We start from the raw sequence: 57671 nt of genomic DNA on the forward strand, positions 1-57671 counted from the left end.
TGTCTGGCCATCTTGCACCTCAGTGTCAGGTACGATACCTAACTATAGAAGGTGTCTACTGATCATGGGTAACTCGGAAATATAACGCTATATTTAGTTGCTTTTCAGCTTTACCTATCCCAAATAATTGTCCTATATATCTTTCAATAAACGACTTACTACCTTCAAACCCAACTTCATGTCCTCCCCAAAATGCAAATACTATCGGTTGCCGCAAATCAGCATTATTTTTATTTAATGCTATAGCTGACTTCATTAAACTGATAACGCTTAAACCATTGTCTGTGGCTCCCTGACCAACAGACCAGCTATCTAAATGCGCACCGACAAGAATCGCAGGCTTCTGTTTATACTTACCTTTTTTAGGATCAATACGGACAAACAACGAGTAGTTAGGCTCAATCTCCATATTGGCTTTTTTGGATTTACTAGATAAGGTGGCTGTTAGCATTTCCCCCTCCTCTATATCACTTTTCATCAGGGCAAAATGAGAATGAGGGACCACTAAGACAGGTAAACGTTTAAAGCTACTATCTTCAGGAAGCGCTACAAAATTACTTTCATCAACTCGAATAACGTCGCCATCAATGTTGGAAGATTGGATAAGGGCAACAATCCCTAACGATATGGCCTGTTTCTGAAAGCGTTCAAATTCGTATCTGACTTCACGTCTGTGACGTAAAACAGAACTCAATGAGCGTCTAGAGTGATAACCAATCAGCCTATTATTAGGATCTTCGTTCAAAGCAGCTAGAGCGAGAGTTTCGTTTGTTAGTTTCTCCTCCCCCTCAACTTGAGGGTACTTTTGCTCCCTATGTGTGTTTGCTAATAAAACAATTGAACCATGTAGCTTTGCAGAGAGTTCTGCGCTGGGTTGGTCAAGTTGACTAGCACTGTCTAAGATGTAAAACTTTTCATGGTTTAGTAAATTAAAATCAGGTGTATATGGATACGGCTCTACAGGAACGATGCTTCCATTAAACGTTAAATATGTTTCGCCCTTTTCCCAATTACCCAATTTCGTTGCAAAGGGCTCAACCCAGTATCGCTTAACCCCCTCAGCCTCAAAGCACTTTTTTATAAAATCCAATGAATTATGAAAATTTTCAGACCCATGAAAGCGATGTCCAATTGAAAAGAATAATTCCTCTTTGCAGGCTGAGCTAGTTTGAACGGCAAAGGATTGGGCCGTTGAAATAACTGTTAATAGCATGGCGACTACACCAATACGTACGCTCATAATAGTCTTCTCCCTTGGAATACTTTCAGACTAAAACATCAGCAATTAAGTTAGCTATCTTCTCCGATACCATGCATATGCACATTTAAAGATATCTAAAGATAATTGAATCCTTCATCATCCAATTTCGATTAACCTGGTCATTCTGATTTCAAGATTCTTCACGCTTCTTTAAATGACATTTTTTTGAAGTTTGCGCACATTAGTTTTGCATAAACAACAAAAAGGTAGTGTTATGAAAATTTCTTGTTTCGCATTGTGCGCTCTAGCCTTCTCAGGACTGACTCTTGCAAATAATTACGAAGAAATTAGTCCACAAATTGCGGAGCTAAAACCGCAACAACTTAGTAGTGTCCTTGTTATGCACAACGGTAACTTGGTGCACGAGAGCTACTACAACGGTGTCACTGCTGAAGATTTACATGATATTCGCTCGGCAAGTAAAACGTTTACCGGCTTAATGTTTGGTAGGGCCATTGCTGATGGTTACTTTAAATCTGAACAAGACAAAGTATTACCTATTTTCAATCGTTCAACAGTACTTAACCCAAGTGAAGAAAAGTCAAATATGACTTTTTTTGATTTATTATCAATGACTAATCCGCTTGAATGTGATGACAACAACGATCTCTCCGCTGGTCACGAAGAGCGCATGTACCTAACCAAAGATTGGGTCAATTTTTTCCTAAACCTTCCAGCAAGGGCCAATCCACCATGGGAAAAACCAATGGAGCAACAACCTTATGGCAGAGATTTTGCCTACTGTACTGCAGGGATTTCTGTTGCTGCGGCAGCAATTGAAGTTGCGTCTAAGCAAAAGCTATCAGAGTACACAAAAACGGCGCTTTTCAAGCCATTAGGGATAAATGAAAGCGAGTGGTTATACAACGCCATGGGAACAACCCAAGGTGGAGGTGGCGTGAGAATAAAGCCCAAAGACCTTATAAAAATTGGCCAACTCATTTTGAATAAAGGTAGCTGGGCAGGCAAGCAAGTACTACCTAAAGAGTGGATTGAAAAAAGCCTACAATCATATTCTGAATCTATGCCGGAATTAAATGCAACATATGGTATTACCTGGTGGCGTTTACCATTTAACGTAAATGGTAAAGTCGTTGATAGTTTCGCTGCTGCAGGCAACGGCGGTAACTATATGTTTGTTGTGCCTGAGTTAAATGCTGTAGCTGTAATTACCGCAACGGCCTATAACACACGTTATATGCATCAACAAACACATGCCATATTCTCAACTGCTATTCTTCCAGCATTAATACCTTAGGATTCGGTAGCTCGATCGTTTTGATTTTGGTGCGCTCAGTCTGTACTGAGTGCATCATTTGTTCTATCAATGACGAAAAATCAGGATGGGTCTTTATTGTCTGAAACATAGGCATTGTTAATATATATTCGAAATCTGCATATCCCTCTAATGCTGCTTTGGCAATAGACTTTCGCGCCGCGGTCAAGTCGCCATCAGCAATTTCAACAATACTTTTAGCGATGTACCAGTTCGGCCAAACTGGGGTTGCACTCTCAGTGTCAGGTTTTGGCATGACTAGTTCAATGTGGCCTGACTTACTAAGCCAGTAAAGTAAAGACTGTGAATACAAGCTGTTTGGCTCTAGGGAGTTCGCCTTGTCAAGCGCCTCAAGTGCACCATCCCAGTTGCTATCATTTATCGCTAGTAAAGCAAGATAAATATAACTATCTGCAGTACCAGATTGAAATTTGTGCAATTTAGTAAGTGCATTATATGCAGATTCAGGCTCTCCCCTTCTACTGGCATCTCTTGCATATTGAACAGCAACAAAGGCATCGTTTGGAGCAAATTTATAGGCAGTCTCTATCCATACTTTTGATTCCTCACTTAACCCAGTGAGGTATAGAATTTCTGCTATTTGCAGAAAAGTATATCCATTCCTTTTGTTCAAAACTGTTAAATTCAATTGCATCGCCTCATAGAAACGTCCCTTGCGTACATACAAGTAAGCCAAAGACGCTGCGACCTGCTTAATTGCAATATTGTTAGCGTTTATTGCTTGTTCGTAATAATAAATAGCTTGTTGGATATCACCACGGGCATCGAAATAATAACCTTTCAGCCTTAATAACTCCCATGCGGGCACTGCAAACTTTGATAAGTCATCAATTTGCTGCGCTGCGAAATCCAAAAAGAGCTCATTGCCATTGAACTTAACGACACGCTCAATATGGGCCGCAGCAAGACCAACCCTAGCCTCAACGCTGTCAGGGTAGTTGCTTAAATAATCAGAAAATAGATCTATGGCGATTGAATTACCCGTCTCGGTATTTTGCTCAGCATACTCAAACGCCTTTTGTAGTGTTGAAGAAAGCTGATGCGTTGGCTCGGAGCTTTTAGTCGGCTCTGTGAAATGAGTAAATGAAAAGTAGACTGATAAAGCCCCCACAGAAAATAAGCCTGCCGCAATTATGTATTGCAGCTTCATAAATGTAGGATATCGTGATATTAACGGCGCAACAGGTTGTTCAGATACGCTATCTAGAGCGCTGCTTTCATCAATAAAAACTGGAGATATCCAACGATATCCTTCGCTACGTACAGATTCTATAATGTCAGTTTGAAGAAAGCTCAAAGCTTTTCGAAGTATTGATACCCGCTGCGCAACAGTTTCATCAGATACATGTAATTTTCTCCACACTTTTTCTGCAAGCTCTTCCGAAGAAACCGCTCTCTGCTGTGCCATTACAAGGGTTTCCAGCAAGCGATACGTTAACCCCTTTATTGGTAGCAAACTTCCATTATAAAAAACTCTCTGGCTCTGGGGGGCGATAATCAGCCCAGCTGTGTGCATAACTAACGCATCGTTTGCTAAATCACTTTTAGTAGAATCCATAGTCTAATTTTGCTGTAAAAATTTATTGGTACTAAATTAACGTGCAAAGATAACAGCACTGGAGACACTTTTAACGCAACTTCAGATAACTTCAAGAAAATTAAAACATCTTTATCATTTAAACCATTCTCATATCCCATCAGTCAAACTTTGCTAGCTCTACAGAATTGGTTTTCTAATTTTTGTAAATGTAGCTAACTGGACTTCCCCTAATCTCATAGACACTCATTAACCTCGTTGAGATTAGCTTTTTCTTTATAATCTGCCGGTGATAACTGCCCTAAATGGCTGTGTCTACGCCGACGGTTATAAAATACCTCGATATACTCAAAAATGTCACTACGTGCTTCATCACGGGTGTTGTAAATACGGCGCTTAATCTGCTCTTTTTTCAGTGAGCTGAAGAAGGATTCTGCAACCGCATTGTCCCAACAGTTGCCGCGCCGACTCATACTGGCTGAGAGTTTATGGGTATCCAGGAAGCGTTTCCATTCATCGCTGATAAACTGCGAGCCTTGGTCAGAATGGATGATGACCGACTGTTTCGGCTTTCTGCGCCAAACTGCCATTAACAGCGCATCCAACACAATCTCTTTGGCCAAAGTGGCTTTCATTGACCAGCCAATTACACGGCGTGAGTACAGGTCTAGTACAACGGCCAGATATAAAAAGCCCTCGTAGGTTCTGATATACGTGATGTCAGTCACCCAGGCTTTATTCGGCTCGTCATACGTAAATTCACGCTGTAACTGATTCTTTGCCGGTACAGCGGGTTTCCCTGCCCGATAACGTGGCGCTTTATAGCCCCGGATAGCTTTCAGGCCAGCCAGATTCATCAAGCGGGCAACACGATTTTCAGAGCAGGTTTCGCCTGCTTCACGTAAATCAACGTGAATACGTGGGCTACCATAAATGCTACCGCTTTCAAGCCATGATTCTTTAATCAGTGCCGTTAAACGCTGGTTCTCACATGCTCTGTTTGATTCAGGCCGCTTCAGCCATTGATAGTAACCACTGTGATGCACGCGCAGTGTCGCGCACATCAACCGTACCGGATGGCAGTTCTGGTTGTCGCGGATAAAGGCATACCTTAACTGAACTGCTTGGCAAAGTATGCGGCGGCCTTTTTTAGGATGTCGCGTTCTTCTTCAGCCCGTTTTAAAGCCGCTTTTAACCTGACATTTTCAGCGGCTAAATCCTGTTGCTGCGTCACGACTGGATCTGGGTTGGTGGCTTGCTTGTGCTGTTTCAGTCAGTTGTACAGGCTGTTATCTGACACGCCTAGACGCTCTGAGACATCCTTAACGGAATAACCACGTTCGGTGATTTGTTTGATTGCTTAAGCTTTGAATTCTGGTGCAAAACATTGCTTGGACATGGTGCCCTCCTAAAGTTGTATTCTAACCTAAGGAGTGTCTAGTGTTTTAGGGGAAGTCCAAACAACAGCATTTCGCATGAATTCAGCCAATCTATTAGGCTGAATACGCCTATTTCCATCTACGGAAAGACAATGACAATGTATTTTGACTAACTGCCCATCGATCGTTAAATCACGTTCAACAAGGGTAAGGTGAACCTCAAGAGCCTCTGGGTTACCAGTTAATGCTGACTCCAGACTTTCAGATGTTATATTCGACAAAGGCCTCCATTTCTTTCGACAACTGAGAATTAGCAAGATGCGAAAGAAAATGTACCAGCGTTTTCCTGTTAAGTGAACAGACTAAAGAGTATCGGATGCAAGTGTTGAGAATATTTTTGGGGATATTAGAAAGAGCATGACAGATAAAATAACACTGTTCTAAACGTCAGAAGACCTGATGCAAAATAATTGGTACTGAATTCACAATCTGAAATTTTGGTGCCTAGGGTCGGACTCGAACCGACACGGAGTTTCCCCCGGCGGATTTTGAACGCTCACTGCGCTTTCCATGCCATTGTTTTTAATAAATTTTGCTATACACTTTGCAAAAACTTCGCATGAGAGCGTTATGGCAAAGCAAACTGAGCGTCACCAAATTAGTGACGATGTACACATCTTCAAGCAGTCAAATAGCAAGTGGTGGTATGCGCGTTTTCAGGTTGAAGGTAAGTGGTACTCTCGCGCAACCAAGCAATTAGACAAGCTTAAAGCAATCGACATCGCCTACAGGATGATGGTGGAATATCAGATTCGTCATAAAACAGGCACATTGATTAGCTCAAAACAATTCAAAGATGTCGCTGAAAAGACTATTCAGACTATGGAGGCCGAACTTTACCGTGGTACAGGTAAGGTTATCTATAAAGACTACATACTGGTTCTACGTAAATACCACATCCCTTTTTTCGACCGTACTCCGATAACCAACATCGACAACGATATTTTGCGGGAATTTGATAAGTGGCGTGTCGAAAAAATTGGTCGTGAACCAGCCAAGTCAACCATCCTAAATCACAATGCCGCTATGCAGATGGTGTTTAAAGAGGCTGTCGAAAATAAGTGGATGTTGCACAATCAGATCCCTGGCCTATCCGTTAAGGGTAACCATGCAGTTAGAAGAGCATCTTTAAACCCTGAAGAATTCGAGCGAGTAATGGACCACCTTTATCAGCTTGAGACAAATAGCCGCAAAGAGATAACCAGACAAATACGTGAACTCACTCAGGATTATGCTGAATTCGTGATTTACACAGGCATGCGTCCCGGTACTGAAATTGATAACCTGACGTGGGGTGACCTGCACATAGAGCGCATTGGAGATAAAGCAACATTCTTCATTACCGTTCGCAAAGGTAAGACCACAATTCATACAGGTACAAGGGAAGTGGTGTGCAAACGCGCTATTCAAAATACCATTCTGAGGTTATCTGAGCGCTTCCCGAACCGTAAGCCACAAGACTATATTTTCCGTTTGCCCGATGGTTCAGAGACCAACGAAATAGGCCGAACCTTTAACTCGGCACTTAAAGACCTTGGCTTGGACCAGTCTCCACATGGTAAACGCACTTTGTATTCTCTACGCCATTCATTCATTACCTGGGAGTTGATAGCACAGAGTGTGACTATTGACGTGTTAGCCCGGCAGTGTGGCACCAGTATCGAGATGATTGAGAAGCACTACAGCCATGTAATACCACGGATGTTTAGCCAGCAGCTTTCTGGAGTTGAGTTGCCAGCAAAAGAGGAGATCGAACGTAAATGGATGCATGCCGATAAACTAAGCAAGTTATGGGAAAAGCGATTTACACAATGGGAAAAGAACTACAAGAGTCGAGGCGCTATCTGATAAGATATTTAGGTGCCGTATGGATTAAAAAAACATCATGGAATCAGCATTGATTTCGCGCCACGTTAGGTATTTTATTTTTTAAAAGCTTAAACTCACACTAAAACAAAAAATCAAATCAGAAGACACTCTAATGAAAGCCTGCAAAACAAAGAATGATAAAATAAATAATACTGATTACTTGTCAAAAAATCGTACTCTTGGCATAACAGAGGCTTACTGGGATGACTCAACGACATCAGAAGACTTCAAATTATTTTGGCGAATAATCATAGGGTGCACTGCCTTTATTCTTAACTCAGCTTCTGCAGCAATATCATCGGAACAATCTAGCTATATCATAGCATTTATTTTTTTGCTGTATTCGCTAACCGCCTTAAACTCACAGAGAGCTTATAGCAAGTTTAAAAAACATACAACAATACTATTTGTCAAAATAATAAGTATTGACCTGCCAATTATCCTTACTAAGCTCGCAGTCATTTCTGTGATATTTTCTTTATTATTCCAATTGAGCAAACTAATGCTTCACCTTGGTTATTTTGAACCAATATATGACAATAGCAACGATTTCCAATCCAATTTAATTGCACTTTCCTTTACAATAGCTTCTGGTATTTATGTATTTAAAAACAACAACTTCAAACCCTGCACACGCACACTGAGACTTACAATAAACAAGTACATGAAGCCGAGAATTAATAATTATAAAAATGCCTCGAGATTAAATTTTATATCATTTGAGTTAGCCATTGTTATTTTATGCTCCGGCTGCACCTTGATTTTCTCATCAACACTAAATTTAGTACTATTTCAACAATGACGAAAAACTCAAAAAGTACAAAACCATATGATGCATTAATAGCGACATTCAATAAACCAAAAAAGAAAGACCAGACAAAACAAAGCAGACTTGATGTAATAACCCGAGTTTTTCTGGCTAACTTTTCAGACCCAAACAGCGCAAGAAGTAATCTTTTAGTCCACGACTTTCCAAAGCTTTTATTTCTAAATCCCTTTTAAGTATCTCATCACATAGCGATGAATAGTCACGAATAACCTTTTCCAAATCACTAGCCAAAAGGGAATTTTTGTGTCTTGATTCGGTCAGATCTTTTCCTAGCTTATCGCTTTGTATCTTAAAATGAGATAATTTCTCCAAAGCCTTTCTAGAAAACTCATTGAAATACTCTGGTGTAACTGGATCACTCAAGATGCGACCAAAAATTTGCTTAGCGAAATTTGTTTTCCAGTATTTAAAGTATTGTTCAAGTTGTTCTGGGGTGGGAGACTTAGTCCCAAATTTTTCTTCAATCGAATATTTGGCAATATCGACTTCAATGATAGGTATACAGTGATTTCTAAAATCATGGACTTTCTCGTCTTCACAACCATGTGTGTGTTTCACTTCAATTGCCAGCTTTTTACCCCATTTCATTGCTAAGTGATTTGGTGAACGGAATTCGCAAATAAGATCGGGGTAATAGTAGTCAAACTTATCTCTATTAGTAAGTTGGACTTTCGTATCTTCAGTTCGGATATCTACCACATCGATAGAAAACTCTTCGTTACCACATTTAAAGTTCAACACAGCCAGCTCCGCAAGTGCTTGGATTGCGATAGAATGAGACAAAGAGTCACTATCTCCTTCAGGCTTTTCATGATCATCAGGAGCAGACTTGTATCTAAAAAAACCATGAATTACAGCGGTCATAGGCAAACGCTTTTCAACGGCTCTATGAGTGCTCATAAAGGTTAACTTATTAAACTGATGGATATCCTCTCTTCTAAGTTTTAGCACCTCCCAGATGTAGTAAATTTTTAAGAGATGCCTATCTCCGACAACGTAATTACCTTCTTCGTCTATCGCATACGACCAAATTTTTTTGTTTGCCATTTTAAAGTCAACTCAAGACAACGAAATTCCATAATGAAAAAATTAGCGCTCAGCAGTTCACCTAATTTAATAAACCCTCAATAACCTGGATAGAGACACATTAAGCTTGTTGGGATTCGCGTTTGCACTTTAGTAGTGATTAAAGTGCAAATTTTTCACTGGATTAACGACGAAGTACACACATTGTCACTAACATAATTAATTTCGATACTGCTGTCACTACTTTAGCTAAACTTAACACTTATGCAAAACAGATTAGCTGAAAGAGGGGGACTAAAATTGCTAACCTACCTTGTAATAAGCCTAGCTAAACTCCCTGCTTAAAGTTCTTTTACTTAGAGCCTCAGAGTTCTCATGAGACGAAATCCGACACATTAATATTATTTAGGAAGTGATTTCCGGGTATGACTAATTTCAAAACCATCCGGAACAGGCTTATATGGCTCAGATGGTGAGCGATGGCAGCTTTGGAACTGGCGAATGGCTTTAACATCAATCTCACCAATTACACAGTAATCAGTGATCCCTCCTTTCACTCTCAAGATGTCTCGTTTCCAGCTTTCTTTGTAGGGTGCTCGAATTCGGCTATCACCATATTGTCTGTCGTTGCACTGGACAATATATGCATGAATATCCAATGCCGCAGACTCAACGAGCGCATTAAAAGTTTCAGTGTCCTGATTCCACTCTGGTACAAACAAAGCATCAATCTTACCACGCAGTGCAGCGCGATATTGAATATTGGTAAGCTCACTACATACCAATAGTGCGAAACAAAAATCACCATGTTGTATAATTGGCGGCTCGGACCATTGCTGCGCAGGTTTAAGACTAAGGCCCCCCAATCGCTGTAACTCGTGCTCTTCATGTAAAGCTGGCCGCTGTTTATCTTGCCTATAAATCATCAAGGAAGGAAAACCAAGGCCATCATGCGTCATGGATACCCAGATTTGGTTGCGAACTAATGATTTTGGTGCATGCAGATACTCTATTCCGCAGATTAGCGAGATACCTCGACCTTGTAGCTTACGTGCGATACGAATAAACCAGTGAGCAGGTAACGACAGCTCAGGCAAAATTAAGTAACGACTTTGCTTGGGCTCACCTATAACAGTATCCAGTAAGCGATTTAGCCTGGCATAACGCATTTCATCAGGATCGGAATTTCGCATTACAGCTGCAGTCCAACTAGGGATGTTCGTTTTCCAGCTCGATACGGCTATCATATATTTTTCAGATGAACTACCGTCTGGGATTTGCAGAACACCCTTTTTGTCAAAACATGGAGTTTTTTCATTTAAGATAAAACCACGGGTCGCCAAAACTACGCCACGAAGCGCATCTTGCCCCCCCGGTTTGTAAGCGTTTCTGTCTAAAATAAATAACTCAGGCAAGTTAAAAGGCCGGGTAGCAAAGATCAACCCATTCGGAATAGCTTTAAACTTAATCCAACTGCTAAGTTCAGCAGCGCCTTTTTTAATATTCTCAGGTAAAAACTCGTGTGTAGTTGAATAGTTAATCACTCCTTTACGAGCTGGAATTCCCCGCTGTGAAATCATCTCCCTCGGTAAACCAACAAAGCGGAACGGCATATGCGCAAGATCGAAAAAGAACAGTCGGGCTTGAAGTTGCTGAAAGACTTTTTCAGATGTCGGCCAACTTAACCCAGACTCTTCGTCAAGTGATGGTCGATAGTTTGACATATTGTTCTGCCACGACTGCTTGCCCAATTTTGATAACCGAGGCGGAATTGATGCTGCGATGTTTTCGCATATTGACTTAAAAAGCTGGACTCGCCAAAGCTTAACAATCTCGGCATCTGGAAGCGATTTCTCGTCTTCACTCGCTTTTATATTTATCGAACATGATCTATTTAGTTGGATGCAGACTGCTGTTACAGCGTCTAAAATTCTTCGTAAAGCGCCAAAATCCTCGCAAGCCGTCGCCAGCTTTATTACCCGTGGTAAATAAACGGATAAGTCAAAGAAAGTCGGTAGCACTAAAACATGATCGATAAAAGCACGAAAGAAAGCTTTACGATGATCTTGCCAAGCAGAAGGGGGTAAATCTCGTTCGTAAGCTTCGAAGTCACGGAGTTTAATCGCGAACCCTGCACGTCGCATGGTCAAACTATCAGCTTTACGGAGATTATCGGCCGCCTCTCCATCGCTCTGCGTTGCTGCAAGCAAATCTGTACCTACGTACTCTGCACTTGATGGTATCCTTGGCATGGCACGCCATTCGCTGGCACGAGCGTAAATTTGATGTTTAATTGCTTCAACCAAAGCTTTACCAGGTTCACCAGTTAGCAGAAAAACCTTATTTTTACTGTTTGCGAATCGTATTTTGCTGTTTTGCAAATAGTCGGTGGAGAATGCAATTTCTTTTTTTTCTGTATTGTCTGCCCACGCTAACTTTCCAAACGCACGGCTAAACAACCATTCCCATACTTCGGCACTAGAACGAAACCCTGCACCGTTTTGCATTACTAATAAAATGTCATCTACGTAACGCCCATAATACAAAGGCATGACTTGTTGCTCTACAAAGCGATCTAGCTCGATCAAAGCAACATTAGCGATCACTGCAGAAGCTGGCAAACCAACTGGTAGGCCCTTATTTAGAGGACTGTTTTGCGCCCATGCTTTCAGAGCGTTGATAAATAACCGATGCAGTTTCTTTTGTTCAACATCCAAATAGATGTTTAATACCCGCTCAAGAAAGTCACTATTTAGCATGAAATCAGGGTTAAGTTCGTGGTAGAACGAACTAACATCGGCGGTCAACGCAACTATTTTTTTCTGTTCCGTCAAGGCAGTGTGCATGGCTTTAATGCCATTATCGCGCCAATCTCGGAATGGTTTTAAATAAGGTGCGAAAGAGCCCAGAGAAAGCGGATTAATAGATTTGCCATCTTGAGTACGACGCAGCCGATTACCATAAGCGCATTTAGTTAGTTTTGCATCGAACAAATGCCCAACCTTTAAAAGCCATAAAGTTGACAGTACGTGAAAATCAAGACTACAAGCAGCCATTACTCTAAACTGTGCTGCAGGAGATTTGACACTTTGTTTATCAGTCAGCTCTTCGCAAAGATAATCCCATTCATCAGCCGGAGATGAAAAAATAAGACCATGACCTTTATCCTCGCAGTATTTATCCCACTCTTCAGTGCTAACTGACTTTGTTGTCAGAGTCCAACTACCTAAAAAATCAGGGCTAGCGATCCAACTTTCATCTGTTCCCACTATTTTAAAGAGTAATCCGAGAAGGTTTTTTTCTAAATTCTCTTCGTAATCAGCAATTGAAGTTAGGCAGGGGTGCGATGAGTAATATAGGTCTACTTTGGCTTTGCGATAAGCTAGCCCCATATCAGTAAAGAGTATACTCACTCTAAATATTCCTTGTGTTAATCACTCTTGTTACTAATTGAATTGCTTTGGTTATTATTTGAAAAATTTGCTCAGTTAGTAACTTCTCTATATTTTTGTATAGTAATAAAATTTGGCAGTGCGCAGTAAACTATTGGTTTGTTATTCCGTCCAGAATAATGCATTTTTCCAGCTACTAACACATGTGCACCTTCAAGTGCTTCAAGTTCTTCTATTTTAAATGCTTGTAAGAATTTATCTCTAATATCTTCGTAGATTTTAATGCTTAGACCACGTTTGGACCTATTACTGTTCAACCAAATACCGTTATTTTGAAATTCATTTTCTGCATTTACTATTACACCCCAGAATAACTTGTATTGATCAACCATCGTTTCATCAACATCCTCGAAATTGACAGCAAGATCTTTTATAGCACCATTCACTTTTAATTGCCCTGATTCAGAATACAAAACAACCTTTTTGTCTGAAGTTCTGAAATCAGGGAATCGCTTGAGGTAAGACAATATTTGACGAAGTGTTTTGCTCAAATGTGTTTCATAGGCTACGCCAGCTCCCTTACCAATGGCTCCACCACTCGGTTTAGGTGGAACAACAAATCCTTCATTAGGTATTGGCTCAAGTGCAATGTCTGTAATCGCTCCACCGATTTTGGAGTCCAAATTGACTAAGTACTCTGCAACTACTGGTACTTGCTCTACCGTTGTTTTACCGCTATTTGCTTCATCATCTACTAGAAAATATGACGTCCTAAATTCGCATTCTTCACCATGGTGATGTGAGTTGAAATGTGCAATTCTTCTAACCTTAGCACCGGGCTTTGTCGCAGATTTGAACCAAGCTACATCACCGCAACCAAGGCAAGAAAGTGTTAGCTTTAACCCCTTACGTTGCGATTCAGATAACGCTTCAAATTCCTCAGCGGTATAAATTCTATTAGATTCTGTTGATACTGCTCTATCCATTCAATTAGCCTCATCAAACTAACATTTAAACACATCCATATTGTCATCGAACTGAATAACATACACGTTAATATCTATTAAAGAGCCTTGGCTTTATGATCATCTAGCCAGTCTATGGAATAGGCTGCGTTTAACTTAGTGTATTAATTCAATTATTATCTACCAGTATACAGATACCCATCCTTTGGTATTGGAAGATCTAGCCCCTTTAGCGCTATTGCAATGTTTACAAAGGATCTGCAAATTAGTAGGATCGTTCGTTCCTCCTTTAGCTAGAGGCACAATGTGATCTATTGCTAATTCCTGACCAGTTGAATAAAGACCTGTAAGATCAGTACAGCATATTGCACAGTGGCCTTTCTCTCTGTAGAACAAACCATCTTTCAACCATTTTGGCCAATAATTACATCTAAAAAATGTTCCGTCTCGTTCAAAATAGTTCTGAGCGGTGAATTTTCGTATCCGTCTAACATATTTTGCAGCACATTCGTTAAATGCCTTTAAAACTTCACGGTCTTGAAATAGCAGGGTAAAAACCTCGTTACTTAATTGATTGAGAACGTAAGCACCCAACTTCTTCATTATATAGTTGTTATACTCATCACCTCTGTATTCATAGATACGTTTATACTCAGCTTGGTGCAAATCCAATATTTCGTAAATGTCTTCTATAGTTTCATCAAAAGCCTTTCGAATACAGTATTGAGTTTCCAAGTATATACTTTCATTTATAAAATCATGCAGCAATGTAACTTTATTTGGCTTGATTGCTTTATTAAAAAAATCAACCCCTTCTTGCTCAAAAAATGATTCAACATCGGATAAACCATTGCTTCCATTAATGATCAAACTACGAATATTATCTGCATAACCATATGTCCACTGGAAAACAAATTCTTTAAATCTACCCAGATTGGCCTCCTCAAAATAGCACGTCTAATTCGATCAGAGTTTTACTAGACAGTTTCTAAGCTTGCACTTTAACGTATATTAAAGTGCAAATTTTTAACTAGATCAGCGACAAAGTGCGTACCTTGTCACTAACATAGTTAATTTCGATACTTCTGTCACTACTTTAGCTAAAATTTACACTTGTGCAACACAGATTAGCTCTTAGCGTAGCTGAACAGCAGAAACTGACTAAAGTATGTTCAAGCACATCGCTGCGAATTTTCAGGAGGGAATTACAAGATATCCAGGGAGGTAAGGTGCCCAACCTTGGCCAGGCATTGTTAACTATCCTCCTGTAAAGGATCAGATTTTATTTTCGTTATATAGATAGTTTGCATGAGAAAGATTCTTAGGCTTGTTCAAGAAAATAAAAATCTTCATTGCGATTCCACTATAGTCGTCTATTGTTTTTCTAAATATCAAATTGGAACGAATTTTGGACTACTCCAACGTGTCACCAGATATGGCTGGTCGATTAAAACTCCTGATTGAACGGATAGATGAATCAAAAATCCCGGCATCCAAACTTGATGTCAGTCTAAACATTGCAACTTGGAATATTAGAGATTTTGGGAAAACACCTCGCACAGATGACGCCATTCTATTTATTGCACAAATACTCTATCAATTTGATTTAATTGCAATCACTGAGTTACGTGACAACCTGCTTGATTTTAAAAGAGTATTGCAGCGTTTAGGGCCGCAATGGAAGTTTGTGATGAGCGATTGGCAAGCTGACTTTGGTGGCAACTGGGAACGCACGGCCTATTTATATGATGAGCGTATGGTTATTTTTACTGGATTAGCCGCAGAAGCACAGCCAAATAGAAAAAAAATCGGTTCAGAGTTCATTAGTAACCAGTCATGGTGGAGAACACCTTATATCGCCTCGTTTAAAGCAGGAAGCTTCGACTTCATAATGCTCGCTATGCACGCCAGATGGGGAGACGAAGCTGGTCGTATCAAAGAACTACAAAGCTTCGGCGATTGGATATCCAGTCGATGGGACGATAATGCAGATAAAGTTTTTGATCAAGACATTATCGTTGTTGGAGATTTCAACATACCTAAAATTGGCGATGAATTTTACAAAGCACTGACAGAAAGCAGTAAGTTGAAAATGCCAAAAGCCCTTGAAGGCATCCATGACACAGCAGTCAGCCCCGGGCATAAGCGATACGACCAAATACTACACAGAGCCAAAGGAGCTTTTAGTTATTCGGGTAAAGGCGGGGTTATTGATTTCTCAAGCAATGACCTGATGAAAACTCTGTTTAAAGGAACAAATATTCCTACGAAAAAGCTAACTTGGCAGCTAAGTGATCATTTCCCATTATGGGTTCAGATCAAAACTGATAATGATGTAGCCCGACTCGATAGTATTATCCAACAAGATTAATTCGTTTCCATGAGAAATGAGAAAAGAGAAAATCCAACTCACGACAGAAGCTAAGCTCATTATTTAGAACGTGCAGTTATATTTCTTGGTCAAAAGTTTAACGAAGGAGCCAATTCATGGACATCAAGCATTCTATAAACTCTGAAAAATTATATCAAAGCAGCTGGAAGAGTGCATACAAAAGAATTCGCGAACTTCAGAGATGGTGTCAAGATGAAGAAGAATTACCTAATTCTTCTTCATCTTGGTTAGTAAAAAATGCTACTAAAGGACGAAAATACTTTGAGGATTCACTAAAAAAATATTTTACTATATGCGAATTCTCCCAGTGTGAGACACCTAAGCTGATGCCTGATTTTATCGACGAACTACGCCTTATTGCCAATTTGAAGTCGAGTTATGACAAGAGAGAAACCGGGTTTGTATTTGAAGATGTATATCATTTGGCCTTCGACAAACTTTCTTCTAATTGGCGACCTTTTGGTTGTGAGGTTGCGTCAGTAAGTGATTGTCATAGGTTGTATCGAGGTCAGCGGAATGATACTTGGGGTGTTGGAGCTAGCATTTATGTAAACTTATCGAATAGCCAAGTACCAAATGATAAACTCAGATCAGATGCCATAAAGGCATGTGAGGCAGCGCAAGCAATCGCTTCTAAGCGCAATATTCCGTTCGCTCATGGCATGGCGATAGCTCAGCATTATAAGGAAATAACCAAAGTATCTACCTGGTTTGGCGACTTCAGCCGTGATCCGTGGGTTGCTCTCTTTTTTGCATCCTATGGAGGCCTATCGGAAGAACGTGGTGTTGTCTGGGATATTTCCGTGGATGAATGGAACAGGCTCTCATCAGGTGTTGGAAATCCACTCGGTTCCTTCGAGCTTATTGTCCCTAGCGGTATACAAAGAATCGATAACCAAGCCGGTGTATTCCTCGTAGCAGGAATTCCTCGGCTCTTTGAACAGTACGTAGCTTCAGGGTTTGGAACGAGATTTAAACAACATAATGGTCTTCATTTTGAGGATGAATCACTGAATATCACGTCTGAAATTATGTTCCCAGATGACGACCCTTTGAAGAAAGAGTTGTCTGAAGCCTTAGAATCGATCAAGAAATGTACATGCGATCGTAGCTCTCTTGCTTGCTACATACCCCATCAAGTATTTACTGATCCACTTGATCCCCAAACCTATGAGGACATTCTTACTTCTTGGGTAAATACATTTCAGGCTAATGGTGACAAAATTACAGAGGATTTTGACCTACAATCAAATTTGGCTCTTTTAGCTCGATTTCACGCACTCCTGCAGGCACCGGATTATGCCAACAATTTACCAGACATAGTCTGTAGGTCACTAAACCGTCTAAATGATGCGTATATGCGGTTGCTTTCGAATATTACAGAGTCGAAACCGTTATTTTTCCGTGATACGATTTATCAAGCATATGTCTATCAGAACTTATACCAAACTGATACCGTTCCTATAATATTAACGGCCTTAGACCTGATAGCGCCAACAGATCAGGATAACAATTTGATTGAATAGGCCATATAATTCACTAGTTGCTTTTTTGTATAAGCCACTTTTGGGGGCATTTGCATACTTTCTACTTCAGCAGAAACACAAAAGAATCTGAACGTATGTCTACTTTTACCCAAAAATCTTAACTTATCTGGCCAAGATGTGACTTAGCTGAATGCCAATAGGTACTCAGATGGATGGAAAGCAGTTTTTAGATAAAAAGTATCTGATTTTCAAATCTAATATTATAGACCCCATGAAAAATTGATAACAGTTACTCACCAATTTGAATTTCTAATTTAGCGAGAGTATCGGGCTTTACATCAACTATTCGCTCAATTGTAAGAGGTTGTCCAGAAGTCCTAACAATTCTCACAACGTGGCGGCCAGGAGAAACATCCATTTGGGTCCAATAGTTGCCAAGAAAATCTACCGGAGTGTTATTATCAAGACAAATTGATATAGGCTTAACGCTACCATTAAAAATCAATGAAACTTCTATTGCTCCTAGAGTCTTTGCCTTTTTTTCCGCAATTGTGGTGCTCTCTTGCAATGTCAGACTAGTTCGAATCGATTCTAACTTCTTGTCAGTTTCTTCTCGTTGAGTCTTAATCATACTGTCTAAAAGGGCAATACTTGTATTGAATTCTGCTACCCATTTAGTGGTTTCTTCAGACTGAAGCTTCATCAGTTCTTGTTCAAACACATGAGCAATTTCAAACAGTGTTCTGGCATCAGCGATTTCAAGTGGCTCAGTCTTGGCAACCAAATACTTTCCCCATTCCATCTGAAATGCTCTTGTTAAATTCTCCATTGTTGTCACAGTGGTTATGTATCGCATCCAGCCACTCGACCAACCAAACACTCGATCTGCGAGTTGCATCAACCCAGCTAAGATCAAACTTGCCACTCCAACCTGAGTCAACCATAGCTTCTGACTTGGTGTTTCCTGTATTGCAGCTATTATTGGAAGCGTTGTACCTAACGCTAGTAGTAAAAACGCAATAACACGCACTGCCAAAGATACATTTCTTTTACTTCTGATGCTTGACCAATACCAGGAGCACATTTTTCGCGATGTATTTTCGGCTTTTTTGTATACTGCTTCAATAATATCATCAGGAGCTTGTCTCTTGTATTTATCCCAATTTTCTAGTGAGGTTTCAGTAATATCGGGTATTGTCATTCTTCAAATCCTATAATTAGCGCTAGAAATATTGCTTGCGTTATTACTACTTATTAATTAATAGCACATGCATCTTGAAAAATTGAACAAATTATTTATGTATAAATCCAATATGAATTCTAGGAATAATATATTATGCAGCAACCGACTGTAAAGCAAACACCGGGCAGTCTACTAAATCTCTCTTAGTATAGTAGACTAAAATGACCAAATCTAGAAATTACATATAACCTGCTTGAATAAACAGACTTTGCCGATGGTGATTTTATTCATTTCGGATAGAAAAAAAATAATTCAAACCTAACGTTGCATTTTGAGATGAGCCATATCATAAGAAAAATTAGAAATGATGACCACGCCAGTCAAAAAAATGCATTAATGGAATTCCATTTACAAAGAACGACTATAACCTTGCTACAATAAATGTCTTAACAGGAAAGAATAGTACAACTAGAACTGATAACTCTTGTATTTTTCAATCTTTTTCTGTTTATTACCGAACCAATCCATCAACTCAACATTCACATAAATGCTATTTTCACCGTTACCACGGTTAGCGAAGCCAAAACTAAAGTTATTATTAACATGGAAGGTCAAGCCATGACCTACAGAATTACCAAATTCCCTGTCCGCATACACAGATGTAATGGATACACCAAATGGAAATTTCAAATTCCAGGCATTGAAGCCTACCCATTCTAATGCCAGTGCAAGCTCATCACGACTACCTTGGGGCGCATCAGGTAGGTGTTCATAAACCAAACTGGGACGCAACGCAAACAGTTGAAGTGGCGGAGGCGACACGACGCGGTCTGACAGCGAAAGACGTTTGCGGTAAACGAACGACGTGAAGGCTACATCTACAAATGTCTGAAAGCGTGAGTTATCCGCGAACTTGTCCCATTGCGCTTCCTTTTCTTTGACAAAGGTTTCGAATTCAGCAGACTTTCTTAGCTTTTGAAACACGCTAATCTTATTAGTGACTTTATTGAATGCCTCAAATACTTCATCACAATCAGCGGCACCATTAAACGCTGATGTACAGTAAGTATTCTGCTCACCCGAAAGCGAAAACTGCGGACGTCTGAGTGTTCCATCAGGTTTGGATAGATAATATGTAGGAAATATATCATCGATTGCTTTATCGAATCTGGGAGGCCTTGGTGCGTGATACTGGTCATAGCCTGCGGTTGGTAAATCAGTCTCGTGCAGCCAGCTTTCATAATGGGTTTTGAGAATCGGAAATTGCGTGTTGGGTGTATTGAGTTTAAAGGACGTAGCAATCTGTTCAAGATTGGAGGAGAGAATAGCGACTCGGTCTGTCTGAGGCCAGTAGATATTAATATCTCTTTGTTCTTTTTTACCGAATATAGCCAAGCAAGCCTTGAGTGCTTTCTCCGTCACGAACTTATCATAGTCAGGGAACCATTTGTCAAATTCATAGCCTTGAAGTTTCAGTTCCTCAAAATCGCAGTGATTTTCAATATATTTAGTTGCTATGTCAAAATTATTAGACGGGACATCCTGTGCCGAAGAACAATCTGTAAACGCAAAGAACAACCCAAACGCAAGTGCTAGTCGTTTCATTCTAAATCTCCCTAAGTTCCCTTAAATTCATCACGTATTTCATCAATAAGTTCAAAAACACGTGTCAAGGTTTCGACTTTTTTCTTCATTCCATTAAACCCATCTGACTGCTCTTCAATCAGCTTTAACTCCGCCTTAATTTTATCTACGCTACCATTGATACTACCTGCGAGAGTCGTTTGGCTGTAACGAGCTTGCGCAGCTGTAAAATCGTTCATGTCGATTTTAAGCACGCCATTTCGCGCTAGAAATCTTCCACCTACAGCTGGATCGGCAAAGTACTCGCGAAGGTCGTGTGGATTAATTCTCATTGATTCACTACTACCATAAATTTTCTTCAAATCTCTGACGTGCTTGGTTTCTATGAGCACACCTGCATTGGGCATTCTGTCGTAGCGCTTAAACCAACAGAATGGGTCGAATTCGTTATAAACTGGGAAAAACGATTTACAAACCCCGAGCTTGGATTCGCTATGGTCTGTAACGATTGATTTCATGGGGTCATGTTTTTGCGTTATCATCTGCGTCAATCGAGAAACTGTTGCAACTGACCACAATTGATCTAAAGCAAAAACTGATGGGTCAAGGTGTTTTGAGTAAACCTGTGTCAAACAATCATGAATAAATGCGGTTCCCAAGCTATGTGCTACAACTATAAGAGGGTCATCATTCAGATCATTGATGTTGTCTTTGATAGCTTCAGCGAAAACTTTATGCAGTTTAACTAATTGGTGCTCACGAAGGACACTTGTCAGATAGAACAATACATCTACCAAATGAGTGTGCAAGAAATCATCGTTATCAAATTCATCAATGACGTTATAAATGCTTTGGATCAATTGGGGAGTTAGTGAAAGTGACTCTTTTATTTCACCATTAAGATGCTCTGCAAAGGCTTTGCGCTTTTCATCCCAATACTCAGAGTAGTTAAAGGTCTTAAGCGTAAACTCAGAATTTACATCGAAGTTTTTATACCCAAAAAACTCCATGCATTTTTCGAGGCCCACTTTGAATTCATCTTTAACCGATTGGTCGGAGTGAGTTCCCATTCCGTGAATAAGCAGCACAACAGGTTTTTTAGCCATGATAATACCCTCAACGAGCGCTATCACAGGGACATTGATTCATATCCATATGAAACTTCAGCACAGCAAAATTGCCATTAAGCTCACAATGTTATTCTGATGAGCACCTACTACAGCCTAACAGCTATTTCATATAAATCAATTCAACACCATTAACATTTAAACATCATAACAGCATCTAATTAATTGCCTTTATATTTTATATTCCGGGAATCTCTGGACATACAATTGAGAGTTCTATCTATAAAAAAATAGATTTGCTCATGAGTTGGCCTATAAAGGTGGTTCTGAGCTTCCAATCCAGAGCTCGAAATGCCGCGAACGTATACCTGTTGAGTTTTCATACCCAGGTATGTACCTCGCCTCAATACCTGGTCTTATTCCTTGGATTATTGATGCAATACCTTCAGCTTCAACCTTTTCACTTTGCCGGAAGTAGCGAACCTCGCTTTTCACTGGGCTCCGTCGGTTTAATTCAATCCCAGGAACTATTATTGATGCCCCCCTTAGCGCTCTAGCTACTGACAATGCTAAATCTCTTTGGCGTTCTTCAGCTATATGTATGTAAGTTCTGGCAGACAGTGCTGATGTCATCGAGGGCTTAGGGCTAAGCTCGGATTCGAGTTGGGCTACCCGAGCGAGTAACTTTTCCCGAGTCTCTTCATCTAAATCTGTATTTTTCGCTTCCTGTTGTAGCCGATTTTTTTCTGCAAGTGTCTGCAGATATTCATCCTCTATTATTTTTGCATAGGCGCTCCACCGTTCTCTTAATTCAGCTGAGCGTGTCACATGCGAAAAATACTGAGCCAGACGCCGTCTAACACCTATATCCTCTTGTAAAGCCTGTTCGAGGAATTTGGCATTAGCCTCTTGTTCTTTAATTTCGACTTCCCGTGTTTGAATTTGGTGACTGATGATAGTTGAAAATAAGCCCAATACTACTGTACCTAATATAAACTGCCAGAACGTCAACCAAGCTTTAAAACGGTCGTCACTCAATTTTGTATTCCTTTTGTCTATTATTAGGTATACAGAGTATTGTTCACAATATAGGTAGTTGCAAACACTTAGTCTTGTTTAAGCAGATGAGATGTGATTATCAGGCAAGAAGTGGATTTAGCCCAAATCTCATAGACACTCGATAGCCTCTTTGAGATTAGCTTTGCACTTTAATGTGCATTAAAGTGCAGATTTTTAACTGGATCAGCTACAAAGTGTATGCCTTGTCACTAACATAGTTAATTTCGATACTGCTGTCACTACTTTAGCTAAACTTTACACTTCTGCAACACAGATAAGTTCTGAGCGCTGCTTAACAGAAGATACTGACTAAAGTTAGTTCAAGCGCATAGCAGCATAATTTCAGGTGGGAATTTAATGAGCAAACGTGCTTAGATTGCCCACGGCTGAACGCGAGGACAAAGGACGTCCAAGCCGGCCTGACGATCATCAGGGATGTGTATACTCAGAACCCTGTGCGGCGAACTACAAACAACATGTTTTTAAAGTTACTAATTTACATAAGCTTCAGCTTATTGCTGATGCTGAAAGGCTGGTTTAGCCGTTTCATCACAAAACCAGCCAGTCCTTTTTACGCTAAGCCAATTGCGGCAGTTTTGCCAATACCGCCTTACTGCAAAAACCGTAAAAAGCCGCAATGGGTGGTGGACAAGGTGCTCTATCTGGCTGCCATATCCGGCTACGGGGCCGGTAAAGTAGCGGAGTTATTTAATCAGCGCTACGGTCATAACGGTGACAACGTGGGCAAAACCTTTGTGTATTACCAGATGAAGATAAAACAGTACCAGATACGTATTCTGCGGCAGGACATTAAAAACACTCCGCCCAGAGCCATGCCGGTTAATCAAACCTGGGGCATGGACTTAACTACAGTCACGCTAAGCAAACAGCAAAAACTCATTCTTGGAATTGTCGATCACGGTTCAAGGCTGAGTATTGAGCTGCGGGAGCTGAGCTCTAAACATTCCGATGTGCTGCTTCTGGAGATCTGTCGGGCCATAAAGCAATTTGGCTTGCCGAAGTTTATCCGTACCGATAACGAAAGGTGCTTTACCTCCACTACGTTTAAGCTGGCATTAAAGCTGCTGGGAATACAGCACCAAACCTCAGATATCGCCAGTCCGTGGCAAAATGGTCGCATTGAGCGATTCTTCGGATCATTCAAGGAGAAGTTCAGGCAACTGGATTTCACCGGTTGCGACCTGCAAACCGAGCTGGCCATTTACCGCGCCTGGTATAACCACATCCGCACACACCAAAATTTAGACGGCTTAACACCAGCCGAAGTTTGGCGCGGCAAGCAGAATAATAATGCAGATCAGGCGCAATGGGTCGGTGCTTGGCAGGGGGTGTTATGTGGCTATTATGTGCCGGATTAACCGCCACTATTTTGCGGCAGGATAAAAAGCAACATTCGCACAGAATGCCACTTTCTCCTGCCTGAAATACAGAAAAGCGGCTGACCAAAGGCAACAGACATAAAAAAATCCAGCGAAAATGCCAGATTTTTTATGGTTAACAACCGGAAGCTGATTAAATCCCAAACAAAAACGGGTTGTTTTTATACAACCCAAGCGTGTGAACGATATGAACGGGACATTAGATAAAATTAACTTTAATTGTCTCCGACCCCTTTTTCCAGGCTCCGCCCCCTTTTTCCCGTTTTTCCGGTGGGTTAGTGCCTGGCATGGCGTGTTATGCGGCTATTATGTCCCTGATTAGTAAATGCCGGTTTTGCAGCAGTGGGAAACAGCATTCGCACAAAATGCCACCATCCCCTGCCTGAAAAGCAGAAAAGCGGCTAACCAAAAGCAACATACATAAAAAAATCCGGCTAAGCAGCCAGATTTTTTAAGGTTAACAACCGGAAGCTGATTGAATATCCAACAAAATCCGGTTGTTTTTGCCAGTCCCCAGTGTGTGAACGGTATGAACGGGACACCGGACGGGACAGGGACGCTGACAGCTAATACATTACATACCATATTCGTCAGCTAACCGCCTTAGTCGAATTGTAAAATCAATTATCTGCTCTTTTGAGAAAGAACAATATGTTGGTAGAGATTCCTCTGGAACATTCTGTAGTAATGCAGCTCCACAGGAAATTATATAGCGTACTTCCTGTTCAGTTAACTCGATACTAATTTTTTTTGAATTCATACTATAATCCATCAGTTTCTAGGCACTTGAGAATTAATATAATTTTCCCATCCAATACCGCCTTGATCAGGTCTAAATGCAGTGGCTTCACCTCTTTGCCCTCTAATAACTATTGTTTTCGTTGTTTCGTCTAGATAATACACTGTCCCATCTGCTGCTTCACGTCTTATTACAGCGGGATTAGTTACAATATTCTCTACGAAAGAAGCAAACTGTTCTTTAGTTTCAATGCCTAAATCGGTAAATTCTTTACGTTCAAGCACATGCTTAGCAAATGCATGTCCATTTGCCACCTCATCAGCGATAAGCTGAGAATTAAGCTTTCCTTGGTTGATAGAACTAACCGCATCACCAGCAACCTTAGGATTAATATCTTTCAGCACATCACCCGCAGCTTTTCCAGCCCCGGCTGCAGGAAATAATGCTCCAGCTACCATCAAACCATCCAAAGCAGCATCTACAGCTAAACTACCCCACTGTCCTTGCTGAATTTGCTGGGCTTTTTGAACTATTACAGCCCGCTCCTGTATACAGGTTTCACTGCCGCAAGCTGTCGATATCATCAACATTTCATTACGGGTAAACTCCATGCAAGCGGACGTTTCGCAGTTACCTGCTAGTTGCTGGTAAATTGATTCTGCTGCTTGATCAAATACCTGCTGCCGTTCAGGAGTAAATCCGTTTTGCTGATTTGCCAGCTCCCTATACTCATTAATCGTTTCGGCTAAACAGCTTTCTCCCTGACAAGCATCTAATTTCTGTGCAAAGGTGCGTTGCTGCCCGGGATGCAGGTAATAGTCTAACGCTTGTTCATCTTCCTGACGGAAGTTGACATTATTGCCAGCAACCAACGTAGCATTTCTGACAATGTCCTCAGATGTTACTCCTAAGCTATGGCTATTTCCTCCCGCCAGGCTCGAACCATTCTGCGCAAAGTTAAAACTTAGATAATCCGCCGTAGCGTCGCCCATAATATCCGCGTAGTTTTCCCGGTTCGCGTTGTACTGCTCTGTACGCTCGGCATTCGGGTTTTGCTGATTATCCAAATAATGCTGCGTTTCATGCCCTACGGTGTTGACCGCCTCTGTCGCATTGTTGTGCGCCAAGTCGTTAACGTAAACCGTATCAGTATCACGCGAGAAGGCACCAGCAAACTGCGGGTCACTTTCCATCAGCACTTTAGCTTCAGTTGGGTCTACGCCCATATAGGTAGCAATTTCATTGACCAACGCCGTATAGGCTGCCTGCTTTTGCTCCGGCGTGGCGTTGTCGTTGGACAATGTCGCCATATGCTCAGCATTATTGGCATTTTGGGTAAAGTTTTTCGTTGCCGTAAAGTAGTCTTGTGTATTACCAATATGGTCACGCAGTGAGTTTTCACCTTCACCAGAACCTGTAAGCGATACACTGTTTTCTGCGATATCGATAATGGCTGAACCCAGTATTTCAGTGCGCTTTGCATCTTCTGCAATCTGCTTTCTGCCTTCCTCAGTCAACAACCTATGGTCTACCGTCAGGTCGATATTGCCTTGTTGGCGGTCTACTGCGTATAGCTCTTTATTGATATTGTCGACATCGCGGTTTAAGCCTTCCGGTGAGGCGTCTTCACCGCCCACGGTGATATTGCCCTGACCTATGGTGGCTAAGGATTTATCCAGGCTCTGACTGCTTTCATTCTGATAGCTGTAGTTGCTACTGTTGATATTGGTTTGGTTAGGGTCGCCCGGGTTTTCTTTACCGCCAATGCCCACACTACCACTAACACCAAAGCTTTGGTTACTGCTATAGCTGCGGTTATTCAGGTCGGTAAAGCTTAAACTACCGGTATTCAGGCTTAAGTTACCGGTGTCGTTACCCTCTTCATCCAATGCGGCAAGTAAGGCACCGGTTAGCTGGGTGTTGCCGTTTACATCGATATTCACCGTACCGCCGGTAATGCTGCTTAGTACGGTTTCGGTGGTTTGGTAACGGCCATGGCTGGCATTAACACCACCATTTACGCCACTTACACCATCGCTTTGGCCCACTGCAGTGGTTTTGGCTTCTTTACTGTTGGCCGCAGCGCCGTTTTCATTGGTAAACACACCGCCTAAGCTTATGCCACCGCTGATACCAAAGCCTTTGTTGCTGCCGCTAAAGCGGTCTTGCACTGATTCCAGCGTTAAATCACCGCCAATATCCATATTAACCGCAGTAGCACCATGCAGGTTGCCACCGATAATATTAGCATCGCCGCTGGTGACGATGTTCAGGTTATCGGCTGTTAAGCTGCTGTTAGTGTGTATGGTTTGTTTATCCTGCTGCTGGCTGCTGTTTAAGCTGGCATTAACGGTTGGCCCACCCGCGGCGCCCCACACTGTTTGTGCAATGGTCATAGTACCGCTTTGGGTATCGGTTTCTGAGCGCTGCGTATCCTGGCTAGCCAGCACGTTTAGCTCGCCGGTAAAGATATTCAGGTTTTGGTTGGCGTTAAGTGCACTGCCCTGAATAAGGGTATTGCCGCTTTGGCCCGGACCATTTTCATTGTTGCTGCCGGTAACAATGTTGATATTGTTGCCGTTAATGATGGAGGCCACTGAGCTGGTCGCATCCAGGCTGCTGTCGGTTTTGCTGGCCGCAATATCCAGTTGTAAACCGGCATTAAAGCCATAGGTAGCGCCGCTTTGTGCTGCCGCTGCGGTCTGTTGTCCCAGCAAAGTAGTTTTACTGACTAAGTTAGCACTGGCGGTAGCAATACCGGCTAAGTACCAGGCTTCGTCACCTTTTACATCATCCAGCAGGTTACGCAGCTCTACTATGTCGCTGTAATTAACGCCAGGCACCTTGTTCTGATAATCCGCTTCCAGTTGCGCTAAGGTGGTTTCCAGCTGGTCTTTTTCTTTCTGGTATTTACGGTAATCCGCCTCGGCCTGTTTTACCTGGTCTTTAGCGTCATCTACCGCTTTTGCTGCCTTGGCAACCTCAACCGCTTGATGTTGTACCACCAGGCTGATTTCCGCCTTGCCGTGCACTTCTTCGCGGGTTTCGCTGTAGCTGTCTGTGGCTTCTTTTACAATAACATCGCCGCCGGCCAGCAAATTGACATCGCCTTGAGCATTAATCGCCGAGCCTTCAATCTTGATATCTGCAACCGAATCCAGCTGAATACCCTCACCAGCAGTTAACTCACTGGCTTTGTGGTGAGTGGCATTGCTGGCAAAATCAACTTTATCGTAAGTGGCACTGCCCAGGCTCAGTTTTAACTGGCCATCTTCAGCTTTTAACAGCTCGTCCGGCCGGGTCAGGGCTTTTAATGCATCACCAAAGCTGACACTGATATTCTGCTCGCGCGAATAGGTCTCGGTAGTCTCCTTCGCCGCCAGTACCTGAATATCACCGATATCCGTTTTAACCGATATGCCTTTATCCGCATCCAGTACCGAGCCAATTACAGTGGCACTGCCGGCATCGATAATAATATTGCCGCTGGCGTTAATGGCAGAGCTGTCGGCCGTGATACTAGCTGAGCCGGCTAAGGCTTCACTTGAGGAGAATAAACTGCCGCCACTGAAGAAACCGCCGGATTGACTGCGTGACTCGCGAATACTGCTTTCTTCACCCGAAGCTATAAGCACTTCGTTAAAGGCGGTTAAGCCGATATTGTCGCCCTTCAGCTCGCTGGCCAGGATGGCGATATCGTTACCGGCATTAAGCAGAATATTGCCACCCGCAGTTAACTCAGAGCCTGCCAGTAAGTCATCCTGGGCCAGGTCTTCACGGCTTTTTGATTTTAAGCCGCCAAAGCTGCTCTTGCTAGTGTGGCTGTAATCGTAGTCCTGGTAAGTGCCTGCTGTTACGGTAATGTCATTACCAAAGGCAATAATATTTTGCTCAGCACTGAGATTACTGCCTACCATAGTGATATTGCCGCCAGGCAATTGCACTACATTGCCCGCCTCATCCACTGTGGCATTGAGCAGAATATTACCGGCGCTAATGCTGGTGCCTTGTACTTCTTCGTGCAGGCTGATGTTTTCAGTAACTTTTTTCTTAAAGGTACTCTTTTTGGTTTTTTTATCAGCGTCATAGTGCGACTCCACCACCGCCAGCAGGTTCATATCTTCACCTGCAGACAGCGCCGCTATGCCACCTGCGCTAAACTGCGCCCCCTCAGACTGCAAATTATTGCCCGCCACTACGCTTAAATTGCCACCGGCGTCGAAGCTGACGACATCATAAGTGCGGTGCAGCTCTATATCGTGGCCGCCTTTAAAGTACTTCTCGTGCCCGCTGAGTTTTTCTACTGCGCCCAGCAGTACGTCGTTACCGGCATTGAGGCTGATATCGCCTGCGGCGCTGAATTTACTGCCCTGCAGGTCAATATTATTGCCGGCTGTCATGCTTAAGCTGTCGGTCGAGATAATTTGCGGCGCATTGCCTACTGTGGTGTACGTTTTGCTATTGCCGTTGTCATAGTTAACGGTGTGCTGGCTAAACTCGGTGCGGTTAATAATATCGCCACCGGCATTTAGCAGCACATGGCCACCGCTTAGCAGGTTCTGGTTAATAAGATTATTACCGGCACTAATGCTTAAGACATCGCTGCCGGTTAAGCTGCCAAGGTTGGTAAAGTCACCGCCAATATCCAGCCATAGCGTATCGCTTTGCAGGTTCATAGTGTTGGTAAAATCGCCGCCCAGTTGCAGGCCCAGTAGGTTTTCGCTGTCGAAAAAGCCGAAGTTGCCCATATTAAGGCCGCCTTCGCTGCGCAAAATTAAACCTTCACCGGCAGCGATGCCGCTGTTGATATTAAAACCGGCATCGGCGGTAATATCGATAGTGCCACCTGCGCTTAAGGTGACGCCGTCGGCCAGTAAATCGTTCTGGCTGATAGCGGCATACAGAGCTTGCTGGCCTTTATTAATGGCGTTGGCGTCAAAGCCCAAATCTTCAGTCAGCACGCGCATTTGCTCGTCGGTAATAAACACATTCTGGCCAACCTGCTGTCCGGTAGCACTATTACCTTGTGTAGCACTTTGTTGCTGCACACTATTTTTTTGCTGCGCGAGCGTGCCCTGCTGGTTATCTACCAGGCCTTTGATAATTAAATCAGGGTTATAGTCGCCGGAGCCTGCGATATTACCGTTGCCAACCAGGCCACCACCTTGTTGCTGGCCGGGGCCTTGTGGTGCAGTGCCTTGCGACACCTGCAAGCTGGCGGCCATATCCGGAGACATAAAACCAATACCCTGCACACCCATACCGGCTTGCATAGCGTCGGCCTGCTGCCGTGCAGGATCGGTTACCTGTACATTACGCACATTACCCTGTGTGGCCACTAACTGCGCAGGGCCGTTGTCTACACCGCCTTTATGCAACAGATCACCGGCATTAAGCTGGCGATTGTCGCTGCTGACAGCCGTTATTTGCTGGCTGGGGTTATTTACAGCAATATCAGCAGCCGAACCGGCATTAGGGTTAACCACCAGTTGTACTGCGTCAGCGCCGCTGAAATCAGTGTTCAACCCGGCCTGTTGCTTAGATTGCAGCGTTGCACTACCAACTTGTCCGGCCTGCTGTTGCTGGCCTTTTAGTTCAGCACTGTTGACTATGTTCTGCCCTGCAGCATCGAGCATATCTACCTGCCGCGCTGTGGCATCAGCCACCTGACCAATGCCGACATTACCCGGCTGATTGCCCGGTTGTACGCCGGTATGGTTAACATTGCTGTCACGCCACTCGGCATCAACAGTACCGTTATTACCGGCAGCAACGCCATTGGCAGAGCGGTTAGCACCGCTGGTATTCTGGCTGGTACCATTGCTACGGTTAACGGCAACGGTGCTGCTATTGCTGGCACCGGCATTACTACCACGAGAAGCACTGCCACTGGAGCCATTGGCGTTGGTGGGTACACCAGACACCAGGGTGCCATCCAGCGGACTGGCACTATTTAACTCCACCTTATCTTTTAAGGTGCCGGTAATATTACCCTTAACATACACCGTACCTAAAGAGCCGCCTGTAAGAGTCGTTTCGGTATACTCACCAACTTTGACAGGTTCTTCCATACTCAAGCCAGGACCTGGCTCAGCACAGCCTCTGTCTGTATAAGGAACGAGACAACCAACAATTACAGTATCTTCATAAACTTCAACCTGGTGGATCTGCTGGTTTTCCGCCGATTTGCCGATAAAGTTAGTACCGGTAACATGCAGATCACCACCGACAGAAATTTTGCTGTAATTGTTGGTAGTGTGGCCATGCAGATGCATATTCCGACCAGAGGCGATAATACCGGCCGTGCCGGATAGTTCAGCACTGTAGGTTGTTGTTGTACGACGTTCAGCCGTTACTTTGATAACTTCACTAGGGCCGTGCTGGTCGTAGCCGGCATAAAAATCATCAACGTAACTAAGCCCTCCGGTTGTTACTTCACCTTTAACAAACTCAACATTACCGGTATGGGTATTAACAATAGTACCGCTAATGCTTAAATCCCGCGCTGCGGCAATAGTACCGCCGGTATTGGTTACCGTTGCACCTGAGATAACCGCATCCTGGTTAGAGTAAATATTGGCAGTATTACTGACATTACCGTCGATAGTGAGCAGGCTACCGGCGAACAGCAGGTTGCGGTTGTCGATATTGCCATTAATATCTAAATGGTTACCCGCAGCCAGGGTACCAGTGTTGGTAGTATTATCTGCATTTAGCGTTAACACCGTATTACTGCTGACAATACCGTTATTGGTTAACCGGTTAAGGTCTAGCACTGCATTACCGCCGGCGCGGATCACGCCAGAGGCATTATTGGTCATATCTGTAGCATCTACATTTAAGGTACCGCTGGCAATAATATTGCCGCTGTTTGTGATATTGCCATTGCTATTTAACTGCAGGTTACGGCTGGCACTTAGCAGTTCACCATTTTGCAATGCTATGCTGTTATTGCTGCTAAGCTGCAGATCGCGGCCATAAATCTGACCTACAGACAGGCTGTTTACTGTAATAGCAACCTTACCGTCAGACTGTACTTTGCCGCTGGCGTTGTTCAGTGTACGTACGTCCAGCTCTACTGCTGTTGCACCGCTTAGGGTACCGCTGTTGGTTAGCGTTCCGCTGCTGTAAATATCTACCTTACCGCTACGGCTGGCCAGGGTACCGCTATTAGTGAGGTTAGTACCCGTTATCGTAAACAGGTTGGCAGCAGAAATAACCCCGGCATTATTCAGCGCGCTGCCGCTATTGAGGTTGATACCACCATTACTGATAATCCGTGAATTTGCCGCATCATTGGCAACTGAACTTGCCGTAATAGCCAGATTACCGCTACCGGCCAGCAGGATACTGCCGTTGTTATTATCCAGTGCAGCACTATTCAGAGTCAGGTTAGTGCCATTGGCCGCAATATGTCCGCTGCGGTTAAGTAAGGTGCCACTTTGAATACTGCTTGAACCAGCTCCGGTACCAACAATCTGCCCGTTATTATTGTTAAGGGTACCACTGCTGGTAAGCTGGTACTGGCTGGCAGATAACACACCATAGCTGTTATTCAGGTTACCCTGAGCCGTTGCCACTAACTGGCCGGCGCTTTGCACCAGGCCTGATTGCTGGTTTAAATGGCTGGCGCTTTGTAGTGTCAGAACACCATTACCACCGTGCTTAATTTGACCGTTACTGTTATTCAGCTCGCCACTGCGGGTAATAAGGCTGAAGTTATTATTGGTGGCCTGAATAACCCCGCCGTTGTTGCTCAGGCTGGCTGCACTGATTTGCGCATTATTCGTGCCGGTTGATGTAATACTACCGCTGTTATTGTTAAGTGCCCCCGACGTCAGGCTAAGGTTTTGCCCTTGCAGACTGCCGCTGTTCGTCACGCTACCGGCGGTATTAATGGTCAGGTTGCCGTCACTTAGCAGGCTGCCGCCCTGGTTATGCAGCGCGCTGTTTACCTGCATATTGCCTTTGGTATACAGCTGACTGTTGTTGGTAAAGGTACCACTGCCGTTAATCAGCATGCCCTGCTCAGCATAGACGGTGCCGGCACCGATAATACTGTTTTGCAGGGTGGCCGTACCGGCGCTGGCTATACTGCCACCGGCGTTGTTGATGCTGCCGTTATTGCCAAGCCGCAAGTTACCCGTGCCGGCATGAATAATACTGCCGCTGTTGCTCAGGTTACCGCCCAGGCTCATATCACTGGCATTGTTATACAGGGTGCCGCTGTTGGCTAGCTGTGCCGCATTAAGCTGCAGGCTGTTGGCTGCAGTGGCAGCGTTAATCAGCACACCGCTTGCCTGGTTTTGCAGCGTATTGCCGGTATAAGTTGCGGTATTGCTTTCAATGCGGCCGCTGTTTTGCAACAGATTAAAGCCGGTTACATTCAGCTTATTGGCTGACCAGGTGCCGCTGTTGCTAACATTAGCAGCATTTACCAGCGCATTATTGCCGGCATAGAGTAAATGGCTGTTAGTTACACTGGCAGCACCCAGCTGCAGGTTATTCGCAGCAGAAATGCTACCCGCGTTGGTAATACTATTGCCGGCAGCATCAAGCGTAATATTATTGGCAACCAGCACGGCACCGGCCTGGTTAGCCAGACCTGAATTAAGCTGCAGCTGTTGCTGTGCCTGCAAAGTACCGCTGTTGCTGACATTACCAGCATTTATCACCAGGTTAGCATTAGACGCTATAGTACCGGTATTGGCTAAATTTCCCGCCTGCGACAAGGTAAAAGTACCAGTGCCCAGATGTAACAGCTTACCGTTGTCGTTATTCAGACCCGCGAGGGTAAAATCCCAGTTGCGGCCATGGCTGGCCAGGGTACCACTACTGTTATTTAACTGAGTAACCTCGGTTAGCTGCAACGAGTTATCGCTGGTGTCGGTGGCCAGAATAACACCGTAACTGTTGTGCAGCGCGGCGGTACTTAATGCCAGTGTCTGGGCGTTAATCACCCCTGCTGCGTTATTGATACTTTGCTGGGCATTTAGCTGGGCCGCTGTGGCCTGTAGGGTACCGGCACTGTTTTCAATGTGCTGTGCGCTGGCTACAAGGTTGCCGGCGGCTTGCAATAAGCCCTGGTTGTTGCTAAGCCCGGTAGCAGCTGTCAGCTGTAAATCGGCATTAGCGGCTAAGGTACCCAGCGTATTATCAATACTGTCTGCGGCAATCGTCAGCGAATCTGCAGCAAACAAGGTGCCCTGATTATTGCTCAGGGTGCCTGTCAGCTGCATGTTGATATTATTGGCAACCAGGTTGCCGCTATCGTTATTCAGGGCACCACCACTGAGGTGCAGTGCGCTGCTGCTCTCTATGCGGCCGGCATTATTGCTAAGCTGGCCAGCACTGATATTGGCATCAGCCAGCGCTGAGATTTGGCCGGCGTCGTTAGTTAAACTGCCGCTGCTAATACTCAGCTGAGTGGCACTGCCTTGCTGGTAAATGGTGCCAGCATTATTGTTCAATAGCGCCGTGCTGATATCCACAGCCCCACCCTGGATCACGCCGGTATTGTTGTTCAGCCGATCTGCTGTTACTGCTAAATCCGCTGCAGCAATAGTGCCGTCGGTATTATTCAACGTGTTATCTACCTGCAGCAGCAAACTGCCATCGCCCTGCTGGTAAATCAGGCCGGAGCTATTGTTTAAATCCGCGGCCGTTATTGCCATATTACCGGCAGTGGTCAGTATGCCGTCGAGGCTGTTGTCTATTGCACCGCTGATAGCCAAATGATAGCTTTGCCCGGCAGCAGAAATTTTACCGCCCTGGTTAATCAGGCTGGTACCACTGATGTCCAGCTCTTCGCCTGCATGGATCACACCGGCAATATTGCTGATGTCAGTGCCCGCAAGCTGCAGATCGGTCGCCGCCTGCATGATGCCCTGATTGTTATTCACCACACCGGCCAATGCTACCGCGCCCTCACTGAGGATGCGCCCCTGCTGGTTATTCGCCAGTGCACTGATATTTAGCGTGCCATTACCCAGCAAAACCACATCGCCTTGCTGATTATTCAGCACGGTATTCAGATGCAAAGTATTGCCGCGGCTTTGGATCAGGCCGCGCTGGTTGTTCAGCTCAGTAGCGTTGATTTGCAGCACACTGTCGCTGGCTAGTGCCGCTATGGTGCCGTCGGTATTATTAAGTTGATTAGCACTGATAAAAAGGTTATTACCCAGCAAATTCCCGCTGTTGCGTAGTTGCTGTGCCGCCAACTCAACGCTTGCAGCTTGTATTAAACCGCTGTTGGTTAACTGCTGTGCCGTTACGGCTAATACGGTTCCGGCCCCTATTTCACCATTATTGTTAAGCGCATCCAGCGTCAGTTGCATCTGGCCGGCGCCGTGCTGCAGTATTAAGCCATCAGCATCGTTGAGCAGACTCTGGGCTGTCAGTGTCATATCACCCTGGCGGGTATACAGCACACCACCACTATTATCTAACACCGTATCCAGATTAACCGTTAAGCCACTACCGGCCAGTATCTCACCACTATTGTTGTTCAGTGCGCCTGCCTGAACCTGCAGTTGTTGCTCGCTTAACAACTGCCCGGCAGTGTTAGTTACCGCGTAAGGCGTTACCAGTGCTAAAACTCCACTGGCAATAATCTGGCCGTCATTATTATTCAGGGCAATACCATCTTGCTGGCCTTGTAAATCGAGGCTGAGTTCGCCCTGGCTCACCAGGGTACCTGAGGTATTGTTCACGTAGCCTGCTGTCACCTGAAGGTGGCTTGCCGCTTCGATTATCCCGCTTTGGTTATCGAGTACGCTTGCCTGTACTAGCACATTTTGCCCACTTAACAGGCCCTGATTGCTCAGTGTGTCTGCATTCAGCGCTAATGTTTGACCGGCGCTGATTTGCCCGCCCTCACTAAGGCTAAGCTGCCCTGCACCGATATTTACCAGGCCGTGCCCGGCAATAACGCCATCAGCCAGTACCACCTCCGCAGAGTGTACGTCCAACTGCGAACCCGCACTGACAATAATACCGCCGGCATTACGAATGCTACCGGCTACCTGCAACTGCGCAAGCTCACCTTCAGTGCTTAGCTCACCGTCGCGATTATCCAGTGCAGCGACATCCAGCAGCAAATTGCCACCGTTACGGATCGCGCCACTGCGGTTGTCCAGCTCGGCGCCACTGATATTTACTGTGCCCTGCGCTTGCAGTATGCCTTCGCGGTTTAATACCTTACCGGCGATTGTTAGTGCATTACCTGCATACACATTACCTTGCTGGTTGGATAACTGCGCCAGTTGCAAGTCGCCGTTACCGGCATGTACCAGCGTGCCGGCATCATTATCCAGCGCATCGTGCAGTATCAGATCCTGGCCATGGCTTTGAATATGGCCGCGGTTGACTATGCCATTCGCCACATCAAGCTGCAAAGACTCACCCACAGTACCGCTAGCCAGTAACAGGCCCTCATTGACCAGTTGCGTGCTGCTAAGCCGGGCATTTTCCGCTTGAATAGTGCCACTGTTAAACAGGCTGTCACTTACCACCATCAGCGTAGCGGCATCTACCAGGCCACTATTGTCAAACTGCGCTGCATTGATGTTTAACTGCTGTGCACTATGTAGCGTCCCGCCGTTATTGGTTATAACACCGCTGTTAAGCTGCAGGCTCTCGGCTAACTGGCTGATAATACCGTCATCGTTATTGAGGTTGCCTGCAGTGATACTGGCATTGCCGCCAGTTATAATAAGCTCGCCCCGGCTGTTATCCAGTGTCTGATCTACCTGCAGTAACAAGCTGTCGTTGGCAACGATCAGGCCGGCATTATTACTCAGATTTGCTGCTTGTAATTGCAGTTGATCACTAAACAACCGGCCATTGTTATTGTTAAATGCTGCAACTATGATGTCTGCCTGTCCGGCCTGAATAAGCCCCTGATTGTTGTTGACACTGTCAGTCGTCAACAACAGTGAACCTTCAGATATGATTTGGCCAGATTGGTTATTCAGACTGTCCAGTACGTCAAGATGCAACACACCAACACCCGATTGCGCTACAATGCCGGAATTGGTTACCCGATCGCTGGTAAGGGTTAAGTTACCTTCACTAAAAATAGTGCCGCTGTTGGTCAGAGCTGTGCCGTTCAGCATCAGTTGTTGCTGGGCCGCAATCAGCCCGCTGCTATTAGTATTATTTGCCCCCAGTTGCAGATTAGCCGCCTCAATAGCACCGCTATTAACCAGCGTATCTGCCTGAATATGTAATTCCTGCGCACTTAGCTGGCCGGCTGATTCCAGTTGCTGCGCTTCAAGCCATAGTGCATCATTACTGGCGATAACGCCGTCTGCACCATTAACTATACTTTGTGCCGTCACCAGTAAATGGCCACTACCGGCATGCACTACGTTACCGGCGGTATTGAGTAAACTATTAGCGCTGATTACCGCTTCGCCACCTGCGCTGTACACTACACCTGCGCGGTTATCTAACTGCTCTGTTACTGCAACGCTGAGACTACTGCCTTGCTGAGCCAACGATAATATCTGCCCACTACGGTTATCCAGTTGGTTACTGCTTAAACGAATAGCCTGTGCCTGTAACTCACCACTGCGGTTGGTCATAGCTTCAGTTTGTATCGCCAGATTACCCGCACTGTATATCGTGCCGTGATCATTCGTTACTACCTGCTGGCTGTCGATATGCAGCAACCCAGAGCCTAAGTTCAGCAATTGCCCGTCAGTGTTATCCAGTTGCTGCACAGTCACGTGCATATCTGCTGCAGCTAATAACAGCCCTTGTTGGTTGTTTAACGCCGTAGCCTGCAAATTCAATCTATCCGAGCTTTGTATCGCCCCATCGCTATTATCCAGTTGTGCTGTGTTAAGGAGCAAAGCCTGCTGCGCTATCAGCGAACCGCTGCTGTTGTTAATATTACTGCCGTGCATATTCAGCCGGCCCGCAGAATATATTTCGCCACTGCTATTATTCAGCTCAGCCAGAAATTCCAGCTGCAGCACGCCGGTACCCAGATGGTAAATTTGCCCCTGCTGGTTATTTAGCTGAACATTCGTCAGGCTGAGGTTTTCACCATGGCTTTCGATACGTCCCTGATTGTTCAGTACATCTGTTAGCAGAACCAGAGAATCACCGTGCTGACCCGCTGCCAGCAAGGTGCCGGCGTTATCAATAACCCGGCTGGTTAACTGAAGTTGCTGCCCTTCTATTCTGGCTTGGGCATCATTGCGCAGCGTGGTTGCGGTAATATTTAACGCTGTGCCACTGATTACGCCAGCCTCACTATTTTTCAGCTCTGTGGTGTCTATATTCAGCTGCCCGCCAGCGGCTACTGTGCCTTGCGCATTATCCAGTAACCCGCTGTGCAGTTGCAGGTTAGCACCGGCCAGTAACTGGCCACTATGGTTATCGGTACTGCCCTGAACCTGCGCATTAAACGAATTAACACCTTGTATTACGCCAGAGCGGTTATTCAGCTCTGCCGCACTAAGTTGCAGCGTCTGCTGGCTGTTGATAACGCCATCAAGATTGGTTAACTGCCCGGTGCTGATATTCAGCTCTTCCGCTGCCAGCAGTTGCCCGCCGGTGTTATCCAGCGTATTGCCGGTTATATTAAGGGTTTGAGCCGAGATAATGCCACGCAGGTTGGCCAGCAACGGGCTGTGTAAATTCAGCTCATTCTGCACCAGTATCATGCCGTCGGTGTTAGTGAGTTGCGCTGTGTTTAATAGCAGCTTATCTGCCAAAATCTGACCGGCACTGTTGTTGACACTTGTTGCGTTAATACTGACATCGCCCAGCGCGGCGATATAGCCCGCCTGGTTCTGCACATTGTCTGCAGTTAACAGCAACTGGCCGTTAGTTTGAATTTGCCCCTGCTGGTTTTGCAGTGTAGTGGCACTTACCTGCAGGCTACCATTGCTGCCTGCCAGTACAATATTACCGTCAGTATTATTAAGCTGCCGGCTGGTGATGACTGCAACGTCAGCGGCACTTTGGAGAATACCCTGTGCGCTGTTATCAATAGCCTGGCTGAAGTTTAGTGTCAGGTTGTGACCGGCGGCTGAGAATGCGCCAATATTACCGGCGCGGTTGTCCAGATAAGCGCCATCCAGTGTTACCTGTTGTGCACCAATGACACCTTGCTGGTTATTCAGCGTTGCCGCACTGATGTTGATATCTCTGGCGCTGATCTCACCCTGAGTATTGTTAAGCAACGGCGTATTAAGCAACAGGCCGCCACCGCTGTGGATCAGCCCCTGCTGATTACGCAACTGCTCGCTGGCATTAATGGTTAAACCATCAGCGCCGGATAACAGCAATGAGCCCTGATCATTAATAAGCTGCTTAGTACTCAGGCTTAACTGCTGGCCTTTCGCCAATATAAAGCCCTGGCTGTTATCCAGCGTATCGCTAATGTTTAACTGCAAACTCTGGCCAGATCCGCCCAGTGCAGCAATACTGCCCTGCTGGTTATTCAGCTGCTGCGCGGTTATGTCCAGCAACCCCGCCTGGATATTACCAGCCTGGCTATTAATATTGGTTGCGCTAAGCACAAGCTGCTCTGCGCTTAGGGTACCTTGCTGATTCTCTATCTGTGCAGCAGATAGCTGCATACTGCCGTTGCTCAGTATCTCGCCGCTGCGGTTGCTTAACTGCCCGGTAGCCTCAACTGAAAGATCACCCTGCCCCAGATGATAAATTTGCCCGCCATCGTTATTAATAGTTGCGCCAGAGAGCAAAGCGTTGCTACTAAATTGCAGCAAACCCGCCTGATTATCCAATGTGTTGCTAATGTTAAGTGCAGCCGCCTGTTCACCGGCAAACAGCATATTACCACTATTATTCAATGTATCTGCCGTTACGTCAGCCCCGGCCAGCAGCTGCAAGGTGCCACTGTTGATAATATTTGTAGCGCTAATGCTGGTATTACCGGCAGCTAACCAGTTGGTATTATTCTGTATTTCGCCTGAGACATTAACCTTTGTGGCACCGTCAGCCGCCAGTAAGCCACCAGCTACCAGCAGGTTTTCACCGCTGAAGTTAAAACTGCCGTTGGCGCCGGACTGATAAAGCATGCCATCAAGCAGACTAAACTGCCGGGTATTGATATTAAGTTGCTGTGCTTGAATATGGCCAGAGCTCTGTGCACTGTTGGCAGCGAGTGTCAGGCTAGTACTATTGATAATGCCCTGGTTAACAAGCGATTGGCTGCTGATATTGGCAATATCGCCCTGTACCAACGCACCCGCATCATTCTGCAGCTGGTCTGCTGCCAGCGTTTGCTGGCCCTGGCTGATAATGCGGCCCTGGTTAACCAGTTCGCCACTGATATTAAGTTGCTGCGCGGCTGTTTGCTGCCACTCGCCTTGCAGATTAACGCCGGCAATCAGATCGCCACCTTGCTGCATGCCGGAAGCAACCACCTGCATAGTGTCTGCAGCGGCTATAACACCGCTGTTATGCAGTGTACCCGCCAGTTCAATATTAACATTCTGGCCATAGGTGGTACCGCTGGTAATAATATCGGCCTGCTGCGAGCTAAGAGTCAGGTTACCACCGGCAACGGTATCTTTTAGCTGCAGTTGGCCGTCGGCGGTTAGTTGTAAGCTATCAACACTGTTAATCAGCCCGTCACTGCGCACTCCCAGGCCTTTTTCGGTGCCAATCAGGCTGATGCTGTTGGCATACATGGCTCCCAACGCTGAAGCATCTAACGCAAACTGATAAGCAGGGCTACCCGCAGTCTGTTCTGCATTTTCCTGCACCTGGCCGGTGCGAAAATCGTAGTAATTGCTGCCGGTACGGATATTCAGCTCGTCGGCATAGAGTGCAGCATTTAGCTGCATAGCGCGGGTAAGGATGTCAAACTTGCTGACATTCGCTGCATTAAGGCCAGCGCCTTCAATGCGCACATCACCGCCGGAGATATTAATGCCGAGCAGCTCACCGTTTAACAAATCAGGGATACCGGTAGCTAGCACAACACGTGGTGTATTGATAAAACCACAACCGTTACAGGTAATACCATTGGGGTTTGCCAGCACAAACTCGGCTGCATCGCCTAAAACCTCGGTATAACCCAATAAACTGGACCGGCCGGAGCCGGTTACTTCGGCCAGAATAAGGCCGGCGGTACCGCCGCTAAGACGACGGTTACCGTCAGTCCAGCCGCCGAGTACAGAAATAAGCGGATCTTTGCTGTTATTAAGGATCAGGCCCTCGGCCGGCACATTAAACTGATTAAATCGGTTGTGCGACACACCGCGCTGGCTGGGAGCAGCAATATCAATAACAGTGGTACCATTAGCCGATGTTTTAATGCCAGCTTGTTGTCCATTTGCCAAGCTGACACCTGTGCTTACCGACGCTGTGGCCTGGGCTACAGTTTGGGCAGCGCTCACCTGCGCTGTAGCAAGTTGTTGCCGCACGCGGGCCAGCTCGCGCTGCTCTGCCGCCTGCTTTACAAGATGCTCGTTGGCTGTGCGCTCCATACCATGCGCAGCAAAAACAATCGGATTACCCACCATGACCAGGATCAGGGTTCTTGCCACTGTGACACGCCATTTCATGGTTAACATGCTCGCTTCCCTACCTTAAAAACTAAACCGGACAGAAAAATCAATTTCCTGTTGTTTTTGCTGTAAAAAATCAGGTACCCGTAGTGCTCTGGCATATGAAATATTCACGCTCAGATGACGGTCATACAATTTAATACCAACGACAGACCCCGCCACCCACTCAGAACCCCTGTCCGGATACTCCGGCAAATTTGATGAACCAATATCAACACCGGCGTAATACTGCACCTGATCCAGCCAGGGCAGCGAGGTTTCTGCGGGCAGGCTGAAGTCGTTGCGGATATAACCGCCTTTGTAACCAAACAAGCTACTTTGCGATAAACCCCGTACCGAGTAACGGCCACCCACTGTCAGGCCTTCTGATGCCAGGATCACTTTAGGGGAATACAGAAAGTCTGCTGCCACAGCATAGAGCAGCGGCACAGAGCCCAGGTGAAACTGCGTGTTATAAGCCAGATTCAGCTGGTATTTGGTAAACTGAAAATCATCCTCAGCAGCCACCAGCTGTTGCTTGGCATCAAACCAGGGCACACTTTTATGAATATGCGCATTAACGCTGAGGGTACCCTGAGGAAAAAAATGCCGGTAATTGCCAGCCAGATCCCAGATATACAGCGTGCGTGATGAGGTCTCTAAAAACACATCTTCGATATAGTTTTTGCTGTCTTTGCGGATAAAACTGGCAGAGACATCCAGTTTACCGGTTTGGCCACGGTATAACGTGCGGTTCAGCTGTACACTGCTGTTAAGTGAAGAGCCATGAATGGAAAAATTAACAACGTTACCAACAACGGTCTGTTCATACTCATAAAAACTATTTTGTAATGACCACTGCCAGTACGCCACCGGCATTGACCAGGACACGGCATAACTGCGTGATAACGCATGCGGCAACTCATGCTTACCAATATTGGTTGATGCAGAGAAAAAGGTCGTATCATTTACCCCCAACAGGTTATCAAGCACCAGATTGCCATCCAGCTGATATTCGCCGGTGCTGTCAACACCGCTATTATTAACACCCAGCGAACCGCGCCAGGCTTTGGATAACTGATTAGTTATTACCACCTGGGTACCGCCTTGCTTAGCGCCGGGGTTAAGCGCTACCGTAGCGTTGTTTTGCCCAAGCGTATTTAAATTTTCTACGCCCTGTTCAATATCGCGGATATTAAGCACCGTTGCCGCATATGCAGGGAAAGCCAATTGCAGCTGGGAAGTGCTGATACTGCCATCAGCAGAGCTGATGTTTTCAATCACGCCTTCCAGGACAACAATATCTAAAATGCCGTCAGACAAATCCTGTGGGGCAATATAGGCACGGCTGGTGACATAGCCGCGTTCAAGATACAAATTGGATATTACGCCCAGCAGCGCATTAATATGCTCGAGCCCAAGGCATTGATTAAGATAAGGTAAGGTTGCTTTTTCGATTAAGGCAGCAGAAATTATCTGTGCGCCCTTAAGGTTGATAGCAGAGATGTTAAAACACGTACCTGTTGTTTCTAAATCAGAAAAGTCTGTTATGGCCTGCTGAGGCTGCTGCAGACGAACGTCTGGCCGCTCACGCAAAGGCGCCAGCTGCTGCTCTAGACGATCCAGCCCCTGCTTTAGCATCTTCTCGTGATCCGATAGTGATGCTTCCTGCGCCTGCAAAGCTGTTGCCATCAATCCCAGCGCAACCAGCACATACATAAGCAGTATCTTAGATACCCCAAAGGGTATTTTTCGAGGCATCATCACTGTTAAATCTTTCCTGCAATAATCTACCAGAGCGTTAAACGCACATAGATACTGAAAAATAAATTTCTGGCTGCATAAAAGACAAACTACATAGAAAGCGCAAATGCGTACTGCTGCACATTGGCAGTAATGCGGTACATCTGAAGGATGCGACTAAGCTAATGTAGCCTCTGCCATCATTAGTATTTAAACAATACTGTTAGATCAGCGGCTTTGCGTCCTGCCCTTTCGGTGCAGTTTGCCTTTTAATTGTCTTAGCCCGACGGTAAACACCTTAAATAAAGGTGAATTCAAGCTGAACGCGCGAAAGATATACAAATAATTACAATTAGGCAAGCCAATTTTTAACCAAAACTGCAACATACCGAACAACCAGCTGAGCAATTTTCGTAAAAAGATGTACATAATTAACAGATACGTGAACGACTTAAGTCGCCTATTTTGAATGCGCCTGCAGGTCCAGCCTCCTCACAGAAGTTGTACTAATAAATCGGAAGCTTGACCTGACAGACACACGCCAGTCGATATGGCCACACCATAATCCAATATATGTAGCTTAGCGCTTTTGAACAGCAGATACTGGCTAAAGTACATTCAAGCAAATAGCACCGTATTTCCAGGAGGGAATTTCAGGATATCTAGGGAGATAAGGTGCCCAGCTTAGCCAGGCACTGATACTAGGTTACTTCTTAGATAGTATCTCTTCGCCATTAACTGCTGCCCATTCGTTCCAGGCATCAACTTTGGAATTGTAGTTTTCTAGCGCTTGCGCTGTCGCCTCAGCGATTAGTGCATCTACCTGTTTAGCATATTTCTTGTCTACTTTTGTCACCGGCACAACTTCAACACCGCGGTCTTGCAAACCCTTTTTCATAGTGTGGGTACGCAGCAGGTTAAGTTGACCATTTTCTACGTAGAAGTACTGCTTATCTTTGTTGATCGTTTTGAATTTTGGCTTAACTGGGCGCTTACCTGTTTCAATATCGTCTTGCTGGATAGGTGAGCTAATAACATCGTTACTGAGTTTGTAACCAAGCTGCTCCAGCGTAAAACCTTGCGACTTAGCTAACTGCTCAAGCTGACCGATAAGTTCTACTTCTTTTTGACGCTCAGCAATTACGCTATTTAGTGTGTCGATAACTTCTTGCAGTTTTACCAGAGTTAGCTCTTTTGCAGCCTTTTTCAGTTCACGTTTATCAAGCAACAGGGACATGATTTAACCTTAGTTATAATGGTGAGTATACTCACTATTATCGTGGCTAAAGCTCCCGTTTTAAAGAGGTTAATTGTAATAGCACATATCGTACGCAAATAATCTTTCATACGATATGTGCGCTCATCTATTTTTTGGTTACCTGATGTCCCGAACAAATCTCACATTCAAGTTCCCCGTGAACTGAGCAACCCTTCCGTCTCTAAAGCCAACATAATCGTAATGTGGGCTTGAACTCTTTGCTGCAAATCCAAAGGTATTCGTGGGTGTATTGGGAAAAGCAGTCTCGATAATAGTTGGAACAGTAAAGTCACCTCTGCAAATGATACTACCAGTAGCTGGATAGTAAGTAAGGTTATCAGAGCCAAGCCAGTAACTCGGATCTCCCGATGAGCAATAAACTAAGCTTCGTAGTTCAGGTATGGTAGGCATGCGCCAGTCATCATAGTTTTCATCATTATAATCAACTAGATTAGCACCGGTGCCTGTCATAACTATCGGTTCACCAGTGCAAGTACCGTCTTGCCAAGTCATGCCATACGCACACCTTAGCCACATTAGATTAGTCTCAGTGTCCGTGATAGTGCCGTCTTTATTGTCGATATAGCGTCCCACAACAACGCCACTACCTTGCTCGGTAAAAGTCACGCTAATAGCACAATCTGAAGTGATGGGGCCGGTTACGAAGTTGTCTTCACTAATATCACCACCACAGCCAGAAGCACTTGTTAACTCATATCCAATATCAGGCGTTAGTTTAAAGGTCGCATGATCGCCATGTGCAATAGTCAGTCCATCAGGTGCAATAGTGCCATTTCCAACGACTGTTGTTGATATTGTATAAGTCTTCAGTTCAAACACTGCACTAACCTGACAGTTAGCCGTTATTGCACCTGTCGTATATGTGTTACCACTTAACGAACCGGCACAACCGCTTAGATTATCTATCTTGTACCCGTCGTTCACTGTTACGGTAAACGAGCCAGTCTGCCCTGATACTACCTCTAGTTGTGTCGGACTAATACTGCCCCCACTGGTCACTGACGTAGTGACTAAATATTTCTGAGTCTGACCGCCACCACTTCCACCACCTGTACCAGTATCGGGCTCTTCACTGCCACTTCCACCACCACAGCTTTGAATCATCAGCATTAATACTGGCAGAGCTGCCAATCTATAGCGACTATTGAGCATAAACATATGTCCTTACATTCACTGGGATTATATGCCTAGGACTATAATCTATAGACCGCAAGAGGGCAAATCATCATAGTCGCGTAAATTTAAGAGGCTTTTGATGAGTAAGCAGTTTTTAAGCGCCCTCGGGCAAAATGTTAAGAACAGACGTCTGCAGAAACAGTGGACGCAGCTTGAGCTATGCTATGCTGCCGGTGTTGATTTGAGCTACATCAGCCGTATAGAACGCGGACAGGTGAATGTGAGCATTGAAGCACTGCTTAAAGTCTCGATAGCGCTTGATTGTGACGCAAGAGACTTACTCCCCGAAAATTCTGTGGTCGACGCTGACAACACAGAAAAGTAGACACCTCAAGATAATCTGTACAAATTTTAGTCATCATTAAGTAACAAAATCTGCGCATGATGCTTTCTGGTTAACCATAGAAAGGCATCAAAATGAAAATCAAAACTACCTTCGTGTTAGCAGTACTGACATTTCTGTCAGCATCTCAAGCGTTCGCTGCAAACTGTGTTTATGGCTGCCCTACCGGTAAGTCAGGCCAGACAATTGAGCGCCCAATTTACACCCTACATAACAACAGCAGCACTAAATTTGCTAATTGGGTTGCTTACAAAGTGACTAAGAATACTATTGATGGGCCGAGTCGTACCCGGACATGGCGCGCAGATCCCAATATCAGTTCTGCCTATACCCTTGAACCAGCTGATTACACTGATGCTGCTGCGGTGCTTGGTACTGACCGAGGTCATCAGGTGCCGCTGGCTGCTTTTAGTAATACCGCATATTGGGCAATGACGAATTACTTATCTAACATCACGCCGCAATCGGCTGACCTTAATCAGGGAGCATGGGTAAAGCTTGAAACAGCCGTTAGAAACTTGGCCCGTACCGGTCAGGATGTCTATGTCATAACAGGGCCGTTATATGAGTGGTACTTCGGTACTTTGCCGGGTGCGGATGAAAGTCACACCATACCATCAGGTTACTTTAAAGTGGTGATTACCGACAATGCAGGCTGGGTAGAGGCATCGGCTTTTATCATGGAGCAAAACTTAAGCCGCTCTGCGAGCTTTTGCCCACGCGAAGTGACGATTAATCAGGTTGAGTCCCGTGCCGGCTTAAACATCATGCCATCGCTCCCGTCATATAAAGAGCCGGCGGTTGAAGGTCAGGTCGGTGGTTTGAAAACTGAACTAAGTTGCTAGTGATTTGCAATACTGCCCGAGGCTAATGCCTAGGGCAGTTTACCTACACTTCGCATCTGCTATTGGTCTTACGTCAAAATATGTTTAATAGGTCTTCATCGAACCGCACACCAGTGAGATAGTGTTTTTCACAGCATTGCTTAAATGCGTCAGATACGAATAGTGCTCTATAGCCCTCAAGCTCAGACTTAAAGATGTTTAAGTCCTGCAGGCTATTTTCATCAAAGACAAGTGTTTCTAATCCGCACTCAAACCCGTCCAGGTATTTTTTTAAGCATAACTCTGCCTGCTCTTTTCCTGCAGACATACAGTTAAAAAAGTCATAATGAACACCGTCAATTATCAGCGGCAATAACTCACCGTCATTTGCAATTAACGGCATAAGGCACTCTTTCGCTTTACTGTTCAGCAGTAAGAAGCCACCCCAAAACGATACGTCAGGTAGCGGTGTTCCATTTTGAAACTGTTCGCTTAAAGGACATTCTGGCAGCACCCAGCGATCTTTAATGCTTTCGTGCAATCTGACAAACCGTCGAACCAATTTTAAATCTGTATCACCAATCAACTTGGCCACTTGCATCAGATCCAAATCCGGCACTTCGTACGAATTAATCTCTCGTTTTAAGCGATAAACTTTCGTGCTCATAATTAACTACTTCTTTTCTCTTCGAGGATTTTCACTGGATGCGTGCCGGTTTTAAGCTGGACTTTAACAGCATGAAGTCGATTTAAATAAAGTGCTTCAGGCAGATTGTCGTTAGACAGCAAATCGCTAATCCACTCTTCATACTGATAGGTATGTAGCTTGCGGTGAGCAGGGGCTTCAGGAGTAGCCCAATCATCAGGGGTATTTCGGGTAAAGTTTCTCAACCACACACCGTTTACAGGATCGTTAATACCAATGCCGTACTGATGCAAATTAAGGCGACACGTCAACATATCCACTTTCAAATATCGGCCTTTGCCTGGAATAATATGGTGGGCTTCATGAAATGATGTCGGCTTCACTTCGCCTACGGCTCGCAGATTTCTCACAAGGCGTTTTGTTGGGTGGTGTTCCTCTGCCTGTAATTCAGTCGAGGATTTCAGCTTATTAGCAGCACGGTAATCTGTTAGTTGAGTTTGCAATCTAACGTGGGCTGCAATTTTCCGGCGCTCCATCCGTAGATGTTTTTGATCACGCTCACACTTGGCAATTCGCTGTAGTTTGGCTTGTGGACACTCGTTTTTGGGTGCAGCTTTATTTCGCTCAAGATGAAACGCTCGGGCCTTAACCTCATAGTTATAGATAACCATTTCGAGTGGGCTTGGGTTCAACGGGCGTTGCGGCATTGGCATAGCAGGAAAGTTATGTGCAGTAGTCGGTTTCATCCTGAAGTTTACTCCCTATTTCTCTCAACAGTTGACCGCATTCTATTACCTGAGCCATTTGACATCAATCATTTGTAAATCTATTTTTAACCAATAATTCACTTTTAGGATTTGGTTATGGATAATCAGCGCGTCACTGAGCAACAGGCAGTGCAACTTCTGCAGCAATGGAATGGTGTTGGCCATGATTTGCCGTCTCTGGCAAAACTCAAACCGGCCAGCGATAAACAGGCAATACTTCTATTACTACCCGGCTATTTGTGTAATCAGTGGTATCAAGTTGGCGAAACCTATAGCTCTTATAGGGAGGCACTAACCTGCTTAGGCTCCCTAATAGATAGAAGCCAGACGACTTCACAGCTAACAAACTAAGCGAGCATTAAACTTATTGGTATCAGAATTGCCAATTCTGCCCTGACTGATATACTGTATATCCATACATATACGAGGTGGGTATGTCAGTAGTATTTATTGGTAACGCCGATTCCTGGCCGAAACAACAAATTCCCTTCTATAGCGATCCTGTCAAAGCGGGCTTTCCCTCACCGGCACAAGATTATGTTGAGCGAACGCTGGATTTAAACGAACTCTGTATTCGTCACCCTAATGCTACGTTTTTTGTTCGGGTTGAGGGAGATTCGATGATAGACGCCGGTATATATGATGGTGATGTGTTAGTTGTAGACCGCTCTGTAGATGCCGAGCATGGTGATATCGTGGTAGCTGCAGTAGGAAATGAGTTTACCGTGAAAGAGCTATGTACTCGGCCTTCACTTTGCCTCTTGCCCCGTAACCCAACATATAAACCCATTCGTCCGCGTAATGGCGAAGAGCTGAACATCTTTGGCGTAGTGACCAACGTTATCAGGCAGATGAAACGTAAATGACAACCCCCGTATTTGCGCTGGTGGACTGCAATAACTTTTACGCCAGCTGTGAAAAATTGTTCCGGCCTGACTTAACGAATACGCCAGTAGTAGTGCTTTCTAATAATGATGGCTGTGTGGTTGCTCGCTCAAGAGAAGCGAAGAAACTCGGTATTAAAATGGGCGTGCCTGTATTTCAAGTCCGTGAGTTAATGCAAAAACATGGTGTAGTAGCATTCTCTTCCAACTACGCACTTTATGCCGATATGTCACAGCGCGTTATGAGCACCCTTGAAAGCCTGGCTCCCAGGGTAGAAGTATATTCTATTGACGAATCTTTCTTGGATTTGACCGGTGTTGATTTTAGCCAGAGCCTCACCGAATTCGGCATACAAGTACGAAAGGTCGTGCAAAAGTGGACAGGCATTACCGTCTGCGTAGGTATAGCACCAACCAAAACACTGGCAAAACTGGCTAACCATGCAGCCAAAACATGGCCGAAAACAGGTGGCGTAGTCGATTTAACTGACAAAGTGCGCCAGCGTAAGTTGCTTGCCTTATTGCCGGTAGATGAAGTTTGGGGAATCGGTGGCAAGCTGACTAAGCGGTTACAGCAACTGGGTATCAATACCGCCCTGCAACTTGCCGATGCTGATCCAGAGTATATTCGTCAGCAATTTTCTGTAGTGGTTGAACGTACCGTACGCGAACTGAACGGTGAAAGCTGTATAGCGCTAGAAGAGATGGCACCTACTAAAAAGCAGATTGTCAGTAGTCGCGCCTTTGGTGAACGCATTACTGATAAGCAACAAATGCGTGAGGCAATAAGTGAATACATTAGCCGTGCTTGCAAGAAGCTGCGCCAAGAGCAACAAACCGCAAAGCACCTTACTGTATTTCTGCGAACCAGCCCGTTTAGTGACAAAGATGCGCCCTACAGCGCCAGCAAAAGTGTTGAGCTCGACATACCAAGTAACGATACACGCATCTTTCTTACCCATGCAATGAAACTATTGGATGGTCTGTGGTTAGACGGTTACCGATACGCTAAAGCGGGGGTAATGCTGGCTGACTTTTATAACCCCGGTGTATATCAGCCTGGGCTATTTGACGAACCTGTTGTTACAAAAGAGTCTGACCAAAAGCTCATGCACCTTATAGATCAATTAAACACTAAGCACACTAAAACCATTTGGTTTGCTAGCCAAGGCAATAAGCAGGAATGGAGTATGAAGCGAGAGCTGCTCTCGCCAGCCTACACGACCAACTGGCAAGAACTTCCGATAGCGAGATAATTTCCGCTTCGAGCGTGATGCAGACATTAACGCCCGGCTTACCGAGCAATTTTTGATGGCGGATTTTGTGCGTCTTTTTTGCACAAAAGGTGACAGCGGCAATTTGTCCGATGTAGCCCTTTGCTTCTTTTATTTAAAATATGCTGTATAGCGTCTCGACACCCAGCCCTGTTCAAGCGTTCCATCAATCTCTACTTCGACTAAAAGCCATGAGCGGTTTGACTTATCTATGACCTCGACTAACGAACCAATTGGCAAAACCGTTATTATTTCAGATCTCATACTGGGGCCTTCTCTAAAGTTAAGGGATTGCGCTGTTGTTACACGAAACCGTTTTAAGGAAGATCGATCAAAACTGTGATTAGGTGCGCGAGTAAATTGCCTGACCTCGGAAGGCGTAGATATAGACTCTAGCTCTTTTCTTGCTTCCTCTGCGTTGGCCATTATGTAAGCAGCTAAGCAACCAAGTAAAATTGGCAAAAAATAATTGTGGTATAAATAGAGCAAGATACACTTAGTTTTGTCAGAAAGCGCATTAAAATCTTTTTGTGAATATATCTCTGCGCTAATTTGAGTATCTAGCTCTTTAAGAGATTCATCAATTATATCGGTGCTGCTAATTTCCGTTGTGAATGTCAAGACTGCATTTTGAGGAAATGGGCTGTTATCTAGACTGGCTAGAGCTTTAAATGACGCCAAGTTACTGATTTGAGATATTTGCATAAATGCTTCAGATTGCTGCAAGGCAATTGATGCAAGCTGGCTTGTTTTTGCAAAATTTTGGAGCTGCTTCGCAACTCCAGACTGCTGAAATGCTATAGAGGATAGTCGAACTGATTCTGCGACTGCCTTAAAAGAGCTCATAGCATCTGATTCTTGTAGAGTTAACATTGCCAGCCGACTTGATTCTGTCAGCTGCCTAATAGACTTCATGGCATCCGATTCGTGAAAGGCAAGCGAGGCAAGTCGGCTGCTGTCGGCTGCAATCCGAGCGGACCTCATTAATTCTGACTCGTTAAAAGCCAAGGATGCAAGCCTTGCTGTTTCACTGAGATTTCTTATTGTTCGCATTGTTTCAGATTCCTGAAACACTGAAGCAGTAAGGTTCAATTGCTTTTCCATCTTCCTTATTGACTCCAGCCAAGACGGATTAATGATATTTTTGATACTTTTATCCATGGTTCTATATGATCTTCCGTCTTAGCAGAGGCAGAGGACAGTTAGCGGCTATCCCAACCAAGAGAGAGCGACTACAAAGGTTTTTACGCACTATCGCATAACCTTTTCTGCTCCTGCAATTTTGACTGTGTAGCCTCGTTGTGAAAGATTCTCGTATACTCGCGTTAAATTCACCTTGCTGAAAAATGGAAGGTTTTCCTTAACGCTATGATTAGCGTCCCCCAGTATCAGAAATACAATTTGGTAGTCTGCACTCTTTAAACCATCGAGTGGAACAAGATCTCGTGCATTATGATGAACACGGCCCAATACCTTTCTGGCTTCCTTTCGAAATGTCCTGTCACCGAGCATAACTTCCCCAGAAACACTGCCTTGTGCAAAAAGATGGCTTAAACCAGCAGACCCGCCTTTTCGGTGCTTGACGTGAATCAGCTGCTTGGCATTCGTCAGGAGGTCACAAAGTTCGATAGGTGACGTCGTCTTCGAGCATTTCACAAGTTTCTTATCCAGCAAGTGGAAGCCCAAGTGCCTGGCTGCTCTCAGGTTGTAATCCCCTTCAGTTTCAATCTTGTTTTCCTCATCTTCCTCCCAAATCTCAACACCGGGAAATTCGATATCGCTATGACTGATAAGAGCCAAAGTGGCTTCGATGCCATGCATGAAAGATTTATCAATCTCATACCAGTTACCGCCGAACATTACGCTTTTGGTAGTATCGCCGTCGAGCTCGAAGTACAAGCAAGTATAAATTGAGTAACCAAATTCGTTGCCATGTACATCGGTGATGTAGAGACGGTCTCGGCGGACAGACTCTATAGAGACAGAGTCGGGATCTATATTTTCAAGATACTTGCCAGCTTCTATTGTCGGAGATAAATCACGCTTTGAACGAGTAAAGCTAAACCCGAGTACAGAGTCCCATTCGATGATCTCCGGTAATGTCACAACAATACCGGCATTTCGACTCCTCAAGGCATCCAGTAACGACTCGTCCAAATCCGAAATCGACGATGCATCTTTCACTCGCCTTATGTTGTCGACCCAACCAAAGGAGTTTTTATAAAGATCTAGTTCATAGAATCTTAGGAGATCTTCGGCAATTTGTGGTATCTCTTCTACCAACATTTCTACACCAAATGAATAGATCGCGTCGCCGCCAGAAATATTCTTGTAGCCCACACCAGCTCTAGGAGAGCCTGTAACTGCACGAAGTACGTCTCGAAAAATGTCAACACCAAACACGCTAGCTTCTGAACCACGGATTGCTTGTGATTTCTTTTGAATTGGTTGATCTTCGAGTGTATGAAGATCAACACTGCGTAAGCTCTGATGGTTAAGTGTGTTCAGCGCCGTTTTAAGTCCAAAATCTTGCTCAAAATGTCCCGTTTTAAGCAAAAAACGCCCATATCCAAAGGTGAATGCAAGCACCTTGCCTCTTACTCGGATGAGTAGAACCGCAGAACTGGATTTGTTCGATAGTTGCTCTACCTCCTGGCCAACGATTGTATCTATGAGCTGCGCCCAGTTCGGACGCTTCTCCTGAGAGTTTTTTATGTACAAGAGTCCTTCGAAGTCGTGTTGCTCTAACACTTCCAGCTGGATAACACGTGCGTCTTCACTCAGAAAATCTCTGAAATTGTTTTCCCCAAACTCGCTTCTAGCCAAAAGCACGTTTAGATACCTATACGGTTTACGCTCAGGCATAACTCTCCCTATATCACATAACGCTTATTCAGCGGGTACTTCCATGCTTAAACACCGATCAACCTGTATCCGCGCATTTAATATACAAACACTACATCGATTCTTTCAATCTGACAATCACATATAGGTACAAACCATAGTTGTACATACTGCAAATATAAGATCTGGCTGCTGCATCTAGCAGTGAACTTGATTCAACTAGAACACTTACAATCTTGCGGGTTGTAAGGTACGTCCGCAATCGGCACACATCAGAAGTATCCAGTGCGTATCAAACTCTTTAAATAGCTCATAATACTATCATCTGAACGGTAAATTGAGTTCAAGGTATGTGTGGCAGACTTAACGTAATTGATGATCCCGGCGTCAGAGAGTTGTGTGAAGGACTACAGATCCAGCTGTTCCCTGATAGCCAGATATTTAGCAGGTTTATTAGGGCTACAAATCATGTCAGTATTGTCAGGCAGAAAGATGGTGTTCGCAGAATGGACAACGCTATTTGGTGGCTGTTACTCGAACCATCCACTACCGGCTTTAAGCCCTCCAAGTACACCTCTTTTAACACCCGTTATGACAAACTAAATGTTAAGGGCTCTGCTGGCTACCAGGCATACCGCCATAGTCGGTGTGTTATTCCAGCTAAGGGCTTTGGTGAAACTGAGTACCTGAACAACAAGCCTCTTCATTACCATGACCTTGTTGCTAAAGATGGTGCGATATTACTTGGTGGCCTGTGCAGGGAATGGGTTAACAAAGATACCGGTGAAACAGCATTATCTTGCTCAGTTATAACCCTGCCGCCACACCCCAAGCTGATGCACATCCATACGAAGGCATCACCACTATTACTGCCGTTAGACATGGCATTGGTGGACCGCTGGCTGGACGAAAGGATTACCGACCCGAGTGAATTTGAGCCATTACTGCAGCCACATATACCTTATGACCTTACTGCGGTGCAGATCGATAAACCGAGCACGCATAATTTTCTCGGTTCAGAAGCAATCTGTGCTGACTAAACTGAATAACGTTAATCTATCTGCTTCACGTCAGCTAATAATTTTGCGAGCATGTTTTCAGACCTGAAGTCTTTCCATTGTGAGAGTTTTCCATATCTGTTGGACGGACTACCGTAATACCCCAAACCACCCGAACATCGCACTACAACCAACTCATCCTCTGCACGAGTAAGAGCAACATATGTGTTGCAGAGCTCTTCATTATAGGACGCCAGTCGTGAATAACTAAAGAGCGGGTCAATGACATAGCTTAACTTTGCTTCAAGACCCTTAGCACCATGATAAGTTAGTACCTTAATCTGCTCATCTTCGCCGGTTTTAATACCCACTGTGTTTAACGTACTCTCAATCAACTCGACTTGTTTGTTGTACCTGCAGAGTATCAATACCGAAGTTGCTGTAGATACACACCCTCGATGCCTAATATCACTGACTAACCAATTAGCTACTTGCCCGATGTCATCGCATATTTTCACAAGCGGCGGTATTCCATCAGGCCTTACATAAGGTGACTTTAGATACTTCCGGTTTATCATGGTTCGTACTTGATTACAAAGTGACACTATCTCGCCGGTAGTTCGATGATTGGTCATCAGGTAGAACTTTTTACCTTCAGGAAAAACCTTTAGGAATTTCCTCAGATTAACATCCGAAGCCCCCCTAAACTTGTACATCGATTGGGCGGGGTCACCTACACAGAAAAATTCTTGTCCTTTGTCGTGCAAGGCGTCGATAATCCCCCATTGTGCGGGATTGGTATCCTGAACTTCATCCAGGATAAGGTGTTTGTATTTGCGAGCAACTGACTTTGCAAAACCTGTTTTGGTTAGTTTCTGGTTGAACGAAGTAAATAGATCGTCGAAATCTCTAAGACTGTTTATAGCCTTGTACTCTGAGAGTTGTTTATGCACTGTCTGCACTTCAGCTAGAAGTCCTTCATATTTTGGCATGAGTTTTCGTAGGCTACGTTTAACATCAGGTGTAGGAAAACTCGCCGCGTGACTAAACACTGTTTTAAGACGCCTAGCAATGTCCTCTGGCGCGCTTTCTTCAATGAGTTTTCGTCTTTTCGATACCAGTTTAGTTAGCTGCTCTAAATAAGCTTCATCATCCAAAATAGCCGAAGTTTTTCCATCATCATCCTCAATAACAGAGCGAGACCAGCTGCTAAATGTACCGACAAACATAGCTTCATCATAAAAACCCTCTTCAATTAACCGGTCCTTAAAAACATTAGCCGCATCGTTGGTGTATGCTAAAACACAGATTTCTGATGGTTTGACACCTCTTGCCAGTAACGCCCCTACACGTGACACTATTAATCGAGTTTTACCTGAGCCCGGCCCTCCCTCGACATAGATAGCCCTTTTTTTAGATTGGAGTATGCGGTCGACGGAATCATCTTTTGTTCTTCTCTTTTCTATCAAAGGCGAAATGGCAGCTCGTGCATCGAGAACAGCCTGAGCTCGATTTACCCGTTTGATGTCTTCTAGAGGCGGTTGGAGTCCTAGCGCATCTTTAGATCGGTTTTCCCCTTTCCCGTATTTTTTCGGCTCAGTAAGATCAAGAATAATGTTTTTAAATTTTGTCAGCTTTTCACGAATAGCGTGTCTGAGAACGCTTTGGTCGAAGGTTACTGTCACTGATGGAATGAAAAACGTACCAAATTCCTTAATCAGAGGTCTTGTTCTACCAATCGTTTTTGACAGTATTAGCTTTCTAAGTCGTTTTTCATCAAGTGGATAAAGTGCTTTGGGTAGGATGAACTTTAACTCTTCTAATCTAGATACAATGTTATCCATCTCTACAAAGTTAGGCTCTTCATCAGTCTTATAAATATTACGAGACTCCACGCGAAATGAACTGGCCTGATTAGGAAACCACTCATTTATCCCTTCGAGTTTAGATGCGACTTCGGAAAAACTAACAGGAAGGCGTCTGAACACATCTTCAATAAATTTTTTATTCTCTTTTAGAACTTTGTCATACCCAATTAGATGGTGAGAACTACGACTGCCGACGTAGGTTGTTTCAACAGCGTGTTTGCGATTTCTGGGAATGCATGAGCCTGACGTAGTTTTGTTATTCGTTGTAGATAGAAAACCAAACAACTGCGACACACCATACATGATATAGCCGGTATCAATTCGGCCTATGGTGGCGGTATTTATTAACTGCTTAAAACGTGTATTTCTAAAAACAGATTTGAGGTGGGAAAACGCTATTTCTATCTGTTTTTCGCTGAGGCGGGTAGGAATAAACTCAATTTCGAAATTGTAACGTAAGTCTCTGCCTGCATTCCTATGGTGATTTGCTTCCGCGCAGTAAATTTTGATGTTCCGGTAACTATCGTTATCCAGAACCATCTCAAAACCTTTGTTAAAAAAAGGCCTGAGATCTTGCTTTTTAAATCCCTCATTTCTCTCACCAGGATCACAGCTCGTTACGCGCAACCGTGCTTGGCGAGCAGCAGTGCGCACTTTGAGCATACCGTTTTTTGCATCAAGCAAATGTTTGAAGTCTGTAGCAGAGAGGCCTAGTTCAATCTGAATATGGTCTATATCAACCGTATCTACCGAAACATCATTCAAAGCTTTAAGTAAAAGCTGATTCTGATACTCAATGGTATCGGGGTTAGTTAAGACCTGTAATATTTCATCAAGCTTTGAGGTATATCGAAATTTCAGTGGGTTTGTTAGTGCCCCAATAGAGCGATTTAGCGCGATATCTACATGTGAATGTTTACTAATATCAAAAATGTTACTCGGTACGAGATAATCGAAAAACTCGTGGTGCGCAGAATCGCTCGAATTGGGCATGGATTACATCCTATCCAGTATGGAACTGTAATTCCCTGAAATATAGCACTAAATAATTTTCTTCTGACATTTAAGCATAATTTCACCAGCGAAAAGGCACAAATAGGCATGGATTTGTCATTAGGTGACATTTAATAAGCAATCCTTATGGTATTGATATAACGGGATTAATGGCGCATATTAAAAGGTTATCTCCGGTTCAAACAGTAGCGAGCTCGCAATTGCGAGCTCGCTGTTGGCTTTCAACTAACCTTATTCCTCCTCGTCTACAGCATCCTCTTTGTCTTCGAAATTATACTCGTCGTCATCAGCACTTTCTTCGGGTTCATCATCGTTATCCTGATTCAGCAAAATTGAAGATTTGGCATAGATGTAGGTAAGATCTTCATGATCCAAGATCTCAAAAAACGCTTTCATTAGTGCCAGTTTTGGGTGCTCTACAACATCGCTAGTATCCGTCAGGCTCTGAAGCTTACCAATTAGCTTGCGACGATCAGCAATGTATTGCTCTTTATCTTGGGCTGATTGAGGTCCTGGATAATTATTCTCTAAATCGTCAAGGTCATAGAAATCCTCTTCGCTTTCAATTTCATCATCAATAGCTTCCTGCTGCTCAATGAGATTGTCTACGCTTGGTAACGCCGAACGATAAATTTTATAAACGTAGTCAAAAATATCTTTAGGTCTCTGCTCAGCAAGTGCCATCGCATACTCAAAATATTCAGGTTTATGACGCTTCACGTGGAATAACAGTTTTTCTAGTGAAGAACGAGCACCGATTTCGTCCCATAAAACTTCAGTATCATCAATCATGGCTAGGTAGTCATACTCTGGGTCATAATCATCATCCCAAATACACTTACCATTTTTATCTTTGATATCATTCTTGCTTTTTAAGACCATGTTGTCTTCATTTAACTCAAAGCCTTTCCCTAGCTGGTGTGCCTCTTCATCATCTTTTGTAACAAGGC

At 44.4% G+C, this 57671-nt stretch carries 31 protein-coding genes, 1 pseudogene and 1 riboswitch (1 of these 33 running past the window's edge); of the genes and pseudogenes, 11 read left to right on the forward strand and 21 right to left on the reverse strand.

Translation table 11 applies throughout. The annotated features are described in order from the left end of the window. Positions 1 to 55 precede the first annotated feature (55 nt). Positions 56 to 1240, reverse strand: a complete 1185-nt coding sequence (locus tag ABGI61_RS00005) for a M28 family peptidase (protein ID WP_347594967.1) — start codon at positions 1238 to 1240, stop codon at positions 56 to 58. Positions 1241 to 1475: 235 nt separating this feature from the next. Here ABGI61_RS00005 and ABGI61_RS00010 point away from each other — a divergent pair, with 235 nt between their 5' ends. After that, positions 1476 to 2519 (forward strand): serine hydrolase domain-containing protein, encoded by a 1044-nt coding sequence (locus tag ABGI61_RS00010; protein ID WP_347594969.1) that lies wholly within the window; start codon positions 1476 to 1478, stop codon positions 2517 to 2519. Here the strand turns inward: ABGI61_RS00010 and ABGI61_RS00015 are convergent. Both ABGI61_RS00015 and ABGI61_RS00020 read right to left on the reverse strand, forming a co-directional pair. Next, positions 2494 to 4116 (reverse strand): winged helix-turn-helix domain-containing protein, encoded by a 1623-nt coding sequence (locus ABGI61_RS00015; RefSeq protein WP_347594972.1) that lies wholly within the window; start codon positions 4114 to 4116, stop codon positions 2494 to 2496. The two genes, ABGI61_RS00010 and ABGI61_RS00015, sit on opposite strands and share 26 nt — an antisense overlap. 215 nt (positions 4117 to 4331) lie before the next feature. Then, a pseudogene (locus ABGI61_RS00020) lies at positions 4332 to 5452 on the reverse strand (IS3 family transposase). 652 nt (positions 5453 to 6104) lie between these two features. On the opposite strand from ABGI61_RS00020, the gene ABGI61_RS00025 reads away from it, so the two are divergent. Continuing rightward, entirely contained in the window at positions 6105 to 7382 is a 1278-nt protein-coding gene (locus tag ABGI61_RS00025; RefSeq protein WP_347594974.1) for a tyrosine-type recombinase/integrase, read from the forward strand. A 940-nt stretch (positions 7383 to 8322) separates the two neighbouring features. On the opposite strand, the gene ABGI61_RS00030 is transcribed toward ABGI61_RS00025, so the two are convergent. The 4 genes from ABGI61_RS00030 to ABGI61_RS00045 form a co-directional block, all read right to left on the reverse strand. Then, positions 8323 to 9279, reverse strand: a complete 957-nt coding sequence (locus ABGI61_RS00030) for a hypothetical protein (RefSeq protein ID WP_347594976.1) — start codon at positions 9277 to 9279, stop codon at positions 8323 to 8325. Between the two features lie 380 nt (positions 9280 to 9659). Continuing rightward, complete coding sequence (locus ABGI61_RS00035) at positions 9660 to 12671, reverse strand: RNA-directed DNA polymerase (protein WP_347594979.1); 3012 nt, start codon at positions 12669 to 12671, stop codon at positions 9660 to 9662. Between the two features lie 71 nt (positions 12672 to 12742). Beyond that, the gene (locus ABGI61_RS00040; protein ID WP_347594982.1) at positions 12743 to 13636 is read right to left on the reverse strand and encodes a hypothetical protein; all 894 of its coding nucleotides are present in this window, start codon (positions 13634 to 13636) and stop codon (positions 12743 to 12745) included. Positions 13637 to 13795: 159 nt separating this feature from the next. After that, on the reverse strand, positions 13796 to 14485 hold the full coding sequence (locus ABGI61_RS00045) for an HNH endonuclease (protein ID WP_347594985.1): 690 nt from the start codon (positions 14483 to 14485) through the stop codon (positions 13796 to 13798). Between the two features lie 553 nt (positions 14486 to 15038). Here ABGI61_RS00045 and ABGI61_RS00050 point away from each other — a divergent pair. Together ABGI61_RS00050 and ABGI61_RS00055 are read left to right on the forward strand one after the other, a co-directional pair. Then, complete coding sequence (locus ABGI61_RS00050) at positions 15039 to 15986, forward strand: endonuclease/exonuclease/phosphatase family protein (protein WP_347594988.1); 948 nt, start codon at positions 15039 to 15041, stop codon at positions 15984 to 15986. A 116-nt stretch (positions 15987 to 16102) separates the two neighbouring features. Further along, complete coding sequence (locus tag ABGI61_RS00055) at positions 16103 to 17533, forward strand: FRG domain-containing protein (protein ID WP_347594991.1); 1431 nt, start codon at positions 16103 to 16105, stop codon at positions 17531 to 17533. 250 nt (positions 17534 to 17783) lie between these two features. Here ABGI61_RS00055 and ABGI61_RS00060 read toward each other — a convergent pair whose 3' ends face one another. From ABGI61_RS00060 to ABGI61_RS00075, 4 genes are all read right to left on the reverse strand, one after another. After that, the gene (locus ABGI61_RS00060) at positions 17784 to 18695 is read right to left on the reverse strand and encodes an SLATT domain-containing protein (protein WP_347594994.1); all 912 of its coding nucleotides are present in this window, start codon (positions 18693 to 18695) and stop codon (positions 17784 to 17786) included. Between the two features lie 450 nt (positions 18696 to 19145). Next, positions 19146 to 20282, reverse strand: a complete 1137-nt coding sequence (locus ABGI61_RS00065) for a hypothetical protein (protein WP_347594997.1) — start codon at positions 20280 to 20282, stop codon at positions 19146 to 19148. A gap of 11 nt (positions 20283 to 20293) precedes the next feature. Then, complete coding sequence (locus tag ABGI61_RS00070) at positions 20294 to 21367, reverse strand: hypothetical protein (protein ID WP_347595000.1); 1074 nt, start codon at positions 21365 to 21367, stop codon at positions 20294 to 20296. Positions 21368 to 21640: 273 nt separating this feature from the next. Next, positions 21641 to 22366: a hypothetical protein gene (locus ABGI61_RS00075; RefSeq protein ID WP_347595003.1), complete on the reverse strand. Its 726-nt coding sequence runs from the start codon at positions 22364 to 22366 to the stop codon at positions 21641 to 21643. 665 nt (positions 22367 to 23031) lie between these two features. Between ABGI61_RS00075 and ABGI61_RS00080 the strand changes: the two genes are divergently transcribed. After that, positions 23032 to 23766: an integrase core domain-containing protein gene (locus tag ABGI61_RS00080; RefSeq protein WP_347595006.1), complete on the forward strand. Its 735-nt coding sequence runs from the start codon at positions 23032 to 23034 to the stop codon at positions 23764 to 23766. Between the two features lie 792 nt (positions 23767 to 24558). Here the strand turns inward: ABGI61_RS00080 and ABGI61_RS00085 are convergent. From ABGI61_RS00085 to ABGI61_RS00100, 4 genes are all read right to left on the reverse strand, one after another. Then, a complete protein-coding gene (locus ABGI61_RS00085; RefSeq protein WP_347595009.1) occupies positions 24559 to 41088 on the reverse strand; it encodes a two-partner secretion domain-containing protein in 16530 nt (5509 codons plus the stop codon). Between the two features lie 15 nt (positions 41089 to 41103). Beyond that, on the reverse strand, positions 41104 to 42780 hold the full coding sequence (locus ABGI61_RS00090) for a ShlB/FhaC/HecB family hemolysin secretion/activation protein (protein ID WP_347595012.1): 1677 nt from the start codon (positions 42778 to 42780) through the stop codon (positions 41104 to 41106). A gap of 207 nt (positions 42781 to 42987) precedes the next feature. Further along, a riboswitch (cyclic di-GMP riboswitch) is annotated at positions 42988 to 43081 on the reverse strand. Between the two features lie 429 nt (positions 43082 to 43510). After that, entirely contained in the window at positions 43511 to 44041 is a 531-nt protein-coding gene (locus ABGI61_RS00095) for an H-NS family histone-like protein (protein WP_347595015.1), read from the reverse strand. Positions 44042 to 44179: 138 nt separating this feature from the next. Next, positions 44180 to 45235, reverse strand: a complete 1056-nt coding sequence (locus ABGI61_RS00100) for a DUF1566 domain-containing protein (RefSeq protein ID WP_347595018.1) — start codon at positions 45233 to 45235, stop codon at positions 44180 to 44182. 103 nt (positions 45236 to 45338) lie between these two features. Between ABGI61_RS00100 and ABGI61_RS00105 the strand changes: the two genes are divergently transcribed. Then, a complete protein-coding gene (locus ABGI61_RS00105) occupies positions 45339 to 45584 on the forward strand; it encodes a helix-turn-helix domain-containing protein (RefSeq protein WP_347595021.1) in 246 nt (81 codons plus the stop codon). Positions 45585 to 45676: 92 nt separating this feature from the next. Then, positions 45677 to 46447, forward strand: a complete 771-nt coding sequence (locus ABGI61_RS00110; protein WP_347595024.1) for a DNA/RNA non-specific endonuclease — start codon at positions 45677 to 45679, stop codon at positions 46445 to 46447. Between the two features lie 73 nt (positions 46448 to 46520). Here the strand turns inward: ABGI61_RS00110 and ABGI61_RS00115 are convergent, their stop codons facing one another. Further along, on the reverse strand, positions 46521 to 47093 hold the full coding sequence (locus ABGI61_RS00115; protein WP_347595027.1) for a hypothetical protein: 573 nt from the start codon (positions 47091 to 47093) through the stop codon (positions 46521 to 46523). Between the two features lie 2 nt (positions 47094 to 47095). After that, positions 47096 to 47818, reverse strand: coding sequence for an AHH domain-containing protein (locus ABGI61_RS00120; protein ID WP_347595029.1), 723 nt, complete (start codon positions 47816 to 47818; stop codon positions 47096 to 47098). Between the two features lie 117 nt (positions 47819 to 47935). Between ABGI61_RS00120 and ABGI61_RS00125 the strand changes: the two genes are divergently transcribed. The 3 genes from ABGI61_RS00125 (at position 47936) to umuC (ending at position 49979) form a co-directional block, all read left to right on the forward strand. Then, positions 47936 to 48190, forward strand: coding sequence for a hypothetical protein (locus ABGI61_RS00125; RefSeq protein ID WP_347595032.1), 255 nt, complete (start codon positions 47936 to 47938; stop codon positions 48188 to 48190). A gap of 83 nt (positions 48191 to 48273) precedes the next feature. Further along, complete coding sequence (gene umuD / locus ABGI61_RS00130) at positions 48274 to 48705, forward strand: translesion error-prone DNA polymerase V autoproteolytic subunit (protein ID WP_347596631.1); 432 nt, start codon at positions 48274 to 48276, stop codon at positions 48703 to 48705. Then, complete coding sequence (gene umuC / locus ABGI61_RS00135) at positions 48702 to 49979, forward strand: translesion error-prone DNA polymerase V subunit UmuC (RefSeq protein WP_347595035.1); 1278 nt, start codon at positions 48702 to 48704, stop codon at positions 49977 to 49979. Before umuD ends, umuC begins: the two co-directional genes overlap by 4 nt. Positions 49980 to 50108: 129 nt before the next feature. Here umuC and ABGI61_RS00140 read toward each other — a convergent pair whose 3' ends face one another. Beyond that, positions 50109 to 51158, reverse strand: a complete 1050-nt coding sequence (locus tag ABGI61_RS00140; RefSeq protein WP_347595038.1) for an SH3 domain-containing protein — start codon at positions 51156 to 51158, stop codon at positions 50109 to 50111. 90 nt (positions 51159 to 51248) lie between these two features. Then, entirely contained in the window at positions 51249 to 52862 is a 1614-nt protein-coding gene (locus ABGI61_RS00145) for a TIGR04141 family sporadically distributed protein (protein ID WP_347595041.1), read from the reverse strand. 329 nt (positions 52863 to 53191) lie between these two features. On the opposite strand from ABGI61_RS00145, the gene ABGI61_RS00150 reads away from it, so the two are divergent. After that, positions 53192 to 53881, forward strand: coding sequence for an SOS response-associated peptidase family protein (locus ABGI61_RS00150; protein WP_347595044.1), 690 nt, complete (start codon positions 53192 to 53194; stop codon positions 53879 to 53881). Between the two features lie 11 nt (positions 53882 to 53892). Here the strand turns inward: ABGI61_RS00150 and ABGI61_RS00155 are convergent, their stop codons facing one another. Together ABGI61_RS00155 and ABGI61_RS00160 are read right to left on the reverse strand one after the other, a co-directional pair. Further along, entirely contained in the window at positions 53893 to 56700 is a 2808-nt protein-coding gene (locus tag ABGI61_RS00155) for a UvrD-helicase domain-containing protein (RefSeq protein ID WP_347595047.1), read from the reverse strand. A gap of 252 nt (positions 56701 to 56952) precedes the next feature. Further along, on the reverse strand, positions 56953 to 57671 hold the 3' portion of the coding sequence (locus tag ABGI61_RS00160) for a hypothetical protein (RefSeq protein WP_347595049.1). Its footprint extends 484 nt past the window's final position; 719 of the gene's 1203 nt are visible here — the last part of the coding sequence; its start codon lies beyond the right edge, outside the window; the stop codon is at positions 56953 to 56955.

The sequence above is a fragment of the Rheinheimera fenheensis genome, assembly GCF_039871805.1.
In the GTDB taxonomy this organism is placed as follows: domain Bacteria; phylum Pseudomonadota; class Gammaproteobacteria; order Enterobacterales; family Alteromonadaceae; genus Alishewanella; species Alishewanella fenheensis.

Bases quoted from the DNA above. Each gene is read 5' to 3' on its own strand.
- ABGI61_RS00140 (WP_347595038.1), bottom strand. From the start codon at position 51,158: ATGGATAAAAGTATCAAAAATATCATTAATCCGTCTTGGCTGGAGTCA.
- ABGI61_RS00055 (WP_347594991.1), top strand. From the start codon at position 16,103: ATGGACATCAAGCATTCTATAAACTCTGAAAAATTATATCAAAGCAGC.
- ABGI61_RS00110 (WP_347595024.1), top strand. From the start codon at position 45,677: ATGAAAATCAAAACTACCTTCGTGTTAGCAGTACTGACATTTCTGTCA.
- ABGI61_RS00090 (WP_347595012.1), bottom strand. From the start codon at position 42,780: ATGTATGTGCTGGTTGCGCTGGGATTGATGGCAACAGCTTTGCAGGCG.
- ABGI61_RS00105 (WP_347595021.1), top strand. From the start codon at position 45,339: ATGAGTAAGCAGTTTTTAAGCGCCCTCGGGCAAAATGTTAAGAACAGA.
- ABGI61_RS00100 (WP_347595018.1), bottom strand. From the start codon at position 45,235: ATGCTCAATAGTCGCTATAGATTGGCAGCTCTGCCAGTATTAATGCTG.
- ABGI61_RS00095 (WP_347595015.1), bottom strand. From the start codon at position 44,041: ATGTCCCTGTTGCTTGATAAACGTGAACTGAAAAAGGCTGCAAAAGAG.
- umuC (WP_347595035.1), top strand. From the start codon at position 48,702: ATGACAACCCCCGTATTTGCGCTGGTGGACTGCAATAACTTTTACGCC.
- ABGI61_RS00070 (WP_347595000.1), bottom strand. From the start codon at position 21,367: ATGGCTAAAAAACCTGTTGTGCTGCTTATTCACGGAATGGGAACTCAC.
- ABGI61_RS00155 (WP_347595047.1), bottom strand. From the start codon at position 56,700: ATGCCCAATTCGAGCGATTCTGCGCACCACGAGTTTTTCGATTATCTC.
- ABGI61_RS00015 (WP_347594972.1), bottom strand. From the start codon at position 4,116: ATGGATTCTACTAAAAGTGATTTAGCAAACGATGCGTTAGTTATGCAC.
- ABGI61_RS00065 (WP_347594997.1), bottom strand. From the start codon at position 20,282: ATGAAACGACTAGCACTTGCGTTTGGGTTGTTCTTTGCGTTTACAGAT.
- ABGI61_RS00030 (WP_347594976.1), bottom strand. From the start codon at position 9,279: ATGGCAAACAAAAAAATTTGGTCGTATGCGATAGACGAAGAAGGTAAT.
- ABGI61_RS00010 (WP_347594969.1), top strand. From the start codon at position 1,476: ATGAAAATTTCTTGTTTCGCATTGTGCGCTCTAGCCTTCTCAGGACTG.
- ABGI61_RS00085 (WP_347595009.1), bottom strand. From the start codon at position 41,088: ATGTTAACCATGAAATGGCGTGTCACAGTGGCAAGAACCCTGATCCTG.
- ABGI61_RS00125 (WP_347595032.1), top strand. From the start codon at position 47,936: ATGGATAATCAGCGCGTCACTGAGCAACAGGCAGTGCAACTTCTGCAG.
- ABGI61_RS00005 (WP_347594967.1), bottom strand. From the start codon at position 1,240: ATGAGCGTACGTATTGGTGTAGTCGCCATGCTATTAACAGTTATTTCA.
- ABGI61_RS00120 (WP_347595029.1), bottom strand. From the start codon at position 47,818: ATGAAACCGACTACTGCACATAACTTTCCTGCTATGCCAATGCCGCAA.
- ABGI61_RS00025 (WP_347594974.1), top strand. From the start codon at position 6,105: ATGGCAAAGCAAACTGAGCGTCACCAAATTAGTGACGATGTACACATC.
- ABGI61_RS00040 (WP_347594982.1), bottom strand. From the start codon at position 13,636: ATGGATAGAGCAGTATCAACAGAATCTAATAGAATTTATACCGCTGAG.
- ABGI61_RS00150 (WP_347595044.1), top strand. From the start codon at position 53,192: ATGTGTGGCAGACTTAACGTAATTGATGATCCCGGCGTCAGAGAGTTG.
- ABGI61_RS00115 (WP_347595027.1), bottom strand. From the start codon at position 47,093: ATGAGCACGAAAGTTTATCGCTTAAAACGAGAGATTAATTCGTACGAA.
- ABGI61_RS00060 (WP_347594994.1), bottom strand. From the start codon at position 18,695: ATGACAATACCCGATATTACTGAAACCTCACTAGAAAATTGGGATAAA.
- ABGI61_RS00145 (WP_347595041.1), bottom strand. From the start codon at position 52,862: ATGCCTGAGCGTAAACCGTATAGGTATCTAAACGTGCTTTTGGCTAGA.
- umuD (WP_347596631.1), top strand. From the start codon at position 48,274: ATGTCAGTAGTATTTATTGGTAACGCCGATTCCTGGCCGAAACAACAA.